This window comes from Mycobacterium asiaticum (assembly GCF_001668675.1).
Taxonomy (GTDB): Bacteria; Actinomycetota; Actinomycetes; order Mycobacteriales; family Mycobacteriaceae; genus Mycobacterium; species Mycobacterium asiaticum_D.
In genome coordinates, this window is sequence record NZ_LZKQ01000195.1 from 1 (window position 1) to 42,408 (window position 42,408).

The 42,408-nt window shown below is 67.7% G+C and carries 49 protein-coding genes and 1 riboswitch; of the genes, 26 read left to right on the forward strand and 23 right to left on the reverse strand.

Annotated features, from left to right (window positions below; genetic code table 11):
• The first annotated feature begins 156 nt into the window (after positions 1-156).
• The 4 genes from fgd (at position 157) to A9X01_RS16635 (ending at position 4,936) form a co-directional block, all read left to right on the forward strand.
• The gene (fgd, locus tag A9X01_RS16620) at positions 157-1,167 is read left to right on the forward strand and encodes a glucose-6-phosphate dehydrogenase (coenzyme-F420) (protein ID WP_065121792.1); all 1,011 of its coding nucleotides are present in this window, start codon (positions 157-159) and stop codon (positions 1,165-1,167) included.
• Positions 1,160-3,244, forward strand: coding sequence for a phosphate acetyltransferase (pta, locus tag A9X01_RS16625; protein ID WP_065121793.1), 2,085 nt, complete (start codon positions 1,160-1,162; stop codon positions 3,242-3,244). The genes fgd and pta overlap by 8 nt, the downstream gene beginning before the upstream one ends.
• Complete coding sequence (locus A9X01_RS16630) at positions 3,237-4,379, forward strand: acetate kinase (RefSeq protein ID WP_065121794.1); 1,143 nt, start codon at positions 3,237-3,239, stop codon at positions 4,377-4,379. The genes pta and A9X01_RS16630 overlap by 8 nt, the downstream gene beginning before the upstream one ends.
• A 218-nt stretch (positions 4,380-4,597) precedes the next feature.
• Positions 4,598-4,936 (forward strand): hypothetical protein, encoded by a 339-nt coding sequence (locus A9X01_RS16635; RefSeq protein ID WP_065121795.1) that lies wholly within the window; start codon positions 4,598-4,600, stop codon positions 4,934-4,936.
• A gap of 1 nt (position 4,937) precedes the next feature.
• Here the strand turns inward: A9X01_RS16635 and A9X01_RS16640 are convergent, their stop codons facing one another.
• From A9X01_RS16640 to glnX, 3 genes are read right to left on the reverse strand one after another with little or no spacing between them, the layout of a single operon-like run.
• Positions 4,938-7,241, reverse strand: coding sequence for a serine/threonine-protein kinase PknG (locus A9X01_RS16640; RefSeq protein ID WP_065121832.1), 2,304 nt, complete (start codon positions 7,239-7,241; stop codon positions 4,938-4,940).
• Positions 7,241-8,221, reverse strand: a complete 981-nt coding sequence (locus tag A9X01_RS16645; RefSeq protein ID WP_155772128.1) for a glutamate ABC transporter substrate-binding protein — start codon at positions 8,219-8,221, stop codon at positions 7,241-7,243. The genes A9X01_RS16640 and A9X01_RS16645 overlap by 1 nt, the downstream gene beginning before the upstream one ends.
• Entirely contained in the window at positions 8,218-9,537 is a 1,320-nt protein-coding gene (gene glnX / locus A9X01_RS16650; RefSeq protein WP_065034473.1) for a protein kinase G-activating protein GlnX, read from the reverse strand. The genes A9X01_RS16645 and glnX overlap by 4 nt, the downstream gene beginning before the upstream one ends.
• A gap of 143 nt (positions 9,538-9,680) precedes the next feature.
• Here glnX and A9X01_RS16655 point away from each other — a divergent pair, with 143 nt between their 5' ends.
• Positions 9,681-10,292 carry an NUDIX hydrolase gene (locus A9X01_RS16655; protein WP_065121797.1) on the forward strand — a complete coding sequence of 204 codons (612 nt, stop codon included), beginning with the start codon at positions 9,681-9,683 and terminating at the stop codon, positions 10,290-10,292.
• Here A9X01_RS16655 and thiE read toward each other — a convergent pair.
• Positions 10,264-10,935: a thiamine phosphate synthase gene (gene thiE / locus A9X01_RS16660; protein WP_065121798.1), complete on the reverse strand. Its 672-nt coding sequence runs from the start codon at positions 10,933-10,935 to the stop codon at positions 10,264-10,266. The genes A9X01_RS16655 and thiE overlap by 29 nt on opposite strands.
• Before the next feature lie 158 nt (positions 10,936-11,093).
• Between thiE and thiO the strand changes: the two genes are divergently transcribed.
• From thiO to A9X01_RS16680, 4 genes are read left to right on the forward strand one after another with little or no spacing between them, the layout of a single operon-like run.
• Complete coding sequence (gene thiO / locus A9X01_RS16665; RefSeq protein ID WP_065121799.1) at positions 11,094-12,101, forward strand: glycine oxidase ThiO; 1,008 nt, start codon at positions 11,094-11,096, stop codon at positions 12,099-12,101.
• Positions 12,098-12,295, forward strand: a complete 198-nt coding sequence (gene thiS / locus A9X01_RS16670; protein ID WP_065121800.1) for a sulfur carrier protein ThiS — start codon at positions 12,098-12,100, stop codon at positions 12,293-12,295. Before thiO ends, thiS begins: the two co-directional genes overlap by 4 nt.
• Positions 12,288-13,046, forward strand: a complete 759-nt coding sequence (locus A9X01_RS16675) for a thiazole synthase (protein WP_065034477.1) — start codon at positions 12,288-12,290, stop codon at positions 13,044-13,046. Before thiS ends, A9X01_RS16675 begins: the two co-directional genes overlap by 8 nt.
• A complete protein-coding gene (locus A9X01_RS16680; RefSeq protein ID WP_065121801.1) occupies positions 13,046-13,798 on the forward strand; it encodes an SGNH/GDSL hydrolase family protein in 753 nt (250 codons plus the stop codon). The genes A9X01_RS16675 and A9X01_RS16680 overlap by 1 nt, the downstream gene beginning before the upstream one ends.
• 3 nt (positions 13,799-13,801) lie before the next feature.
• Here A9X01_RS16680 and A9X01_RS16685 read toward each other — a convergent pair whose 3' ends face one another.
• Together A9X01_RS16685 and A9X01_RS16690 are read right to left on the reverse strand one after the other, a co-directional pair.
• Positions 13,802-14,320 carry a hypothetical protein gene (locus A9X01_RS16685; protein ID WP_065121802.1) on the reverse strand — a complete coding sequence of 173 codons (519 nt, stop codon included), beginning with the start codon at positions 14,318-14,320 and terminating at the stop codon, positions 13,802-13,804.
• A gap of 149 nt (positions 14,321-14,469) precedes the next feature.
• Complete coding sequence (locus A9X01_RS16690) at positions 14,470-14,970, reverse strand: serine/threonine protein kinase (RefSeq protein ID WP_065121833.1); 501 nt, start codon at positions 14,968-14,970, stop codon at positions 14,470-14,472.
• A gap of 274 nt (positions 14,971-15,244) precedes the next feature.
• On the opposite strand from A9X01_RS16690, the gene A9X01_RS16695 reads away from it, so the two are divergent.
• From A9X01_RS16695 to A9X01_RS16720, 6 genes are all read left to right on the forward strand, one after another.
• Complete coding sequence (locus tag A9X01_RS16695) at positions 15,245-15,583, forward strand: CD225/dispanin family protein (protein ID WP_036351981.1); 339 nt, start codon at positions 15,245-15,247, stop codon at positions 15,581-15,583.
• A 4-nt stretch (positions 15,584-15,587) separates the two neighbouring features.
• Positions 15,588-16,013, forward strand: a complete 426-nt coding sequence (locus A9X01_RS16700; RefSeq protein ID WP_065121803.1) for a DUF2752 domain-containing protein — start codon at positions 15,588-15,590, stop codon at positions 16,011-16,013.
• Positions 16,014-16,099: 86 nt separating this feature from the next.
• A complete protein-coding gene (locus A9X01_RS16705; RefSeq protein ID WP_065121804.1) occupies positions 16,100-17,599 on the forward strand; it encodes a M28 family metallopeptidase in 1,500 nt (499 codons plus the stop codon).
• On the forward strand, positions 17,596-19,068 hold the full coding sequence (locus tag A9X01_RS16710) for a M28 family peptidase (RefSeq protein ID WP_065121805.1): 1,473 nt from the start codon (positions 17,596-17,598) through the stop codon (positions 19,066-19,068). The genes A9X01_RS16705 and A9X01_RS16710 overlap by 4 nt, the downstream gene beginning before the upstream one ends.
• Positions 19,069-19,134: 66 nt before the next feature.
• Positions 19,135-20,598 carry a neutral zinc metallopeptidase gene (locus tag A9X01_RS16715; protein ID WP_065121806.1) on the forward strand — a complete coding sequence of 488 codons (1,464 nt, stop codon included), beginning with the start codon at positions 19,135-19,137 and terminating at the stop codon, positions 20,596-20,598.
• Between the two features lie 10 nt (positions 20,599-20,608).
• Positions 20,609-21,079, forward strand: a complete 471-nt coding sequence (locus tag A9X01_RS16720; protein ID WP_065034484.1) for a DUF4190 domain-containing protein — start codon at positions 20,609-20,611, stop codon at positions 21,077-21,079.
• Here the strand turns inward: A9X01_RS16720 and A9X01_RS16725 are convergent, their stop codons facing one another.
• The 5 genes from A9X01_RS16725 to thiC form a co-directional block, all read right to left on the reverse strand.
• Positions 21,080-21,451 carry a hypothetical protein gene (locus tag A9X01_RS16725; protein ID WP_065121807.1) on the reverse strand — a complete coding sequence of 124 codons (372 nt, stop codon included), beginning with the start codon at positions 21,449-21,451 and terminating at the stop codon, positions 21,080-21,082. It abuts the gene before it with no gap.
• Between the two features lie 44 nt (positions 21,452-21,495).
• A complete protein-coding gene (locus A9X01_RS16730) occupies positions 21,496-21,720 on the reverse strand; it encodes a hypothetical protein (protein WP_065121808.1) in 225 nt (74 codons plus the stop codon).
• A 93-nt stretch (positions 21,721-21,813) separates the two neighbouring features.
• Entirely contained in the window at positions 21,814-22,431 is a 618-nt protein-coding gene (locus tag A9X01_RS16735) for an alpha/beta hydrolase family protein (RefSeq protein ID WP_065121809.1), read from the reverse strand.
• Complete coding sequence (thiD, locus tag A9X01_RS16740) at positions 22,428-23,258, reverse strand: bifunctional hydroxymethylpyrimidine kinase/phosphomethylpyrimidine kinase (RefSeq protein WP_065121810.1); 831 nt, start codon at positions 23,256-23,258, stop codon at positions 22,428-22,430. The genes A9X01_RS16735 and thiD overlap by 4 nt, the downstream gene beginning before the upstream one ends.
• Positions 23,255-24,877: a phosphomethylpyrimidine synthase ThiC gene (thiC, locus tag A9X01_RS16745; RefSeq protein ID WP_065121811.1), complete on the reverse strand. Its 1,623-nt coding sequence runs from the start codon at positions 24,875-24,877 to the stop codon at positions 23,255-23,257. Before thiC ends, thiD begins: the two co-directional genes overlap by 4 nt.
• Positions 24,869-24,978: riboswitch (TPP riboswitch) on the reverse strand. It overlaps the preceding gene by 9 nt.
• A 112-nt stretch (positions 24,979-25,090) precedes the next feature.
• Between thiC and A9X01_RS16750 the strand changes: the two genes are divergently transcribed.
• Complete coding sequence (locus A9X01_RS16750) at positions 25,091-25,738, forward strand: PAS and ANTAR domain-containing protein (protein ID WP_065121812.1); 648 nt, start codon at positions 25,091-25,093, stop codon at positions 25,736-25,738.
• Between the two features lie 107 nt (positions 25,739-25,845).
• Positions 25,846-26,208: an STAS domain-containing protein gene (locus A9X01_RS16755; protein ID WP_065121813.1), complete on the forward strand. Its 363-nt coding sequence runs from the start codon at positions 25,846-25,848 to the stop codon at positions 26,206-26,208.
• A 9-nt stretch (positions 26,209-26,217) separates the two neighbouring features.
• On the opposite strand, the gene A9X01_RS16760 is transcribed toward A9X01_RS16755, so the two are convergent.
• Positions 26,218-26,496: a hypothetical protein gene (locus A9X01_RS16760; RefSeq protein WP_065121814.1), complete on the reverse strand. Its 279-nt coding sequence runs from the start codon at positions 26,494-26,496 to the stop codon at positions 26,218-26,220.
• Between the two features lie 60 nt (positions 26,497-26,556).
• On the opposite strand from A9X01_RS16760, the gene A9X01_RS31420 reads away from it, so the two are divergent.
• Positions 26,557-26,718, forward strand: a complete 162-nt coding sequence (locus A9X01_RS31420) for an Rv1535 domain-containing protein (protein WP_253849157.1) — start codon at positions 26,557-26,559, stop codon at positions 26,716-26,718.
• 9 nt (positions 26,719-26,727) lie between these two features.
• Here A9X01_RS31420 and A9X01_RS16770 read toward each other — a convergent pair whose 3' ends face one another.
• The 4 genes from A9X01_RS16770 to A9X01_RS16785 all read right to left on the reverse strand — a co-directional run bounded on the left by A9X01_RS16770 (position 26,728) and on the right by A9X01_RS16785 (position 29,482).
• The gene (locus A9X01_RS16770; RefSeq protein ID WP_065121816.1) at positions 26,728-27,189 is read right to left on the reverse strand and encodes a hypothetical protein; all 462 of its coding nucleotides are present in this window, start codon (positions 27,187-27,189) and stop codon (positions 26,728-26,730) included.
• 102 nt (positions 27,190-27,291) lie between these two features.
• Entirely contained in the window at positions 27,292-28,098 is an 807-nt protein-coding gene (locus tag A9X01_RS16775; RefSeq protein ID WP_172832539.1) for an exodeoxyribonuclease III, read from the reverse strand.
• Between the two features lie 23 nt (positions 28,099-28,121).
• Positions 28,122-28,886 (reverse strand): GNAT family N-acetyltransferase, cg3035/Rv0428c family, encoded by a 765-nt coding sequence (locus A9X01_RS16780; RefSeq protein ID WP_065121818.1) that lies wholly within the window; start codon positions 28,884-28,886, stop codon positions 28,122-28,124.
• The gene (locus A9X01_RS16785) at positions 28,886-29,482 is read right to left on the reverse strand and encodes a peptide deformylase (protein ID WP_065121819.1); all 597 of its coding nucleotides are present in this window, start codon (positions 29,480-29,482) and stop codon (positions 28,886-28,888) included. Before A9X01_RS16785 ends, A9X01_RS16780 begins: the two co-directional genes overlap by 1 nt.
• A 244-nt stretch (positions 29,483-29,726) precedes the next feature.
• On the opposite strand from A9X01_RS16785, the gene napA reads away from it, so the two are divergent.
• Genes napA through A9X01_RS16805 form a run of 4 tightly spaced genes read left to right on the forward strand, consistent with a single transcriptional unit; the run spans position 29,727 to position 32,432 of the window.
• Positions 29,727-30,035 (forward strand): nucleoid-associated protein NapA, encoded by a 309-nt coding sequence (gene napA / locus A9X01_RS16790; protein WP_065121820.1) that lies wholly within the window; start codon positions 29,727-29,729, stop codon positions 30,033-30,035.
• 24 nt (positions 30,036-30,059) lie between these two features.
• The gene (locus A9X01_RS16795; protein WP_065121821.1) at positions 30,060-30,527 is read left to right on the forward strand and encodes a LytR C-terminal domain-containing protein; all 468 of its coding nucleotides are present in this window, start codon (positions 30,060-30,062) and stop codon (positions 30,525-30,527) included.
• 38 nt (positions 30,528-30,565) lie between these two features.
• On the forward strand, positions 30,566-31,276 hold the full coding sequence (sodC, locus tag A9X01_RS16800; protein ID WP_065121822.1) for a superoxide dismutase[Cu-Zn]: 711 nt from the start codon (positions 30,566-30,568) through the stop codon (positions 31,274-31,276).
• Between the two features lie 25 nt (positions 31,277-31,301).
• Positions 31,302-32,432, forward strand: a complete 1,131-nt coding sequence (locus A9X01_RS16805; protein ID WP_065121834.1) for a glutamate--cysteine ligase — start codon at positions 31,302-31,304, stop codon at positions 32,430-32,432.
• Positions 32,433-32,460: 28 nt separating this feature from the next.
• Here the strand turns inward: A9X01_RS16805 and A9X01_RS16810 are convergent, their stop codons facing one another.
• Positions 32,461-32,859 carry a hypothetical protein gene (locus tag A9X01_RS16810; RefSeq protein WP_065121823.1) on the reverse strand — a complete coding sequence of 133 codons (399 nt, stop codon included), beginning with the start codon at positions 32,857-32,859 and terminating at the stop codon, positions 32,461-32,463.
• A 21-nt stretch (positions 32,860-32,880) separates the two neighbouring features.
• On the opposite strand from A9X01_RS16810, the gene A9X01_RS16815 reads away from it, so the two are divergent.
• Together A9X01_RS16815 and A9X01_RS16820 are read left to right on the forward strand one after the other, a co-directional pair.
• Positions 32,881-33,498 (forward strand): TetR/AcrR family transcriptional regulator, encoded by a 618-nt coding sequence (locus tag A9X01_RS16815; protein ID WP_065121824.1) that lies wholly within the window; start codon positions 32,881-32,883, stop codon positions 33,496-33,498.
• Entirely contained in the window at positions 33,498-34,148 is a 651-nt protein-coding gene (locus A9X01_RS16820; RefSeq protein ID WP_065121825.1) for an LON peptidase substrate-binding domain-containing protein, read from the forward strand. The genes A9X01_RS16815 and A9X01_RS16820 overlap by 1 nt, the downstream gene beginning before the upstream one ends.
• Positions 34,149-34,152: 4 nt before the next feature.
• Here A9X01_RS16820 and A9X01_RS16825 read toward each other — a convergent pair whose 3' ends face one another.
• The 3 genes from A9X01_RS16825 to A9X01_RS16835 are packed head-to-tail and all read right to left on the reverse strand — an operon-like array spanning position 34,153 to position 37,870.
• Positions 34,153-36,318: an AAA family ATPase gene (locus A9X01_RS16825; RefSeq protein ID WP_065121826.1), complete on the reverse strand. Its 2,166-nt coding sequence runs from the start codon at positions 36,316-36,318 to the stop codon at positions 34,153-34,155.
• On the reverse strand, positions 36,315-37,175 hold the full coding sequence (gene pssA, locus A9X01_RS16830; RefSeq protein ID WP_065034501.1) for a CDP-diacylglycerol--serine O-phosphatidyltransferase: 861 nt from the start codon (positions 37,173-37,175) through the stop codon (positions 36,315-36,317). The genes A9X01_RS16825 and pssA overlap by 4 nt, the downstream gene beginning before the upstream one ends.
• Complete coding sequence (locus tag A9X01_RS16835) at positions 37,172-37,870, reverse strand: phosphatidylserine decarboxylase (protein ID WP_155772129.1); 699 nt, start codon at positions 37,868-37,870, stop codon at positions 37,172-37,174. The genes pssA and A9X01_RS16835 overlap by 4 nt, the downstream gene beginning before the upstream one ends.
• Positions 37,871-37,997: 127 nt before the next feature.
• Between A9X01_RS16835 and A9X01_RS16840 the strand changes: the two genes are divergently transcribed.
• Positions 37,998-39,146, forward strand: coding sequence for an MFS transporter (locus A9X01_RS16840; protein ID WP_065121828.1), 1,149 nt, complete (start codon positions 37,998-38,000; stop codon positions 39,144-39,146).
• On the opposite strand, the gene moeA is transcribed toward A9X01_RS16840, so the two are convergent.
• The 3 genes from moeA to A9X01_RS16855 are packed head-to-tail and all read right to left on the reverse strand — an operon-like array spanning position 39,143 to position 41,600.
• Positions 39,143-40,348: a molybdopterin molybdotransferase MoeA gene (gene moeA, locus A9X01_RS16845; protein ID WP_065121829.1), complete on the reverse strand. Its 1,206-nt coding sequence runs from the start codon at positions 40,346-40,348 to the stop codon at positions 39,143-39,145. The two genes, A9X01_RS16840 and moeA, sit on opposite strands and share 4 nt — an antisense overlap.
• Position 40,349: 1 nt before the next feature.
• Entirely contained in the window at positions 40,350-41,285 is a 936-nt protein-coding gene (locus A9X01_RS16850; RefSeq protein WP_065121830.1) for an SDR family NAD(P)-dependent oxidoreductase, read from the reverse strand.
• Between the two features lie 45 nt (positions 41,286-41,330).
• Positions 41,331-41,600, reverse strand: a complete 270-nt coding sequence (locus A9X01_RS16855) for a hypothetical protein (protein ID WP_065121831.1) — start codon at positions 41,598-41,600, stop codon at positions 41,331-41,333.
• Between the two features lie 221 nt (positions 41,601-41,821).
• Here A9X01_RS16855 and A9X01_RS16860 point away from each other — a divergent pair.
• A partial coding sequence (locus tag A9X01_RS16860) for a TCP-1/cpn60 chaperonin family protein (RefSeq protein ID WP_301336940.1) occupies positions 41,822-42,408 on the forward strand: 587 nt, incomplete at its 3' end.

The following is a 42,408-nucleotide window of genomic DNA, read 5'->3' on the forward strand; positions in this document are numbered from 1 at the left end:
CGGGCGCAGCGGGTCGCGACCATTTGGGTGGGAGCGATCGCAAGCGCGGCGAAGCCGGGCGCAGCGGGTCGCGACCATTTGGGTGGGAGCGATCGCAAGCGCGGCGAAGCCGGGCGCAGCGGGTCGCGACCAGGAGAGTAGGAGTAGAAAAGACTGGTGGCTGAACTCAAACTCGGATACAAAGCGTCCGCTGAGCAATTCGCACCCCGTGAGCTCGTCGAACTGGCCGTCCTTGCCGAAGCGCACGGCATGGACAGCGCCACCGTCAGCGACCATTTCCAGCCGTGGCGGCACAAGGGCGGGCACGCGCCGTTCTCCCTGGCCTGGATGACCGCCGTCGGCGAACGCACCGAGCGGCTGCAGCTGGGCACCTCGGTGCTGACCCCCACGTTCCGGTACAACCCCGCCGTGATCGCCCAGGCCTTCGCGACCATGTCCTGCCTCTACCCGAACCGCATTTTCCTCGGTGTGGGCACCGGCGAGGCGTTGAACGAGATCGCCACCGGATACGAGGGGGACTGGCCGGAATTCAAGGAGCGCTTCGCCCGGCTGCGTGAGTCGGTCCGGCTGATGCGCGAGTTGTGGCGCGGCGACCGCGTCGACTTCGACGGCGAGTACTACCGGACCAAGGGCGCCTCGATCTACGACGTGCCCGAGGGCGGCGTTCCGGTGTACATCGCCGCCGGTGGCCCCGCGGTAGCCAAATACGCGGGCCGCGCCGGCGATGGTTTCATCTGCACCTCCGGCAAGGGCGAAGAGCTCTACGCCGAAAAGCTGATCCCGGCGGTCAAGGAGGGCGCGGCGATCAACGACCGCAACATCGACGAGATCGACAAGATGATCGAGATCAAGATCTCCTACGACACCGACCCGGACCTGGCTCTGGAGAACACCCGATTCTGGGCGCCGCTGTCGCTCTCGGCCGAGCAGAAGCACAGCATCGACGACCCGATCGAGATGGAGAAGGCCGCCGACGCGCTGCCGATCGAGCAGATCGCGAAACGCTGGATCGTGGCATCCGATCCCGACGAAGCCGTCGAGAAGGTCGGCCAGTACGTGCAGTGGGGCCTGAACCACCTGGTGTTCCACGCGCCCGGGCACGACCAGCGCCGCTTCCTGGAGCTGTTCGAAAAGGACCTCGCGCCGAGGTTGCGCAAACTTGGCTGACGGCCAGGCCGTCCCGGCCAGCATCTACATCGCCGCGCCCGAACCCCAGACCGGCAAGTCGACCATTGCGCTCGGGCTGCTGCACCGGCTGGCCGCTACGGTCGCCAAAGTCGGTGTGTTCCGGCCGATTACCCGGCCCGGACCCGATCCGGACTACATTCTCGAGATGCTGCTGGAGCACGCCACCGCGGCTCTGCCCTACGAACGGTGCGCGGGCGTCACCTACCAGCAGCTGCACGACGACCGGGACAGCGCGATCGCCACGATCGTCGACCGGTATCACGCGATGGCCGCGGAGTGCGACGCCGTGGTGATCGTCGGCAGTGACTACTCCGACGTGGGCACTCCGGCCGAATTGTCGGTCAATGCTCGGATCGCGGTGAATCTGGGCGCGCCGGTGCTGTTGGCCGTGCGGGCCAAGGGCCGCACCCCCGACGAGATCGCCGCCGTCGTCGACGTGTGTCTGGCCGAGCTGTCCGCCCAACGCGCGCACCCCGCCGCCGTAGTGGCCAACCGGTGTGACCCGGCCGAGCTGGCGTCGGTTGCCGAAGCGCTGCAAGAATTTACGCCACGCGGTTACGTGTTGCCCGAGGAACCGCTGCTGGCCGCGCCGACCGTGGCCGAGTTGACCAAAGCGGTGAACGGGACGCCGGTGCGTGGCGACGCTCCGCTGGCCGAGCGCGAGGTGATGGGCGTGCTGGTCGCCGGGATGACCGCCGACCACGTGCTGGAACGGCTGCGCGACGGGATGGCGGTGATCACGCCCGGTGACCGCTCGGACGTGGTGCTCGCGGTGGCCAGCGCCCATGCGGCGCAGGGCTTTCCATCGTTGTCGTGCATCGTCCTCAACGGCGGCTTCGAGCTGCATCCGTCCATCGCGGCCCTGGTCGAGGGGTTGCGGCTGCGCCTGCCGATCATCGCCACCGACCTGGGAACCTACGACACGGCCAGCGCGGCGGCATCGGCCCGTGGCCGGCTGACCGCCTCCTCACAGCGCAAGATCGACACCGCGCTGGAGCTGATGGGCCGCCACGTCGACATCACCGACCTGCTCGAACAACTCACCATTCCGATTCCAACGGTCACCACACCGCAGATGTTCACCCACCAGCTGCAGGAACGGGCCAGGGCGGACCGCCAGCGCATCGTGCTTCCCGAGGGTGAGGACGATCGCATCCTCAAATCCGCCGGCCGGTTGGTACAACGCTCCGTTGCCGACCTGACGATCCTGGGCGACGAAGCCCAAGTGCGTTTGCGCGCAGCGGAACTCGGCGTCAGCCTGGACGATGCCACGGTGATCGATCCGCGCACCAGCGACCTGCATGAGCAGTTCGCCGAACAGTACGCCGAGCTGCGCAAGGCCAAGGGCGTCACGCTGGAGCATGCCCGCGAAATCATTTACGACGCAACGTACTTCGGCACCATGCTGGTGTACAACGGACTCGTCGACGGCATGGTGTCGGGCGCCGTGCACACCACCGCGCACACCGTCCGGCCGGCGCTGGAGATCATCCGTACGGTTCCGGACGTCTCGACGGTGTCCAGCATCTTCCTGATGTGTCTACCGGACCGGGTGCTGGCCTACGGCGACTGCGCGATCGTGCCGAACCCGTCGCCCGAGCAGCTCGCCGACATCGCGATCTCGTCGGCGCGCACGGCCGCGCAGTTTGGTATCGAGCCGCGAGTGGCCATGCTGTCCTACTCCACCGGCACCTCGGGTTCGGGCGAGGATGTCGAGAAAGTCAGGGAAGCAACCGAACTCGTGCGGTCCCGGCAGCCGGACCTGCTGGTGGAAGGTCCGATTCAATACGACGCGGCCGTCGACCCGTCGGTCGCTGCGACCAAGATGAAGGATTCCCCGGTGGCCGGGCGCGCCACCGTGTTGATCTTCCCGGACCTCAATACCGGCAACAACACCTACAAGGCCGTGCAGCGTTCGGCCGGAGCGATAGCGGTGGGCCCGGTGCTGCAGGGTCTGCGCAAGCCGGTCAACGACCTGTCCCGCGGTGCGCTGATCGAAGACATCGTCAATACCGTTGCGATCACGGCGATTCAGGCGCAGGACGTCCATGGCTGACCGGCTGGTGCTGGTGATCAACTCCGGCTCGTCGTCGCTGAAATTCCAGCTCGTCGACCCCGACTCGGGGGCGTCGCGGTTCAGCGGCAGCGTCGAGCAGATCGGGGAGCCCTCGTCGGAGGTTGCCGACCACGAAGCCGCACTGCGTCGCGCGTTCGACTTGCTCGATGAGGACGGGATCGATCTGTTGCACTGCGGGCTGGTGGCGGTCGGACACCGGGTTGTGCACGGCGGCAAGCGGTTCCACCGGCCGACGCGACTCGACGACGAGGTGATCGCCGAACTCAAACAGCTGTCGCCGCTGGCGCCGCTGCACAACCCGCCCGCCCTGCAGGGCATCGAGGTGGCCCGCAAGCTGCTACCTGAGGTTCCGCACATCGCGGTGTTCGATACGGCGTTCTTCCATCACCTGCCCCCGGCGGCCGCTACCTATGCCATCGAACGGGAGCTGGCCGAGAAGTGGGACATTCGCCGCTACGGCTTCCACGGCACTTCGCACGAGTACGTCAGCCAGCAGGCCGCCGAGTTCCTCGGCAAGCCGCTGCAGAGCGTGAACCAGATTGTGCTGCACCTGGGCAACGGGGCGTCGGCATCCGCGATCGTCGGTGGCCGGCCGGTCGAAACATCGATGGGTTTGACGCCGTTGGAGGGCCTGGTGATGGGCACCCGCAGCGGCGACATCGACCCCGGCGTTTACAGCTACCTGTGGCGCACCGCGAAGATGGACGTCGGCGAGATCGAATCGATGCTCAACAAGCAGTCCGGGGTGCAGGGCCTGGCCGGTGAGCGGGACTTCCGGAGGCTGCGGTCGATGATCGAATCCGGCGACGCCGCAGCCAAACTCGCCTACGACGTGTTCATCCACCGGCTACGCAAATACATCGGCGCCTACCTGGCCGTGTTGGGCCACACCGACGTGGTGAGCTTCACCGCCGGGATCGGCCAGCACGCCCCGACGGTGCGTCGGGATGCGCTGGCGGGTCTGGTCGAACTGGGCATCGAGTTGGACGAGAATCGCAACGGCACGGGCTCCGGGACGCGGCGCATCTCCACTGACGATTCGCGGATTGCGGTCCTGGTGGTCCCGACCGACGAGGAACTGGCCATCGCCCGCGACTGCGTCAGCGTCCTATAGGAACCCCGGTTGTCAGCCCCCCACCGCGGGGACTGCGTCGCCGCTGAACCTATGCTTTTGCTGAGGGAAGTGGCTATTCGCGACGCCGTTAAATCACCGCTGCTAATGTCCGCTCTTGTTATGAACGAGTCGCTTTTGAGATTGTTTGCCGGTCGTTCCGTTCGCCCGATGCCCGACCCCGAATCGGCTGTATTGTTCGACGTTTCAAAGGAGTCGAAATGAAGTTCAAGCTCGGTCGCCACGGCGCTGCGATATTGGGTTGTGCAGCGGCGTTTGTGTTTTCTCCGGCGGTCGCCGTCGCAGATCCGCCGGACCCGCACCAGCCGGACATGACCAAGGGCTGGTGCCCGGGCGGCCGTTGGGGATGGGGCCAATTGGCCGTGTGCGACGGCGAGAAATACCCCGACGGGTCGTTTTGGCACCAGTGGATGAAGACCTGGATGGTCGGCCCGCAGTTTTATTACGACTGCGTCGGCGGCGACGAGCCGATGCCCGGGCCGCCGCCACCCGGCGGCTGCAACGGGGCCATTCCGCCGGACGCACCGCCCGCACCCTGACCTAAAAGGTGCTGGTGGGCCGCACCTGGTTGGCCATGTCGACCAGCGTGTAGCGGTGCCGCTGGGTCGGCGCGACCCGGGCCAGCTTGCGCAGCGACGCCTCGACACCGAGCCGTAGCCCGTGGTCGGTGAACGGGAAACCCAGAATGTGGTTGGTGCTGGCTTTATTTTGGTTGTCCTGCAGCCAGTCCATCGCCCCGCCGAGCACCAGGGCGCGGATCTGCAACACCCGAGGCTCGGTGGGCGGCAGCGCCTCCACCCGCCGGGCGGCGTCGCGGATCTGCTCCTCGGTGATCTCGCTCTGCGAGCGGCCCGACAGCAGGGTCACCGCGCTGGTCAGCCGGGCGGTGGTGAAATGCCTTGAGGTGGGCGGTACTTCGTCCAGGGTCTGCACCGCCCCCTCGCGATCGCCTTGTGCGGAACGGGCTCTGGCCAACCCGAAAGCCGCCGAGATCACGCCGTCGTTGGTGTTCCAGACCGTCTGGTAGAAGTTCTGCTCGTCGGTCCTACCCGCCAGCTCGGCGGTGGCGGCCAGCGCCAGTTTCGGCGCCAATTCGCCGGGGAAGGTGTCCAGCACTTCGGTGAAATGCTTGATGGCAGAGTCGTAGTCGCCGGTCAGCAACTCGGCCACGGCCTTGTACCAGATCAACCGCCACTGCCAGCCAACGCGCTCGGCGAGGTCGTCGAGCTTGCGGGTCGCCTTGCTGACGTCGCCCAGATCCAGCAGGGCGCGCACCTCCATCAGCGGCAGCTCAACGGACTCCGACAGGTCCAGGCCTTCGGCGTCCAACGACCCGTGCCGCGCCGCCCGCAACGAATCCAGCGTCTGCACCGGCTGGGAGAGCACCGTCGCCTGCAGCACCGGTGCGGCCACGTCGGCCGGATCCACCAGCGGCACCGACAGGGCGGTCACGATCTCCTTGGCGGTCAGCTTCTCCGAGTGCACCTGGCCGTCCAGGTACACGTCGGTGTGGGCGACCAGCAGGTCCACCCCGAACGTTGAACGGCTGGGACTGAAGACGGTGGACAGGCCGGGTCGGGAGACGCCGGTGTCCTGGGCGACCACCTCACGCAGCACGCCCATCAACTGCGCGGACATCTCCTCGGCGCTGCTGAAACGCCGGCGCGGATCGGGGTCGATGGCGCGGCGCAGCAACCGGCCGAACGAGTCGTACTTGGCGAGCACCGGGTCGCCGTCGGGTAGCCCGTCGACGTAGCGGCCGTTACGAGTCCGCAGATCCAGCGTCAGCGCCGCCAGCGTGCGTCCCACGGTGTAGATGTCGGTGGCAACCGTCGGGCCGGTGCGCACGATCTCCGGCGCCTGGTAGCCGGGCGTGCCGTAGAGGTAGCCGAACGAGTTGATCCGCGACACCGCGCCCAGGTCGATGAGCTTCAGCTGCTCCTCGGTGAGCATGATGTTCTCCGGCTTCAGGTCGTTGTAGACCAGGCCGATGGAATGCAGATAGCTCAGCGCGGGCAGGATTTCCAGGATGTAGGCGATCGCTTCGGCGACCCGCAGCTTCTCACCCTTGCCGCGCTTTAGCGACTGCCCGCCGATGTACTCCATGACGATGTACCCGACCGGGTCACCGTGCTTGTCGTTGTGTTCGACGAAGTTGAAGATCTGCACGATAGAGGGGTGCACGACCTCGGCCAGGAACTGCCGTTCGGCCATGGCGATGGCCTGCGCCTCCGCGTCTCCGGAGTGCACCAGGCCTTTGAGCACGACCGGGCGGTCGTTGACGTTGTGATCCACGGCGAGATACACCCAGCCCAGGCCGCCGTGCGCGATGCAGCCCTTGACCTCGTACTGGCCGGCGATCACGTCACCCGGACTGAGCTGCGGCACAAAGGAATACGGGCTGCCACAATACGGGCACCAGCCCTCTTTGGACCCTTTGCCCTCCGAACCGGACCGCCCGACCGGCCGGCCGCAGTTCCAGCAGAACCGTTTCGATTCCGGCACAACCGGATTGGTCATCAGGGCCTTGAGCGGGTCGATGTCGGGGACCCGCGGAATCTCTACCAGGCCACCGCCCAGGCGCCGGACGGCAGGCAGCGCTCTCGTCGCCCCGGGCATCCGATCCTGCGGCTGGGTTTCGAGGTTGCCCAGCGAGATCGAGAAGTCGTCGTCGTCGTCATCGTCGTCGAAATCCGGCCGGAACAGCGCCTGCGTGGCCTGCGGCCGGCTGCCCGTCGTTGCGGTCGCGCCGGTCTGCGCGTCCGCCGCCTGGCCGCCGGCCGAGTCGTCCTGTTCGGTCGGGGTCCGTTCGTCCTGCTGATCCGCTTTGGAGGGTTTGGCCATCAGTCCAGGTACCTCGGCTGCGGCGGTAGCGGCGCGGGCCCGAGCACCGTCAACCACTTGCGGTACAACGTGTTCCATGTCCCGTCGGTGCGGATGCGTTCCAAGGTGCCGTTGACGAACCGGACCAGCCCGGTGTTGTCCAGGTTGATCCCGATGCCGTACGGCTGGGTGGCCATGTTCGGCCCGACGATGTGCAGGTACGGATCCTCCTCCACCAGCCCGGCCAGGATCGAGTCGTCGGTGCTCACCGCATCGATCTGGCGCTGCTGCATCGCCACCAGGCAGTCCGCCCAGTTCACCACCGAGACAATGATCGCCGGAGGTGCGATCTCGCGGATCCGTTGCAGCGAGGTGGTGCCGCGCGCCACGCACACGCGCTTGCCGGACAGGTCGGCCACCTTGGCGATGCTCGAGTCGCGCGGGGCCAGGATGCGCTGATTGGCGTCGAGGTAAACGGTGGAAAAGTTCACCAGCTTGCGGCGCTCGCAGGTGATGGTCATGGTCTTGACCACGACGTCCACCTGCGATCGCTGCAGTGCCGTGATGCGTTCGTCGGCCGACAGGATGCGGTATTCGACGTGGTTGGGACCGCCGAAGATGTCCCGGGCCACCTCACCGGCGATGTCGACGTCGAAGCCGGTGATCTCACCGGTGATGGGGTCGCGGAAGCTGAACAGGTTGCTGCCGATGTCGAGGCCGACGATCAGCCGGCCCCGGCTGCGGATGTTGGCGACCGCGGCGTCGGCGTCGGCCTTGTTCGGGAACGGGCGCAGGCTCGCGGTGGGGTTGCAGTCCTGTCCGGTCGTGTTCGCCGGCAGCGGCGCCTCGACCGGCAGCACCTCCATGCCGACCGGGGTCGGCTGCGGCAGCGTCGGCGTCACCTCGGCCTTGAGCGGTTCGGAGTGGCCGCATCCGGCCAGCAGGGCCGCGACGCCGAGCAACCCGGCGGCCCGCCGGAGTAGGGACGCCCGCTTCATCACCGATACTCTTTCAGCCGGGGCCACAGGCCCAGGGCGACCGCAATCGCGGCTCCGAGGCTGAGCACCACGGCGCCGACCTGCGCCCCGGCCAGTCCACGCTTGGCGTTCAGCACGTCGTTACGCAGATGATTGCGGCTTTGCTCGATGGTCTTGGTCAGCGCTTCGTCGAGCTTGTCGAACGCCGGGGTGGAGTCGTCCTCGCCTTTGCCGAGCGCTACCTGGGTGGCCGCGCGGTAGTTGCCCACCGAGATGAAGGCATTGATCCGGTCATTGGCCTGCTGCCAGCGGATCAGCAGCTGCCCGGCGCCCTGCAGGTCGGGCTTGTCGACCGCGTCGTCGCGGGCCATGTAGGCGTCCAGCTGGCGGTGCATGGCGTCGATGCGCTGGTAGAAGGCCTGCTTGCGCACTTCTTCGTCGCCGCGCCGAATCAACGACAGCGTCTCGTCGGCGCGCGCCTGCTGGGCGGTGATGGCCAGGTTGGTGACGGTCTTCAACGACTCGGCCGCGGTGTCCTTCGCACTACGGCTGGCTGTCGTCGAGATCGTCAGCGCTGTCCCCACCCACACCACCATGATGAGGATACCGAGACCGCCCACCACCAGGCCTGGGTTGATGCGACGCCGGGTGCGCCGGGCAAGCCAGCGATGGGAGAAGGCGCCGAACACCACGGTGGTGGCCACGACGAGGATCACCGGGGCCGGGATCTGGGTGGATGCGGTGGTCTCGCTGTCCACCCGCGCCGACGTCGCCTGGTACAGCCGCTGCGCGTTGGGCAGGATCGTGTTCTGCATCAGGCCCGAGGCCTCCGACAGATACGACGAACCCACCGGGTTGCCCGCCCGGTTGTTGGTGCGGGCTATCTCCACCAGCCCGGTGTACACGGCCAGTTCAGCGTTGATCTGGCCCAGCAGCTGCACCAGCGATTCGTCGGTCAACCCGCTGGAGGCCCGGGTCACCGCCACCGAGGCGTCGGTGATGGCCTGCTCGTAGCGGAGCCGGACCGCCCGCGGTTCGGCCTGGGCGATGAACGCGGTGGCCGCGGCGGCGTCGGCCACCGACAGCGCCGTGTAGAGCTGTCCGGCCGCGAACGACAACGGCTCGGTGTGCTCGAGCACCGTGGTCAGCACCTGTTGTCGGTGGTTGATGGTGGTCGAGGTGGCGAAGGCGCTGGAGACGCCCAACGCGGCCAGCACGATTCCGATGGTCAGGATCCGGCCGGGCGTCGTAGAGATGAACCACCAGCGCGGATGAGCCGGTTCGGCGGGCGAGCGCGATCCCAGTGGCTCGGTCGACGGGTGCGCCAGCTCAACCGTCACGTTTGCTCAGCCCTCATCTTTCGGCCATTTTACGAACCCGTATAAGCAAATTCTAAGAGCAAGTGCCGACGGATGGGGGGAGGCGGAGCCAATTGCCCGCGGGTTCAGCACGCCGACTCTTCGAAGCTGCATATCCTGAATCCGTGCGGGGCGACGGCGACGGATGGGTGATCTCCAAGCGCGGCGCCCATTACTGGGGCAGATTCGGCGCGGCCGGGCTGTTGTTGCGGGCCCCCCGACCGGACGGCACCCCGGCGGTCCTGCTGCAGCACCGGGCGGTGTGGAGCCACCAGGGCGGAACCTGGGGGTTGCCCGGCGGTGCGCGGGACAGCCATGAGACTCCCGAGCAGACCGCGGTGCGCGAAGCCCACGAAGAGGCGGGGCTGGACGCGCAGCGGGTCACCGTGCGGGCGACGCTGGTCACCGCCGAGGTCGCGGGAATGGGCGGCACCCGCTGGAGTTACACGACGGTCGTCGCCGACGCCGATGAGATGCTGGACACCGTGCCCAACGGGGAAAGCGCGGAACTGCGCTGGGTCGGTGAGGACGAGGTCGCCGGGCTGCCGCTGCATCCCGGATTCGCCGCCAGCTGGGAGCGCCTGCGCACCACGGCGGTCACCGTGGCCGAGCACGACGACGTGCCCCGCACCGTCGAGCACGGTACGAAGTTCTACTGGTGCGTGCCGGGCGCCGTCGATCAGGACGCCTCGGAGCTCAGCCAGCACATCAGCGCGCTGCTGCAAGCGCCGAACTGAGTTCGGCCGCCGCGGCCCGGGGATCCCGGGCCGCCGTGATCGCGCGCACCACGACCACGCGCCGGGCCCCGGCTTCGAGCACCTCCGGCAGCCGCGAGGCGTCGATGCCGCCGATCGCGAACCAGGGCTTGTCGGTGCCCAGCGCCGCGGCGGCACGCACCAGGTCGAGGCCGGGCGCCGGCCGCCCCGGCTTGGTGGGGGTGGGCCAGCACGGCCCGACGCAGAAGTAGTCGGCTTCGGCGGCGGCCGCCCGCGCCGCCTGGTCCGGGTCGTGACTGGACAGGCCCAGCACGGTGTCCGGGCCGACGATGTCTCGCGCGACGGACAGCGGCAGATCGTTTTGGCCCAGGTGCAGCACGTCGGCGCCGGCTGCCCGGGCGATGTCGGCGCGGTCATTGACCGCGAACAGGGCGCCGTGCCTGCGGGCGGCGTCGGCCAGGATCTCGCAGGCCGCCAACTCATCGAGCGCCTCCAGCGGGCCGAACCGCTGCTCACCGGCCGAGCCCTTGTCGCGCAACTGGATGATGTCGACCCCACCGGCCAGCGCGGCGTCGGCGAACTCGGCCAAATCACCGCGCTCCCGGCGGGCATCGGTGCACAGATACAAGCGTGCTGCGGCTAGACGGGCGAGGGGAGGCTGCACACCGCGACGTTAGCGCGCTAGCGTGGACCCGGAGGAACACACGTAGAACACACGGGAGTCCCGGGACCAGCGGGGCTGAGAGTGGGCACACCCTCTTGCCGAGGACCTGCCCTGACCGTCACACCTGATCCGGATCATGCCGGCGAAGGGAGCGAACGATGACCAACTCGGTGGCCGTCATCGGCGGCGGCGTCATCGGGCTGGCCGTGGCCCGGCGGGCCGCGCAGGCCGGCCTGTCGGTGACCCTGCACCGTCGCGACGAACAGGGCGCATCCTGGGTCGCCGGCGGCATGCTGGCCCCGCACAGCGAGGGCTGGCCCGGCGAAGAGCAGCTGTTGCGGCTGGGCCTGGAATCGCTGCGACTCTGGCGCGAAGGCGGTTTCCTCGACGGCCTGCACCCGCAGGTGGTGACCGCGCACGAATCCCTGGTGGTGGGGGTCGACCGGGCCGACGTCGCCGACCTGCACACCGTGGCGGACTGGTTGTCCGGGCAGGGTCATCCGGTGGCGTGGGAAAGTGCCGCCCGTGACGTGGAACCGCTGCTGGCGCAAGGCATTCGGCAGGGATTCCGGGCGCCCACGGAGCTCGCAGTGGACAATCGCGGCGTCCTGGCCGGGTTGAGCCGCGAGTGCGAGCGACTCGGCGTGCGGTTCGCCCCGCCGGTGCGCGACATCGCCGCGGCCCAAGGCGACACGGTGGTGATCGCCAACGGGATCGATGCGCCGGGTCTGTGGCCCGGATTGCCGGTGCGGGCGGTCAAGGGCGAGGTGCTGCGGTTGCGCTGGCGAAAGGGCTGTATGCCGTTGCCACAACGGGTGGTTCGGGCGCGGGTGCACGGGCGCCAGGTGTACCTGGTGCCGCGCGCCGACGGCGTGGTGGTCGGCGCCACCCAGTACGAGCACGGCCGCGACACCGCGCCGGTGGTGTCGGGGATACGTGACCTGCTCGACGACGCGTGCGCGGTGTTGCCGGCGCTCGGTGAGTACGAACTGGCCGAGTGCGCCGCCGGGCTGCGCCCGATGACTCCGGACAACCTGCCGATCGTGCAGCGACTGGACGAGCGGACGCTGGTGGCCACCGGCCACGGCCGATCTGGATTCCTGCTGGCGCCGTGGACCGCCGAGCAGATTGTGTCCGAACTGATTCCGGTGGGAGTGCCGTCGTGATCGTGGTGGTGAACGAGCAGCGGGTCGAGGTGGACGACCAGACGACCGTCGCGACGCTGCTGCAGTCGATGGGTTTTCCGAATCGCGGCGTCGCGGTGGCGCTGGATGCCACGGTGTTACCGCGATCCGCTTGGGCCACAACGCTTTCCGATGGAGCGCAACTCGAGGTGGTGACGGCGGTGCAGGGTGGCTGATTCGAAACTCACTATCGCCGACCGCAGCTTCGCCTCCCGGCTCATCATGGGTACCGGGGGAGCGACCAACCTGGCGGTGCTGGAGGAGGCGCTGGTCGCCTCGGGTACCGAGCTGACCACCGTGGCGATCCGTCGTGTCGACGCCGAGGGCGGCACCGGGTTGCTCGACCTGCTGAACCGGCTCGGCATCACGCCGCTGCCCAACACCGCCGGCTGCCGCAGCGCCGCCGAGGCGGTGTTGACGGCGCAACTGGCCCGGGAGGCGTTGAGCACCAATTGGGTCAAGCTCGAAGTGATCGCCGACGAACGCACCCTGCTGCCCGACGCCGTCGAATTGGTCAAAGCGGCCGAACAACTGGTGGACGACGGGTTCGTGGTGCTGCCCTACACCAACGACGACCCGGCACTGGCGCGACGGTTGGAGGACGCCGGTTGCGCCGCGGTGATGCCGCTCGGCGCGCCGATCGGCACGGGACTGGGAATCACCAACCCGCACAACATCGAGATGATCGTGGCGCGCGCCGAGGTTCCGGTGGTGCTCGATGCCGGTATCGGCACGGCCAGCGATGCCGCGCTGGCCATGGAATTAGGTTGTGACGCCGTGCTTTTGGCCACCGCCGTCACCCGCGCGGCCGACCCGCCCGCGATGGCCGCCGCGATGGCGGCCGCGGTCACCGCCGGATACCTGGCCCGGCGGGCCGGGCGCATCCCCAAGCGGTTCTGGGCGCAGGCGTCCAGTCCCTCCCGGTGATGGAACGCTATGTCGCGCTGGGAAGTTCGATGGCCGCGGGTCCCGGCATCCGGCCGCGGGCGGCGGGCGCGCCGTGGCGGGCGGGCAGATCGGCCCGTAATTACCCGCATCTGGTCGCCGAGCGTGCCGGTCTGGACCTGACCGACGTCACCTATTCCGGTGCCACCACCGCCCACGTGCTCACCGATCGCCAGCACGGCACGGCACCCCAGATCACCGCGCTGGACGGGTCGGAGACGCTGGTCACCGTCACCATCGGCGGCAACGACGTGGGCTACGTCCCGTTGCTGACGGCTGCGTCATTGCCGGCGCTGGCGCGGCGCCTATTGGGCGGGCTCACCGGTGAATTGCTCGACGACGACGCGCGTGACCGTGCCCTGACCGAGGTTTTCGGCTCGCTCTGCGAGGTGGGTCGCTCGGTCCGGCAGCGCGCACCGCAGGCCCGGGTGCTGTTCGTCGACTACCTGACCATCCTGCCGCCCGCGGACCAGGCCGCGCCGCCGCTGGACCCCGAGCACGCCGGGCTGGGGCGGCGAGTGGCCGCGACGCTGGAGCGACTAACGGCAGAAGCCGCCGCGGCGACCGACTGTGAGGTCGTGCGCGCCGCGGCGGCCAGCCGCGATCATCACGCGTGGTCGGAGCGGCCGTGGACCACCAAACCTGGTGTGCCGCTTCCGTTCCGGCCGGCTCCGCTGCACCCCAACGGTGCGGGCATGCGCGCGGTCGCCGACTTGATCCTGGCGGAGTTGTAGGACTCAGCCGTTGGTGCGCCACCACTGGTAGAGCGCGCCGGTGTTGCCGTCGGCTGCGCGAACGAAGGCCAGCACGTTCTTGGCGTCAGTGGTCCAGATGACTTCGGCTTTACCGCTGTCGGTGCCGCACGCGACCTGCCCGGCCGACTCGGTCGAGCTGCCCTGGTGCCATGTGGTCGGCGATTTGGCGTCCCCGCAGTTGGTCAGCTCGTCGCTGCCGATCAGCTTGGTGAATGCGCTGGCCAGGTCGGCGCTGTTGGGAAATTGGAAGTACTTTGCCGATGCGGGGCCGGTGCTGTCCGAGTTCTGCCCGCACTGCAGCACGGCCTGGACGGTGGGAAATGCCGACTGCACCTCCGAAACCGGTTGCGAGGAGCAGTTGCTGGAGCTGTAGCCCTTCGAGAGTGATGAGGTTAGCGCGTCGCTCGGGTCCGCGGACGCGGTGGCGGCGCCGACGCAGGCGAAACTACTGAGGAGCGCGGCGGTGGTAATACCACGCAGCGCGTGCGAGAGGTGACTCATTGGTAGCTCCTTGTGATTGGACGGCGCGGATCGGCAGCAAGACATACTTTGCTCATAGAATCGTAGGGCCATCTTTGTACCACGCAATATTTTTCGCAAAGAATTCTTCAGTGGTGTTTTTCGCGACCCCTATTGGCCGGACCGATTGTTCAACCGTTGGTTTTCCACCACTGATAAAGCGCCGGCACGTCGGTGTTGGATGCCCGGATGTAGCTCAGCACATTTTTGGCATCGGTGGTCCAGATGATCTCGGCGGCATCCTGGTAGGTGCCGCAGGCAACCTGCCCGGCGGTGCCGCCGTTGCCCTGGTGCCAAGTGGTCGGTGACTGGCCGCTGTCGCCGCACGCGGTAAGGGCTTCGTCCTTGATGCTGACAGTGAATCCGGCGTTGAGGTCGTTGGAGTTGTTGTACAGCAAATAGGTCGCCTTCATGGGGCCGGCTGGGTCGGCGTTCTGCCCGCAGTTGATAGCGGCCGCCACGCCCGCGGGTGGATCCTTGACGGTGCAATTACTCAACGAGTAGCCCTTGGACAATGCCGCGGCCAGGGTGTCGTTGGGATCGGCGTTCGCGGTGGCCGTACCGGTGTAGGCCAAGCCACCCATAAGCGCTGCGGCCGCCGCGGCGCGCAGCACAGTTTTGCGGTGAGACATCTCCGCAGTGTATTTCGCTGGCGCACCGGAGAACAGGTGCCGGTCGCGGCTTTGCATCGCGGATATCCGCTGGCCCGGGTACCAGGAGTCAAATCCATTGCAGAGCAACAGTTTCTCAGTGACACAACTGGCCGTCCACCCATGCCGGCGGGCCCCGGAGCGAAACGGGAAAAGCCGCCCAGCACCAATTTCAGATTGTTAGTGCTGTTGGGTCGGGTCTCCGGTATGGTAAGCCTCGTTTCACGCCAGCTAACTTCTTCGAGCAGGAGAATCCATGACACAACCACCACCGCCCGGTTACCCGCCGCAGCAGCCGCCGGCGGGGCAGCAGCCGGACAACTACCTGGTCTGGTCGATCCTGGCGACGCTGTTTTGCTGTCTTCCGCTCGGAGTCGTGGCGATCGTCAAGTCCACCCAGGTCAGTGGTCTGTGGGCGCAGGGTCAGTACGCCGAGGCCCAGGCCGCAGCGGACAGCGCGAAGAAGTTCGTCAAGTACTCGGTGATCGCCGGCATCGTCGTTGCCGTCATCTACGGCATCTTGATTGCGGTGGGTGCGATGAACACCGACGTGAACACGGCGATGGTCGCGTTCGATTACCTGAATCTGGGCTGATCCCATGGTGACCCGCCAAGGGTCGGCGCCCGCGAAACTGGGTGCGCCACTGATGGTGGCCGCAGCCGCAGCGGCGGCGTGCGTCGGCATTTGGCTGGGTGACCCGACAACCCCGCACGGCCCACTGCCGGTCTGCCCCACCAAAGCGTTGCTGGGCATCGATTGCCCGGGGTGTGGCAGCCTGCGCATGATCTACAGCTTGTTGCACGGCAATGTGTTGGCGGCCGCCAGGTTTAACGCGCTCGGCCTGGCGGCGCTCGTGCTGCTGCTGTGGGCCTACCTGGCCTGGACGTACGGGCGGGTGGTGGGCCGGCGAATCGGCAGCTGGCAACACAGTCGCTGGGCTTCGGTGGTGACGCTGTCGCTGGTGGTGGCCTGGTTTGTGGTGCGCAACGTGCCGTTCGCGCCGTTCAATGCCCTGTTCGTCTAACGATGCGAAAGCCGCATTCGCCTGTGCGGATGCGGCTTTCGCGCGTGGCGACGATCTCGAGGCCCATCTGGTCTAGTCTGGGCGCAATGGTGCACAAATCGAAGGCGATGCCGGCGGTGCTTGCTGCGGTATTGATCGCCGCCCTCATGATGACCGGCTGCGGACGCAGCACCAGCCAGCAGTCCGGCGGCAGCAACCAATCCGCCACCGAGTTCGCCACCACGCTGCGAAACAAGGTCACCACCGACGCGATGATGGCGCACCTATCCAAACTTCAGGACATCGCCAACGCCAACAACGGCACCAGGGCGGTGGGTACCCCCGGCTATGAAGCCAGCGTCGACTATGTGGTGGATACGTTGCGCAAGCACGGTTTTGATGTGCAGACGCCGGAGTTCTCGGCCCGGGTGTTCCACTCCGAGAAGGGGTCGGTATCGGCGGGTGACCTGACCGCCGAGGCGCGCGCGCTGGAGTACAGCCGGGGCACGCCGGCCGAGGGCGTCACCGGGCCGTTGTTGTTCGCCCCCACCGACGAAAGCCCCGGGTGCACGCCGTCGGACTACGACAGGCTGCCCGTGCAGGGTGCGGTCGTGGTCGTCGATCGAGGCTCGTGCCAGTTTGCACAGAAGGAGGATGCCGCCGCGCAGCGCGCCGCGGCGGCGCTGATCGTCATCGACAACGTCGACGAGCAGGCGATGGGCGGCACCCTCGGAGCAAACACCGACGTCAAGATCCCGGTAGTCAGCGTCACCAAATCGGTCGGATTCCAGCTGCGTGCCAAGTCCGGCCCCGTGACCATCAAACTCGACGCGCACACCCAGGATTTCAAGGCTCGCAATGTCATTGCCCAGACCAAGACGGGGTCCCCGTCGGACGTGGTGATGGCCGGCGCGCATCTGGACAGCGTGCCGGAGGGGCCGGGCATCAACGACAACGGCTCGGGTGTGGCGGCCGTTCTGGAAACGGCTGTGCAGCTTGGGAGTTCGCCGCAAGTGCACAATGCGGTGCGGTTCGGCTTCTGGGGCGCCGAGGAACTCGGCCTGATCGGTTCGCGCAATTATGTCGAGTCGCTGGACCTGGACGGGCTGAAGAACATCGCGTTGTACCTGAATTTCGACATGCTCGCCTCGCCGAACCCGGGTTACTTCACCTACGACGGCGACCAGTCGCTGCCGGCGGACGAACGTGGCCAGCCGGTCGTGCCGGAAGGCTCGGCCGGGATCGAACGCACCCTGGTGGCCTACCTGAAGGAGGCCGGAAAGACCGCGGAGGACACCTCCTTCGATGGCCGGTCCGACTACGACGGGTTCACCCTGGCCGGAATCCCGTCGGGCGGCTTGTTCTCCGGCGCCGAGGGCAAGAAGTCCGATGAGCAGGCCAAGCTGTGGGGCGGCGCGGCCAACGAGCCGTTCGACCCCAACTATCACCAGAAGGGTGACAACCTCGAGCACATCGACCGCACATCGCTGGGCATCCAGGGTGGTGGTGTCGCCTACGCCGTGGCCCTTTACGCGCAGGATCTCAGCGGCCGAAACGGGGTTCCGATCATTGGAGACCGCACACGCCACGTGCTCGCCAAGCCATGACGCGTCGGCTCGCCGTCCTGCTGCTGACACTCCTGATCGCGGCATGTTCGGCATCGCGTCCGTCGCATCCGTCGCCGGGCGTGGCGCCGGATGCGGCGCGATCCCTGGCCGCCAAGGTGACCGCGGACGGGATGTTCGTTCACCTGCGCGCCCTGCAGGACATCGCCAACGCCAACCGCGGCAGCCGGGCGGCGGGCACGTCCGGCTATGACGCGAGTGTGGATTACATTGCGAAAGCACTACGGGACAAGGGGTTTGAAGTCACCACGCCCCAATTTCAGCGGCTGCACACGGTGTCGGAGGGCAAACCGACCCTTACCGTGGCCGGCCGTAGCTTTCCCGTCGACCAGGCCTCGTTGCTGGTCCGGACGCCGGCGGGCGGTTTGACCGGGCAGGTGGTCCGGCCGACCCAGCCGGCCGGCTGTGCGGCGGCCGATTACCCGGGCGCGTTGCCCAAGGGCGCCATCGCGGTGGTCGACGACAGCCGCTGCTCGGTGGTCGACAAGCAGAACAGCGCGGTGGCAAAGGGCGCGGCGGCGGTGATCGTGACCAGCCAGCCCACCGGTCAGGGGGCGCCGCCCACCCTGTTCAATCCCGGTTACTACAACCAGCTCACGCTGCCGGTCGCGGTGGTCGGAGCCGCCGGAGCCGCTGCGCTGGGACGCGGCGCAGCGACGGTGCGGCTGGTGCTGGACGCCGAGAACGTCAAGATCATCTCCCGCAATGTGTTGGCGCAGACCAAGACCGGTGCGCCGGAGGAGGTGGTGATGGTCGGCTCACACCTGGACAGCCCGGTGGACAGCCCCGGCATCAACAACGCCGGATCCGGGGTGGCCGCCGTGCTGGAAACGGCGCTGCAGCTGGGACCGTTGCCGCCGGTGGCCAATGCGGTGCGGTTCGCGTTCTGGGGCGCCGCGGAGAACGGACTCAACGGCTCGATGGATTACGTGTTCGGCCTCGACAACGCGGCGCTCAACAACATCGCCCTGTATCTGAATTTCGACATGCTCGGCTCCCCGAACCCGGGCTTTTTCACCGACGACGGCGACCAGTCCGGTCCGGCGGGCCCGGGGGTGGCGTCGGCAGATGTGCCGGAAGGATCGGCCGGTATCGAGCGCACGCTGGCGGGTTATTTGAACCTGGCCGGGAAGCGGCCGGCCGACATGCCGTTGAACACCAACACCGATTACCACCCGTTCCTGGTCGCCGGCGTGCCGGTCGGGGGCATGAACACCGGTGCATCACAAACCAAAACGACTGTGCAGGCGCGTCTTTGGGGCGGGCGGGCCGGCGCGGCGTTCGATCCTGGCTACCGCAGCCCGCGAGACACGGTGGAGGAAGTCGACCGCGAGGCGCTGGCGGTGATGGGCGCCGGGGTGGCGTTTGCGGTGGGCACCTATGCGGAGTCGATCGGCGGGGTAAACGGTGTCACGCCGCATGACAAACGGCATCGGACGCGAGTTTCCTAGCGCGACGCCGTGAGGTGTCTAAACTAAGGGATCTTGCGTGCAGGCCGGTCGGGACGGGGTTGGTGGATGAAGTTGCGCTCGCACACATTGATTGCCTGGTTACGGGCTGGATCGGCGTGCCTCGGGGTGGTGCTGATGGTCGTGGGTTGCACCACCATGGTGCCCGGACGCGCGGTGTCGATCCTCAACGATCCGTTCCGGGTGGGTGGTTTGCCGGCCACCAGCGGGCCCAGCGGTACCAAGCCGAACGGACCGGCGCCCACCGGCACCGTGCTCAACACCAACAACGGTCCGATCGACAAGTTGTCGTTGTACTCCATCAACGACATCGAGGAGTTCTGGAAAGCCAACTACACAGCCCCGTTGAAGGGCGCGTTCAAACCCGTCGACAAATTGGTGTCGTATGACTCCAACGACCGGAACAGTCCGATCGTCTGTTACAACGAGACCTATCAGTTGGTCAACGCGTTCTTCACGTCGCGCTGCAACATGATCGCTTGGGACCGTGGGGTATTCATGGCGGTCGCCCAGCAGTACTTCGGGGACATGTCAGTGAACGGTGTGCTTGCACACGAATTCGGGCACGCCCTGCAGACAATGGCCAAACTGGTCACCCGGCGCGACCCCACCATTGTTCGCGAGCAACAGGCCGACTGCTTTGCCGGGGTCTATCTGTACAACGTGGCCGCGGGCAAATCGTCGCGCTTCACACTGAGCACCGCCGACGGGCTCGACCACGTACTGGCCGGGATCATCACCACCCGCGACCCGGTGATGGACGCGGACTCGCAGAACGACGACGAACACGGGTCGGCGCTCGATCGGGTCAGCGCGTTCCAGATGGGCTTCGTCACCGGAACTCAGGCGTGCGCCGCGATCAACAAGGCCGAGGTCGAGGAGCGCCGCGGCGACCTGCCGACCGCGTTGCGGGTGGACACCAGCGGCGGCACGGAGACGGGCGAGGTGAAGATCACCAAGGACACCCTGGACACGCTGATGGAGCTGATGGGCAAAATCTTCGCGCCGAAGAATCCGCCGACCCTGTCCATGACGGAGAGCGGTTGTTCGAATGCCAAGCCCAGCCCGCCAGCCTCCTACTGCCCGGCTACCAACACCATCGCCGTGGACCTGCCCGCGCTGGCGACCATGGGCAAGGTTGCCGGCGAGAAAGAGCACAGTCTGCCCCAGGGCGACGACACCGCGCTGTCGATCGTGATGTCGAGATACGCACTGGCGGTACAACACGAGCGCAAGCTGCCGATGCAGAGTCCCTGGACCGCGCTGCGCACGGCGTGCCTCACCGGCGTCGCGCACAAGAAGATGGCCGAGAACATCGAGCTGCCTTCGGGTAATTCGCTGGTATTGACGGCCGGCGACCTCGACGAGGCCGTGGCCGGATTGCTCACCAACCACCTCGTCGCCAGTGACGCCGACGGCGCCAGCGTCCCCGCCGGTTTCACCCGGATCGCGGCCTTCCGCGCCGGTGTGGGCGGGGAGATGGAAGGGTGCTACTCGCGCTACCCGGGATAAGGAGGCTCCTGTGACCGAACCGCCCTACTACCCACCGCCACCGGGCGACTACCCGCCGCCGGGCGGTGGTTACCAGCCGCCGCAGGGCGGGGGCTACGGCTACCCGCCGCCGCAACCGCCGGGATATGGATATGGCTACCCGTCGCCGGGCTACCCGCAGCAGAGCGTCGGCACGAACGGGATGGCGATAGCGTCCCTGGTGACGGCGCTGGTCGGTTTCCTGATCTGCATCATCGGTTCGTTCCTCGGGGTGATCTTCGGGATCATCGCGCTCAATCAGATCCGCAACACCGGCCAGGGTGGGCGCGGGATGGCGATCGCCGGGATCATCATCGGCGGACTCGGCACTGCTTTGGCCCTGGTCCTGTTCATCGTCTTCGTGATCATCGGCGCCAACTCGAAGCCGGACGACACTTACTCCGGGGCACCGGCTCCGGTGGTCGCCGTGCAGTACCACGCGGTCCCGGCCGCGGCGGCGTAGCTACGAACGCCGCCCGGTCCACCATCCTGTGGTGGGGCCGGCGATCTCGGGATGCGGCACGTAATGGGCGGGCTCGTCCTCCCGGTGTTCGTCGCGCACCCACATCACCACGAACGCGGTGACCAGGACCCACCCGATGGCAACGGTGGGAATCGACCACAACCGCCGGACCAACAAAGCGGTGCCGCACCGGGCCGCGGTCTCGCCTTCGACCTGCGTCTGGACCACCGTGGCGCCAATCCCATTACCGCAGTTGACCTTCATGCCGTAGATGTCGAACTGGTCGAGGTAGACCGGGAACCACAGCGCGCCCAGCCCGATCAACGCCATTGCCAGTCCGGCGATCCCGAGGTATATCTGACGGTGACTCACATCTTCTCCCAGACGATGTTAATGGGTGCTTCGCTGGCTGCAGTTCAGGTCATGCAGACGTTCGAGAACAGCAGTACCGGCCAGGACACAATCGATCCCAAATAGGAAACCGCCAGGTCGGCGCCGTGCAGGTCGCGCAGGTGCTCGGTGTGTGTATTCGACCAAACCCTCCCGACCAGCAGGTACGGCACGCCGATAACGATTCCGATGGCTAACAGCCGCCCGACCGCTAGCTGATAGCTCAGCACCCGGCGAATTGTCTGCAACATCTGTCCCGCCCACGGATCGGACCCCCTCGTGCGTCCATATGTTAATGGGGATTCTACAGGGGTGTGGCTGAATGCGAGATTTGGCGGTAGGCCTCAGACCAGCAGTCGAAGGGCCGCCGCGACCGCCAGCTGGGCGACGTCGAGGCTTTTGGAGCCGAGGTCGTGCCGGGCGCCGGTGATCTCGACGATCTCGGTGCGTGCCGGGATCAGCGCGGCCGCGTCGCGCAGTTCGGCGATGCTGCCGAACGGGTCGGAGGTGCCGTGGGTGAACACCGTGGGGGTGGTGATCTCCGGCAGGTGTTCGGTGCGGGCACGCTCCGGCTTGCCGGGCGGATGGACCGGGTAGGAGAACAGCGTCAGCACATCCACCGGTGAGCGGTTTTCGGCAACCACCATGGATGTCTGCCGCCCGCCGTAGGAATGTCCGCCGGCCACCAACGGGCCGCCGGCAAGGTCGCGGCACAACTGGATTGCCTCGACGATGCCGTCGCGGTCGGTGGCGGCCGAACCCGACGGCGGGCCCTTCGGGCGACGGCGCCGGTACGGCAGGTTGTACCGCACCGCAAGCCAGCCGACTCGGGCCCACTCGTCGCAAACCCGTTGCAACAGTGCGGAATCCCGATTGCCGCCGGCGCCATGGGTCAACGCCACCACCCCGTGCGGGTTGCCTTCGGGCCGGTGCGCGACTCCGGCGATTTGATCGAGGTTCACGATCCGAGCCGGAACAACGGTGAGACCGGTCCGTGGCCACCGCCCAGGGGGTAGGCGGCGCGCAGACATTCGGTCACCCAACGCTTTCCGAATGCCACCGCGTCCGGCACGGAATATCCGTGCGCGAGCGCGCAGGCCACCGCGGACGCGAGGGTGTCCCCGCCGCCGTGGTCGTCACCGGTGGGCAGTCGCGGCGTGTCGAACTCGTAGAAGTCCGCGCCGTCATAGAGCAGGTCGCAACTACGGTCCGACGATCGCAGATGACCACCCTTGACCAGCGCCCAGGCCGGACCCAGGGCGTGCAGGGCCTTGGCCGCGGCGCGCTGAGAGTCGGGGTCGACGACGTCGATGTCCACCAGCAGGCGCACCTCGTCCAGGTTCGGCGTCACCAGCGTGGCCAACGGAAACAGTTGCGTCCGAAGCGAATCCAATGCGGAGCCGGCGAGCAGCGGATCGCCGTGCATGGACGCGCACACCGGGTCGACGACCAGCGGCACGGTCAGCTCCAGCTGCCGCCAGGTCCGGGCCACCGCGCCGATGATGGCCGACGACGCCAACATCCCGGTTTTGGCGGCCTGGACGCCGATGTCGGTGACCACCGCCTCGATCTGGCCGGCCACCACATCGTCGGGCACCTCATGAAAGCTCTTGACGCCCAGCGTGTTCTGCACGGTGACCGCGGTGACGGCCACGCATGCGTGCACGCCCAGCAGGCTGATGGTGCGCATGTCGGCCTGAATGCCGGCACCGCCTCCGGAGTCGGATCCGGCAATAGTCAGCACCCGCAGCGGCGTCGCTGCCGGCTGCGGTAACGGCAGGAAACTCACGCGAGCGGGAGATATACCCGGTTGCCGTGTTCGGCGAACTCGCGTGACTTTTCGGCCATGCCGCTGGCGAGCATGGCCTCGACGTCTTCTTCGGTCTCCAGCCCGTGCTTGGCGGCGTAGTCGCGCACGTCCTGTGTGATGCGCATCGAGCAGAACTTCGGGCCGCACATCGAGCAGAAGTGCGCGGTCTTGGCGGGCTCGGCCGGCAGCGTCTCGTCGTGGTACTCCCGAGCGGTGTCGGGGTCGAGGGACAACGCGAACTGGTCGTTCCACCGGAATTCGAAACGGGCCTGCGACAGCGCGTTGTCGCGCTCCTGCGCATGCGGGTGCCCCTTGGCCAGATCGCCTGCGTGCGCGGCGATCTTGTAGGCGATGACCCCGTCCTTGACGTCCTTGCGGTCGGGCAGGCCGAGGTGTTCCTTCGGGGTTACGTAGCACAGCATCGCGGTGCCCGCCTGGGCGATGATCGCGGCGCCGATCGCCGAGGTGATGTGGTCATAGGCCGGTGCGATATCGGTGGCCAGCGGTCCCAGGGTGTAGAAGGGAGCCTCCTCGCACAGCTCCTCTTCCAGGCGCACGTTCTCCACGATCTTGTGCATCGGGACGTGGCCGGGGCCTTCGATCATCACCTGCACGCCATGGGCTTTGGCGATCGTGGTCAGTTCACCGAGGGTGCGCAGCTCGGCGAACTGCGCGGCGTCGTTGGCGTCGGCGATGGAACCCGGGCGCAGGCCGTCACCGAGGGAGAAGGTGACGTCGTACTGCGCCAGGATGTCGCAGAGCTCCTCAAAGTTCGTGTACAGGAACGACTCCCGGTGATGCGCCAAGCACCAGGCGGCCATGATGGACCCGCCGCGGGAGACGATGCCGGTGACCCGTTTGGCGGTCAGCGGCACGTACCGCAGCAGCACCCCGGCGTGCACGGTCATGTAATCGACACCCTGTTCGCACTGCTCGATCACGGTGTCGCGGTAGAGCTCCCAGGTCAGTTCCGTCGGGTCGCCCTTGACCTTTTCCAGCGCCTGGTAGATGGGCACGGTGCCCACCGGGACGGGCGAGTTACGCAGGATCCACTCGCGGGTCTCGTGGATGTTCTTGCCGGTGGACAGGTCCATGATGGTGTCCGCGCCCCAGCGGGTGGCCCACACCATCTTGTCGACCTCCTCGGCGATCGACGAGGTGACGGCCGAGTTGCCGATGTTCGCGTTCACCTTGACCGCGAACGCCTTGCCGATGATCATCGGCTCACTCTCGGGATGGTTGTGGTTGGCCGGGATCACCGCGCGCCCGCGGGCGACCTCGTCGCGGACCAGCTCGGCCGGCATGCCTTCGCGCGCGGCGATGAACGCCATCTCGGCGGTGATCTCACCGGCGCGGGCACGCTGCAGCTGGGTGCCGCGGTCGCGGACCACGCCGGGTCGCGGCGGCAACCCGGCCGCCAGGTCGATCACCGCGTTGGGGTCGGTGTAGGGCCCGGAGGTGTCGTACAGATCGAAGTGGTCGCCGGTGGACAGATCCACCCGCCGGAACGGCACTCGCATGCCGTCCAAGTCTTGATACACCTTGTGGCTGCCCGCGATCGGGCCGGTGGTGACGGACGGTTCAATGGTGACAGTCATCCTGCATCTCCCTACGCCGGCATTACCCGGTCAGGTTCTTACGGTCGACGGCCCCAGCCGTCCTCTCAGCGCACTAGGCATGCGCTCCCGCGTCATTTGTTGGTGGCGTCCCCCACGCTAGCGCAGCGCCGCCCGCGGATGCGAGGGGAGAATGTCCGCAACAGAGTTGAGCTGCTCGTATGTGCTGTCGCCGGCGGATGGGATGATGGCGGGGTGCAACCCGCCGGAGCAGGCCCCTACCTCAATGTGGGCAGCTTCCGGTTCTGGTTCGTCGGCCAGCGCTGGGAGTGGTCGGACGAGGTGGCCCGGATGCACGGCTACGAGCCCGGTTCGGTCGAGCCCACCACCAAACTGCTGCTGTCGCACAAGCATCCGGAAGACCGCGCGCACGTCCAGGACCTACTGGACTACGCGCTGCGTTCGGGGGAGCCGTTCTCCAGCCGACACCGGTTCATCGATACGCGTGGTCAGGTGCATGACGCGATCGTGGTGGCCGACCGCATGCTGGACGAGTCGGGTGCGGTGCTGGGCACCGCGGGCCACTACATCGATCTCACCGACACCTTCGACGAGGCGCGCCAGGAGGTGCTCGACGAGGCGTTACCCGACCTGTTCGAGAACCGCGCGGCCATCGAGCAAGCCAAAGGTGTGCTGATGTACGTGTACCGGGTCAACGCCGAGCAGGCGTTTCGGGTGCTGCAGTGGCGGTCGCAGGAAACCAACGTCAAACTGCGCGCGCTCGCCAAGCAACTGCTGGACGAGGTCACGTCGCTGGCCAATCCGTCGACCGTCGCGCAGGGACAGTTCGACCACCTGTTGCTGACCGTGCATGAACGCATCCCTGCCGAATCCAGCCCGTAACCAGCGGGTTATTCTCCACAGCACTGAGAAGGGGTGGGGCGGCGGAGTCGGGTATCCGCGCCTTGTCCACCGGCCGAAATCTGACACATCTAGGCGGGTAACACCGAATGGAGTTGCTGAAGGTCACCCAGGAGTCGCGTGCGGACGGGATCGTCGTGCTCGCGGACGGGGATATCGATTCGAGTAGCGTCGAAAAGCTGATCGTCCAGCTCAAAAGGGCGCTCGAGGTGGCCGCCACCCACCCGGCGCGCCTGGTGATCGTCGATCTGGAACGGGTGAATCTGCTCGGCAGCGCCGGGTTGAACGCATTGCTCGACTGTCATGAGGAAGGCGTGGCCGCCGGGACATCGGTGCGACTGGTCGCCGACCATCCCCCGGTGCTGCAGCCGATCAGGGTCACGGAGTTGGACCGCATCCTGCAGATCTATCCGACCGTCCCCGACGCGCTGCGCGATCACCGGGATCGCTGACCGCCCCTGTTACACGTCTTCCAGCGCCTCGCCGAGTTCCTCCAGAAGCTGATTGCGGTGATTGCTGGCCAGCACGTGTCCGGTGGCGATGACCAAGGCGACCGGCCAGTCGATGAGTTCGAAGGCGGCCAACGCCGCCAAGCCGCCGTAATAGGCCAGTTGCTCGGGCCGGGGCACGGCCACCTTGCCCACCACCGGCAGGTTGATGGCGAAGGTTTGGCCCTCCCGGATCTTGTCCACAGCGTCGCGCTGGGAGGTTTCCCGGCGAGTTTTGTTTTCCGCCATCATTTGCCTTTCAGTAACGAAGGGTTTGCCGTTGCGCCCGATGGAGCGGTCACCGTCGGGAATATGACGACGACAGATCATCTGGCTGACCCGCTGGCTTCGTCGTTCGCCGCGTTGCTGAGGGGGCCTTTGACCGAGCTTTATGCGCTGATGTGGCGCGTCGGGGTGCTTGAGGTCGGGACGAGCGATCGGACGGATCACCGGCGCGTTGCTCAACAGTGCTGATCGCCGCGATCAGTTGGTGCTACGCAGGTTGCCGGATCCTGCCCGCCGGCCGGACGCCTTCTTGGCCGCCGTCTTGGCGGGGGCCTTCTTGGCCGCGGCCTTGCGCGGCGACGACGTCTCCGGCGCTTCCTCGGTGGGCACGGCAGTCAGTTTCGTCGGGGTCGGCGGCGCGGGCTGCTCGGGTCCGTGACCCAGCTTGCGCAACAACAGCGCACCACCTCCGACGGCCAGCAGGATCGGCCACTCGACCAGACCCGCGGCGCCGACCGCCCCGAGCGCCAGCGCGGCCGCGGGGGTGGACTTGCTGCCGGTGCTGAGTCCCTGCTGGATGCCTTCGGCGGCGCCTTTGACGCCGCCGACGATGCCGTTGACTGCGGCGCCACCGACAGCGCCGGCCGCAGCCGTGGTCGCTGTCGCCGCCCGACTCACCGTTCGACCCACACCGCGCACCGCTCCGTCGACGACACCCATGATGACTCCCTGGCTTGACTCTCCTGCCTGTATACCCCGCCGTCGCGCAGTTCACCAGAATCAGCAACGTGATTCACAGCAGGCCCCAAACTTGCTGGGGCCTCAGGGGGCACGAAGATCAACCAGCACCGGGGCATGATCGCTGGGCGCCTTGCCTTTGCGCTCTTCCCGGACGATCTGCGCATCGGCGACGCGTGCCGCCAGCGCCGGCGAGCCAAGGATGAAATCGATACGCATCCCTTGCCGTTTCGGGAAACGCAACTGGGTGTAGTCCCAATAGGTGTAGACCCCGGGCCCGGGCGTGAAAGGCCTTACCACGTCGACGAATTGCGCTTCGACGATGGCGTTGAACGCCTGCCGCTCGGGCTCGGACACGTGGGTGCTGCCCCGGTAGAAATCGGTGCTCCAAACGTCCTCGTCGGTGGGCGCAATGTTCCAGTCGCCAACCAGTGCGATCGGAGCGGTCGGGTCCTCACGCAGCCAGTTCGCAGCCGTATCGCGAAGCGCCGCAAGCCATTCCAGCTTGTACACGTAGTGCGGATCGGTGAGGGTACGGCCGTTGGGGACGTACAGGCTCCACACCCGCACGCCGGCGCAGGTCGCACCCAGGGCACGCGCCTCCGCCGCGGCGGCCACGTCGGGCTTGCTGCTCCAGGTGGGCTGTCCGTCGAAGCCGACCTGCACGTCGTCGAGGCCGACGCGGGATGCGATAGCCACGCCGTTCCACTGGTTGAAACCGACGTGTGCGGTCTCATAGCCGAGCTCGAAGAAGGGCAGGGCCGGAAACTGCGTGTCCGAGCATTTGGTTTCCTGCATCGCCAGCACGTCCACCTCGGCGCGTTGCAGCCAGTCGAGGACGCGGTCCAGGCGGCTGCGGATCGAGTTCACGTTCCAGGTGGCCAGCCGCAGCGTGCCGTGGGGCATGGGTTCTCCTATCTCACGGATGGCAGGACGTACCGCCGGCGATGATGCAGCCGAAAGCCCAAAGACTGTGCGGCGGAGGTCGAGTCGGTCTCCGCCACTGCCAGGTGCGCCCGGGTGGCTCCGTGACACGCGCCCCAGGCCAGCAGCTCCTCGCACCGTCCGGCATCGTCCGCGGGCGCGGCGGACAGGCCCACCCACCGGGTGCCGTCGGGTGCGTCGGATATCGCGGCGCGAACCGCGCCTTCATCCGGTCGTACCGGCGGGCCGGGCTCGTCCGGATCACAATCGAGGTCGCGGACCAGAACCTGTTCGACGGTTTCGCAGGCCGGATCCGGTGGCGTAGGCAGCAGCCGGTCGGGAATGACCAGGCGCGGGGTCAGTCCGCGGCTGGTGTACCACGCGGCAATCGCTGCAACGGTGTCCATCCGGGCCGAGATATCCAGTGGCGCGGCAGAATTGGCGGCCCGGTCAGGTCCGTGCGCGCGCAGCAGCCAACCGTCCAGCCAGGTGTGCTCGGTGCCGCGCCAGGCCGCCGCGGCGGCGTGCTCGAGCGCGCGGATGTCGGCGGTGCGCACCGGCGCGTCGGTCAAAACGCGTAGCGCCACCACATCGCCGGGCGCCACCTCGACGACCGCACCGGACTTCGTCTGCACCCGCGCCATGGGCTCGACGGTCAACAGGCGCCCGACCGCATCGGTGAGCGGCGGCACCGAGCCGGGGGGCCGCCGGTATCGGAGCGTCACCCGGGTGCCGAGGGCCGGCCAGGAAATCATCAGTGACCGAACGGGTCGGGCCCCTCACCCGGCAACCAGGACAAACCGGGCACGCCCCAACCATTCGACTTGACCGCGCGCTTCGCGGCGCGCGCGTGCCGGCCGATCAGGCGGTCCAGGTAGAGGAATCCGTCGAGGTGACCGGTCTCGTGCTGCAGCATGCGGGCGAACAAGCCGGTGCCCTCGATGCTGACCGGTTTGCCGTCGGCGTCGAGTCCCGTGACCCGGGCCCAGTCGGCGCGGCCGGTGGGGAAGGACTCGCCGGGAACGGACAGGCAGCCTTCGTCGTCGTCATGCCCGGCGCTGGGCATGGTCTCCGGGATCTCGGAGGTCTCCAGCACCGGGTTGATCACCACACCGCGGCGGCGGTTGGTCAGCCCGCGGTCGTCGGAGCAGTCGTAGACGAACAGCCGCAGCCCGTACCCGATCTGGTTTGCCGCCAGGCCGACACCGTGGGCGGCGTCCATCGTGTCGTACATGGTCTTGATGAGTTCGGGCAGATCCGCCGGCAACGATCCGTCGGCGCCGACGGCGACGGGCGTCGTGGGCGTATGCAGGACTGGATCTCCCACGATGCGGATGGGTACGACTGCCATGGTCGGCTAGCTTAAGCGCAGCCCGGATCGCACCGGCATGCAAGTGTGACCAAGGCGACCGGACGCACCCGCGCCGGCCGCTGCCTGGTACGCAGCATGGGACGGGCCGAACAAGTCAGCCGACTCGCGGGGCTGCATTCCGGTTCAACGCATACGGGCGTGTTTCAATATTCGCGCAAAACATTTGCCCCTATGTAGGTCAAAGTCATTCGAGTTTTCGCCGGAAGGGTCCAGGGGAAGCGATATGGACAGCGCGATGGCGCGGGCAAATCAAGCGGGGGACGACTCGGAGATCACCGATGGCCTGACCCGTCGTGAACACGACATCCTGGCCTTCGAACGTCAGTGGTGGAAGTTCGCCGGGGTCAAGGAAGACGCCATCAAAGAGTTGTTCTCGATGTCGGCGACCCGCTACTACCAGGTGCTCAACGCGCTGGTTGACCGGCCCGAGGCGCTGGCCGCCGACCCGATGCTGGTTAAGCGGTTGCGTCGATTGCGCGCCAGCCGTCAGAAGGCCAGGGCCGCGCGCCGCCTCGGCTTCGAGGTCACCTGACGGGTCCCGGCTACAGTTGGCTCGATGAACGAGCGCGTACCTGATTCTTCGGGTCTTCCCCTGCGGGCCATGGTGATGGTGCTGCTGTTTCTGGGTGTGATCTTCCTGCTGCTGGGCTGGCAGGCGCTGGACTCGGCCGGAAAGTCCGACGACGACACGTCCGCGGTCACAACGGCGCTCACCACCAACGCGCCGACGTCGACCAGTGCAAAGCCGGCGGCGAATCAGGCCGAGGTGCGGGTGTACAACATCTCGTCGCGCGAGGGCATCGCCGCACGCACCGCCGACGAACTCAAAGCCGCCGGCTTCAAGGTGACCGAAGTGACCAACCTGGCAATACCGGACATCTCAGCTACCACCGTCTACTACAACGACGACGGCGAGAAGGCGACCGCGGATGCGGTAGGCCAGAAGCTGGGCGCACCGGTCGAAAAGCGCATCCCCGCGCTTGCCGATCAGCCGCCGGGTGTCATCGTTTTGGTGACGGGTTGATCCTGAGTTCGCCTCGCCGCCAGGCTAGGCTCTCGGCTATGCCTAAGCTCGCCGGTCTCAATGTCGCAGCCGCCACCATTTCCGCCCTGTCTGCCGCTGCGCTGCTAAGCGCCTGCAACTCGCCCCAACATGCGGCGACGACACCGGGCACGACGCCGTCGGTCTGGACCGGAACCCCGGCGCCGGCGACCTCCGGTCACCAGGAAGCCACGCCGAGCCCGCAGGCTGGGGCCGCGGCGCAGACGTTGCTGTCCGTGCTCAAGGGGCCCGACGGCGCGCAGATCGCGACGGCGAAATTCGAGTTCGCCAACGGCTACGCTACCGTCACGATCACCACGACCGGTTCCGGCGTGCTCTCGCCCGGGTTCCACGGTGTGCACATCCACAAGGTCGGCAAGTGCGAACCCAATTCGGTTGCGCCGAACGGCGGTGCGCCCGGTGACTTCCTGTCCGCCGGTGGGCATTTTTCCGCCCCGGGGGCCAGCGGTCCGCACGCCAGCGGCGACCTGACGTCGTTGCAGGTCCGCAAGGACGGGCAGGGGATGCTGGTGACGACGACGGACGGCTTCACCGCCGAGGACCTGTTGTCCGGCAGCAAGACCGCGATCATGATCCATGCCGGCGCGGACAACTTCACGAACATCCCGGACCGCTATCAGATCAACGGACAGCCCGGTCCGGACGAGACGACCATGACCACCGGTGACGCCGGCAAGCGGGTGGCGTGCGGTGTCATCGGGACTGGGTAAGGGACCGGATAAGGGTCCGAGCGGTCTGCCGGCCACCAGGGCTGCCCACCGCATCGATTTCGCTCGTTCGCCGCGCCCGACCGTCGGCGTGGAGTGGGAGTTCGCCCTCGTCGACGCCCAAACCAGGGACCTGAGCAACGAGGCCACCGCCGTCATCGCCGAGATCGGCGAAAACCCTTGCGTGCACAAAGAATTGCTGCGCAACACCGTTGAGGTGGTCAGCGGCATCTGTGAGAACGCGGGGGAGGCGATGGAGGACCTGCGGCGCACCCTGGGCCCCGCGCGTCAGATCGTCCGGGACCGCGGGATGGAGCTGTTCTGCGCGGGCACCCATCCGTTCGCGCAGTGGTCCAGCCAGAAGCTCACCGATGCCCCCCGCTACGCCGAGTTGATCAAGCGCACGCAGTGGTGGGGCCGGCAGATGCTGATCTGGGGTGTGCATGTGCACGTGGGGATTTCGTCGGCCAACAAGGTCATGCCGATCATGTCCTCGCTGCTCAACCAGTACCCGCACCTGCTGGCACTCTCGGCGTCCTCGCCCTGGTGGGGCGGTGAAGACACCGGGTACGCGAGCAACCGGTCGATGATGTTCCAGCAGTTGCCGACCGCGGGACTGCCCTTCCACTTCCAGAAATGGTCGGAGTTCGAAGGATTCGTCTACGACCAGAAGAAGACCGGCATCATCGACCACGTCGACGAAGTGCGTTGGGACATAAGGCCTTCACCGCACCTCGGCACGCTCGAGGTGCGCATCTGCGACGGGGTGTCCAACCTGCGCGAGCTGGGTGCGCTGGTGGCACTGACGCACTGCCTGATCGTGGACCTGGACCGCCGCCTGGAAGCCGACGAATCGCTGCCCACCATGCCGCCCTGGCACGTTCAGGAGAACAAATGGCGGGCGGCCCGGTACGGGCTGGACGCGGTGATCATCCTGGACGCCGACAGCAACGAGCGGTTGGTCACCGAGGACCTCGACGACGTGCTGAACCGGTTGGAGCCCATTGCCAAGTCGCTGCGATGCTCCGACGAACTCGCCGCGGTGGCCGACATCCCGCGCCGTGGCGCGTCCTATCAGCGGCAGCGCCGGGTCGCCGAGGAACACGACGGTGACCTGCGGTCGGTGGTGGACGCACTGGTCGCCGAATTGGAGATCTAGCGGGCCGCGCCCCAGTTCGCACCCGGAATCAACGCACCGCCGATTCCTGTGAATGGGTCAGTGCGGCAATCTGTCTCAGCATTCGACGGACGACCACGCGGTGCGCGCCGGTGCCGATGACCAGGGCGCGGTAAATCTTGCCGTGCGGTCCGGGGAAGGCGGCAAAGGTGACCGCCCGCAGCCGGGTGCCATCCAGGTCGCTGCCATACGGCTCGATCTCGAAGATGAGCCGGTAGACCGCGAAGGGATGGCGGCCCCGCAGCGCCAGGCGGCGCGGTTCGATTGCCTCGTGCAGCTTGAATCCGACGGGAACCGTTGTGGGGTCTGCCGGGTCGCGGCACATCTTCCGCAACAGCGCGGACCAGACTTCGGCCGTTGAGGCGTGGATCGCGATAGCATGCTCATCGATATAGGGTATTCGTTCCATATGGAAGGATCGTACTAGATCGTGGCCCCGCCGCGGAAGCATGAAACCGATGTGATCCTGGACGCGACGCGAGCGCTGGTGCTTGCCGGCGGCCCACGCGCGGCCAGCGTGGCGGCGATCGCGAAGGCCAGTGGCGCACCGGCTGGGACGCTCTATCACCGGTTCGGCAACCGGGACGGGGTGGTGATCGCGGCATGGCTGCGCGCCCTCGAGCGGTTTCAGACCCGCGCGATGGCGGCTTCGGCCGAAACCGCCGTGGAGGTGGCGGTGGCAATGGCCGTCGCGGCAGTCGAATTCGCTCGCGAGCAGCCGGAGGACGCGCGACTGCTGTTGACAATCCGGCCCGACGACCTGGTGGACGGCCGCCCCGACGCGTCGTTCCGGGAGACGCTAACCGCGATGAATGCGCCGCTGATCTCGCGGGTGCGGGAGTTGGCGCAACAGTTGTACGGCACCAGCGATCCGCGCGCCGTCGATGCGGTGAATCGTGCGGTCGCGGACCTGCCGTACGCGGTCGTGCGCCGCCATGCCCACGACGATCCGCCGCCCGAATGGCTGGCCGACGACGTCGCGGCCGCCGCCCGGGCGGTGCTGACTAGTTATGGTGGGCAAGGGGGTAGGAAGGGGGCGCCGGTGTGATGGATCGTGAACCGGTCGAGATGGCGATGTTCCCGCTCGAATCCGTGCTGCTGCCCGGCGAGGACCTGCCGTTGCGCATCTTCGAGCCCCGCTACACGGCGCTGGTCCGCGATTGCCTGGATCGGCCGGAACCCCGGTTCGGGGTGGTGCTGATCTCCCGTGGCCGCGAAGTCGGTGGGGCTGATGCCCGTTGCGAAATCGGGGCGGTGGCGCGGATCGCCGAGTACGTGGACGCCGGTGCGGGCCGGTATGTGCTCGATTGCCGGATGGGCGAACGCATTCAGGTGGTGGAATGGCTGCCCGACGACCCCTATCCGCGGGCGCGGGTCCGGGCGTGGCCGGACGAACCGGGGCCGCCGGTGACCGCCGCCCAGTTCCGTGATATCGAAGACCGGGTGCTGGCGCTGTTCGAACGCATCGCAGCGGTGCGCGAGGTGGAGCTGCCGGAGCGGGACGTGCTGCTTAACTATCCGGACGAGGCTGCCGACGACCTCGGAAAAATGTTGTACGCGTTAGCAACTCGAGTCCCGATGGGCCCGGCCGACAAATACGCGGTGCTGTCGGCGGCGTCGCCCGCGGACCGGTTGGTGGCGTTGCTGGAGGCGGTCGACTCGGTTGCGGCGATGATCGAATTCCAGTTGTCCGAGTAGGCGCTCAGCCGTCCCCGGCGAAGGCGCGCAGCGCTTCCACCTGCAGCGGGTCCAACGAGGGCCGGACCTTTTCCCGGGCCGCGGCCAGGTCGGCCGCGGTGACGTCGTCGGCATTGATGGAGCGCCGCATCGCCGTCAGCGCCGCCTCGCGCAGCAACGCCACACAATCGGCAGCGCTGTAGCCATCCAGGCCGGCGGCCACCGCGTCCAGATCCACATCGGCGCTCAGCGGAATGGATTTGCCCGCGGTGCGCAGGATTTCGCGCCGCGCCTCGGCGTCGGGTGGCTCGACGAACACCCGGCGTTCCAACCGACCGGGCCGCAGTAACGCCGGGTCGATCAGGTCGGGACGGTTGGTGGCACCGAGCACCACCACATCGCGCAACGGGTCGATGCCGTCGAGTTCGGTCAGCAGCGCGGCCACCACCCGGTCGGTCACGCCGGAATCGAAGCTCTGGCCACGCCGCGGAGCCAGCGCGTCCACCTCGTCGAGGAACACCAGCGACGGCGCGGAATCCCTTGCCCGTCTGAACAATTCGCGGACCGCTTTCTCCGAAGAGCCCACCCACTTGTCCATCAGCTCCGAACCCTTCACGGCGTGCACGCTCAGCTGGCCGGTGCTGGCCAGGGCGCGAACAACGAAGGTCTTCCCGCAGCCCGGCGGGCCGTAGAGCAGCACACCCCGTGGCGGGTCGACGCCCAACCGGGAGAAGGTGTCCGGGTGCTGCAACGGCCACAGCACCGCCTCGGTCAGCGCCTGCTTGGCGTCGGCCATGTCACCGACGTCGGCGAGGGTCACGCTGCCGACGCTGACCTCCTCGCTCGCCGACCGCGACAACGGCCGGATGACGGTGAGCGCCCCCAGTAGGTCCTCCTGGTTGAGCTTGGGCGGCTGGCCGTCGGCGCTGGCTCGCGACGCCGCCCGCAGCGCCGCCTCCCGGGTTAGCGCGGCCAGATCCGCTACAACGAAACCCGGCGTGCGGCTCGCGATTTCGTCAAGGTTGAGGTCGCCGGTCGGCACCGGCTTGAGCACCGCCTCCAACAGCGCCCGGCGCGTCCCGGCGTCCGGCAGCGGCACACTGAGCTCGCGGTCGCACAATTCGGGCGACCGCAGCCGCGAGTCCAGCTGGTCGGGCCGCGCACTCGTGGCGATCAGTGCGACGCCGTCGGTGGCCACCGCGGTGCGCAGCTCGGCCAGGATCAGAGCGGCCACCGGCTCGGCGGTCTCGGGCAGCAGCGCATCGACGTCGGTGATCAGCAACACCCCGCCGCCGTCGCGCACGGCCGTCACCGCCGACGCCACGGACTGCAGCCGGTCGTCGGCGGCCAGTGCGCCGACTTCCGGGCCGTCCAGCTCGACCAGCCTGCGGCCGGCGCACACCGCCCGCACCAACGTCACCTTGCCGACGCCCGGCGGTCCTGAGACCAGTACGCCCAGGTTGGTCCCGGCGCCGAGGGTCTTCAGGAGATGGGGCTCGTCAAGGGCAAGCTTGAGCCATTCGGTCAATTTGGCGGCCTGCGGCTGAGCACCCTTGAGTTCTTCCACCGCAATGTCCGGGCTGGCGACACTGACCCGTTCGCGCGACGTGTCGCCAGCCCTGCGGTCGACCGCGCCGCCCCAGGTGACCAAGGTGTTCGGCTGCACGCTGACCGGCCCGTCCGGGTCCACCCCGGTGACGGTTAACAGTTCCGAGGTCCAGCTGATGCCGACCGACGACGCCAGGGCACGGGTGGCGGCCGAGGTGGAGGTGCCCGGACCCAGGTCACGCGGCAGCAGCGACACCGCGTCACCGACAGTCATCACCTTGCCGAGCAATGCCAGCCGCAGCGTGGCCGACGAGAGGGATTGCATCGCCATTGTCGAGCCGCGCAGCGTCACCGTACGCGCGCCGTAGACGGTAACCGCACTGACGATGACCTCGGTGCCCTCCCGAAGGCCGGCGTTGGACAGGGTGACGTCGTCGAGCAACACGGTGCCGAACGGGATGGTGCCCGCTGCCATGCCCGCGACCGCCGCCGTGGTGCGCGAACCGGTCAGCGACACCGCATCCCATTCCCGGATCCCTAGCGCTGCAATGGCATTCGGATGCAGCCGAACCACGCCCCGGCGCGAGTCGACCGCCGAGGTGTTCAGGCGCGCGACGAACGTGAGCTGGTTGGAACCGGTCAAAGTCGCCTGCCCGGCTTGCGCAGCCCCAGCCGCGCCATCGACCGTCGGTGCGGCTGGGCCCGTCGGGTCGCGCGCCGGGCGGCGCGGCGTTGTTTGTTGTTGTCCTCCCACGCCTCGGGGTGCTTGGCCAGCCACCGCTTGCTGCGGACCGCGAACGGGATATGGCAGACGTAGGAAATGATGATCACCCAGATCAGGATGTAGGGCTGCAGCACCGCGGCCGCCGCGGCGATCGCCAGGACCGCCAGCAGCGGAGCCGCCCAGTTCGGCGGCACCGCCAGGGTGTGAAACTTTTTCATCGGCAGCGCGCTGACCATGAGCAGCGACGTCCCGGCGATCCAGAACGCCAGGAACCAGATCGACGTCCACCAGCCTTCACCGAACTGCAGCTTGAGGGCGATCGTGCCGATCATGGACACCGCGCCCGCCGGCGCTGGCATGCCCACGAAGTACTCCTTGGCGAACGGCGGCAGCGTTCCGTCGTCCTGCTGAGCGTTGTAGCGGGCCAGTCGCAGCACCACGCACACGGCGTACAGCAACACCACCGCCCAGCCGACCGGCCATTCGTACAGCAGCGTCACGTACACCACCAGCGCCGGGGTGACGCCAAAGTTCACCGCGTCGGCCAGCGAGTCGATCTCGGCGCCCATCCGGGACTGGGCGTCCAGAATGCGCGCCACCCGCCCGTCGAGCGCGTCGAGGATCGCGGCCACCGCGATCAGCGCCATGGCGGGGATGGGCTTGTGGTCCAGGGCGAACTTGATAGAGGTGAGACCCGCACAGATGGACAGCACTGTCATCGCGCTCGGCAGCAGATGCAGGTCGACGGTCCGTCGTCCCCGGGGCTTCTCGATCATGACAACTCGGCCAGGACTGTTTCGCCGCCGACGGCGTGCTGGCCCACCCGGACGAGGGGCTCGGTGCCCGGAGGGAGGTAGGTGTCCAGCCGGGAGCCGAACCGGATCACGCCGTAGGTGTCGCCGATGGACAGCTTGTCGCCAATGTGCGCCTGGCACACGATGCGGCGGGCCAACAGGCCGGCGATCTGGACGACGACCACCTCGGCGCCACTGGCCGTACGCAGCCGCATGCTGGTGCGTTCGTTGGCCTCGCTGGCCTCGGGCAGATCGGCGGACAGGAACTGGCCGGGGCGGTGCTGGACGGCGAGTACCTCACCGCTGACCGGCGCCCGCTGGACGTGGACATCGAGCAGGGACAGGAAAATGCTCACCCTGGGCAGCGGGGTGTCGCCCAGGCTCAGTTCGGCCGGCGGGGCGGCGAAGTCGACCAACGCGACCGTGCCGTCGGCAGGCGCGACTACCGCGCCGGGCCGGTTGGGCGGCACCCGTGGCGGATGACGGAAGAACCCGGCGCAGGCGCCCGCCGCGACCAGGCCCGTCCGGCGCACCCACCGATGGCGGTATCCGACGGCGGCCACGGCCAGGCCGGCGGAGACGAAAGGTATACCTGCCGGGTGGAGCGGGGGGATGGTCGACCGCACCAACTCGAGCCAGTGTGCAGGACCATCGGAAGAACCAGGGCGTCGTGCCACGCGGGTCATCTTACGGAAGGCTGGCGAACCGGGGTTCGTTCCGGCCCTTGCTGGGAACGCATACAACCGATTTGCCTGACTGAGGAGTCTGATTCCAATTCCGCCAGAAGTTCTGGACGCGGCACGGTTGCGTCGCGCGAAGCTGGGTGTCACGGCGGTGTTCATCGCTCATGCTGTCCTGTTTTCTTCGTGGGCTGCCCATATTCCGCAGGTCAAGGCGAGTTTGGGGCTCTCGGATGCCGCGCTGGGCACGGCGTTGTTCGGGGCGCCGCTGGGGTCGGTGCTGGCGACGGTGTGCTGCCACTGGGCGCTGCCTCGGTGGGGAAGTCGGCGATTGGTGCCAATCCTGGTGGCGGGCTACGCCTTCGCTGGGATGACGGTCGGGCTGGCGACGTCCGGCGGTTGGTTGTTCGGTGCGCTGGCGCTGTGGGGGATGTTCCAGGGCGGCCTGGATGTCGCGATGAACACCCAGGCCGGCACGGTCGAGCGACTCGAGCGCAGCCCGATCATGGCGCGGTTCCACGGGATGTGGAGCCTGGGCGCGCTGCTGGGAGCGACGATCGGTGCGGCCTGCGTGAGCGTCGGCATCGGCCTTGCGCCCCAGTTGACGGTCCTGGGGGTGGTGGTGCTGTTGCTCGGGGCGGCACTGGTGCGGGCCTTCGTCGCCGACGAAGCTGCCACCGGCGCTTCGGGCGAGTCCAGGCACGGCTGGATGAACGCCACCGTGGCGGTCCTGGCCGCGGTGGCGTTCGGCTCGTTCCTGTGTGAGGGTGCGGCCGCCGACTGGTCGGCGAATTACGTACACGACGTCGTCGGTGCCGGCCCGGGCGTCGCGGGATTGAGCTACGCGGCCTACACGCTGGCGATGGTCGTGGTCCGGTTCGGCGCCCTGCGGCTGCATTCGCGGATCCCGGCGCGTCGGCTGCTGCCGGTGCTGGCGGTGCTTGCCGCCGTCGGCGTGAGCGTCATGCTCGCCACCGCCAACCCCGTGCTGAGCGTGATCGGCTGGGCCAGCCTGGGCGCCGGCGTGGCGCTGTTGGTGCCGACCGCGTTCAGCGCCGCCTACTCGGCGGGCAATGGCGGATCGGCGATCGCGATCGTCGCGGCAACCGGCTGGGCGGGATATCTATTGTCGCCGCCCCTGATCGGGCACCTCGCCCACTGGGTCGGGCTGAGTGCGGCGCTGGTCGGCATTCCGGTGGTGATCCTGATCGCCGCGGCGGCGATAGCCGGCACCACCGCCTTCGACGCCGCCGACGAATTCCACCGGTCCTAGCGCAGGTCCCACACTCGCAGCTCGGATCCGGCCGGTACCTCCACCACATCCTCGGGGATGTCCAGCAGCGCGTTGGCCGAGGCCAGCCAGCGCAGATGGTGCGATGCCGGCGGGCCGTAACTGGTGACCTGGTTGGCTTCGGGATCCAGGACCGCGCGCCGGAATTGGCGTTTACCCCGGGGCGAGGTCACCGCCTCGGTGAGCACGGCGGTGCGATGCGGCCGGTGCGGATCGGGCAGGCCCATCGCGGCGCGCAGCGCGGGGCGGATGAACACCTCGAAGGACACCAGCGCGCTGACCGGGTTGCCGGGCAGCGTGACGATCGGTGTGCCCGCCACCCGACCGACCCCCTGCGGCATGCCCGGCTGCATCGCGACCTTCACGAACTGCACCCCCTGGTCGCCCTCGCGGCCGAAGGCGTCCTTGACCACCTCGTAGGCGCCGGCACTGACGCCGCCGCTGGTGATGATCAGGTCGGACTCGCCGGCGTACCGATCCAGCACGGCGCTGAACTGCGCTACGTCGTCGCCCGCGGTCGGGGTGGCGACCACGTCCGCGCCGGCGTCGCGGACGGCGGCGGCCAGCATGGTCGAATTCGACTCGTAGATCTGCCCGGGCTGCAGCGGGGTGCCCGGCGACACCAGCTCGGAACCGGTCGAGATGACCAGCACCCGCTGCCGGGGGAGCACCGGCAAGGCATCCAGACCCAGCGCGGCCACCAGTCCCAGCGCGGCCGGTGTCACCTGCTGGCCGGCGCGCAGCACCGTCGCGCCGGAGGTGACGTCCTCCCCGGCGTGGCGGATGTGCTTCCCGGCCTCGGAATGCTGCCGGATCTGCACCGTCGTCACCCCGCCGTCGGTGGCTTCGACCGGCACGATGGCCGTCGCGCCGGCCGGCACCGGGGCACCGGTCATGATCCGGTGGGCGGTTCCGGGCTGCAGCTGCAACCGGTCGGTGCGCCCGGCCGGGATGTCCTCGGCGACCGGCAGCACCACGGGGTTATCGGGTGTAGCGGCGGCGGTGTCCTCGGCGCGTACCGCGTACCCGTCCATTGCCGAGTTGTCGAAGACCGGCAGCGACAGCGGTGCGGTGACGTCCTCGGCCAGCACCAGACCCAGGGCTTCGGCCAGGCCGACGGTGATTGCAGGACGGCGCTGGATCAGCTCGGCGACGACGCGCTGGTGTTCGGTGACGGATCGCATGTCAGACGGGGAACTTGACGCCGGTGAGTTCTTCGGAGACGTCCCACAGCCTGCGTTGCAGATCGGTGTCGTGGGATTGGGCGCTGGACTGCACCAGCTTGGGACGGCCGCGTTGCTCACCCAATCCGTCGGGGCCGTAGTATTGGCCGCCCTCGACGGTGGGGTCGGTGGCCGCCCGCAGCGTCGGCCACGCGCCACTCTCCGGGCCCTGGAAAAGCACGGGTGCGAGCACCGCCTTGATCGGCTGGAAGATGCCGGGCAGGTTGCGCGACAGTTCGGTGTTGGAGCCGCCGGGGTGCGCGGCGACGGCGACCGTGGGGGCGGCGGCGTCGGCCAACCGGCGCTGTAGCTCATAGGTGAAGAGCAGGTTGGCCAGCTTGGACTGGCCGTAGGCGCCGACGCGGCTGTAACCGCGTTCCCATTGCAGGTCGTCGAAGTGGATGGCGGCGCGCAGGCGGTGGCCGAGGCTGCTGACCGTCACCACCCGGGATCCGCGCACCGGCAGCAGGTGATCGAGCAGCAGACCGGTGAGGGCGAAGTGCCCGAGGTGGTTCGTGCCGAATTGCAACTCGAAGCCATCCTCGGTGACCTGCTTGGGCGTCCACATCACCCCGGCGTTGTTGATCAGCAGGTCGATGCGCGGATAGCTGGCGCGCAGCGCCTGGGCGGCCCGGCGGATCGATGCCAGCGAGCCGAGGTCGAGTTCCTGCAAGGTGATGTCCGCGTCGGGTTTGACCGCGATGATGCGGGCGAGTGCGGTGTTGCCCTTTTCCAGGTTGCGCACCGCGAGCACCACATGTGCTCCGCGAAAGGCGAGTTCAGCCGCGGTGTGGTAACCAATTCCGGTGTTGGCGCCGGTGACGACTACGGTGCGACCGCTCTGGTCGGGAATGTCGGAGACCGCCCATTTGCGGTTCTTCTGGTCGTTGGAGGCCATGGCCCCGAAGATACCCAGGCGCGGTCGAGGGCCAGGCGTGCGTGCTCAGCTCAGGCGGTAGTCGCTCAGGTCGATCGACACCATCAACTCGTCGGGCATCGGCCCGCCGTCGCTGCCCCGGCGAAACGCCCGGCGCTTGGTGGGGAACGCGAAGCCGTCCACCCGGACGATCTCCGACACGTATTGAATCGCCGCGAAACCGCCGGCGACATCGACGCGGTAGTCGTGCCGGCACAACAGACAGTCCACGTCGAAGTAGAACTCCTGGGCCAGTCCGCCGTGCGCGTCGAGCACCGAGTCCAGCAGTCCGGCCATTGCTTGGCGTTAGATCCGGGTTGACCTCGAACGCCAGCCCCCTTTCTTGCACTCGGCATAGGCGAGTGCTAAGAATGACGTTGGCACTCGCGACCGGCGAGTGCTAGGTCGGGACGGTGAGGCCACTCTGGTCGTCCGTCGCGGGCACTGCGCCCGGCCAGCGTAAGTAACGGGGTCGCCCTGGTGACCCGTCATTCCCAATCCGGAGGAATCACTTCGCAATGGCCAAGACAATTGCGTACGACGAAGAGGCCCGTCGCGGCCTCGAGCGGGGCTTGAACAGCCTCGCCGACGCGGTAAAGGTGACGCTGGGTCCGAAGGGCCGCAACGTCGTCCTGGAGAAGAAGTGGGGCGCTCCCACGATCACCAACGATGGTGTGTCCATCGCCAAGGAGATCGAGCTGGAGGACCCGTACGAGAAGATCGGCGCCGAGCTGGTCAAGGAAGTCGCCAAGAAGACCGACGACGTGGCCGGTGACGGCACCACGACGGCCACCGTGCTGGCACAGGCGCTGGTCAAGGAGGGCCTGCGCAACGTCGCCGCCGGCGCCAACCCGTTGGGCCTGAAGCGCGGCATCGAGAAGGCCGTCGAGAAGGTCACGCAGACCCTGCTCAGCTCGGCCAAGGACGTCGAGACCAAGGAGCAGATCGCGGCCACCGCGGGCATCTCCGCGGGCGACCAGTCGATCGGCGACCTGATCGCCGAGGCGATGGACAAGGTCGGCAACGAGGGCGTCATCACCGTCGAGGAGTCCAACACCTTCGGCCTGCAGCTCGAGCTCACCGAGGGCATGCGGTTCGACAAGGG

Bases quoted from the DNA above. Each gene is read 5' to 3' on its own strand.
- A9X01_RS16630 (WP_065121794.1), top strand. From the start codon at position 3,237: ATGGCTGACCGGCTGGTGCTGGTGATCAACTCCGGCTCGTCGTCGCTG.
- A9X01_RS16635 (WP_065121795.1), top strand. From the start codon at position 4,598: ATGAAGTTCAAGCTCGGTCGCCACGGCGCTGCGATATTGGGTTGTGCA.
- A9X01_RS16640 (WP_065121832.1), bottom strand. From the start codon at position 7,241: ATGGCCAAACCCTCCAAAGCGGATCAGCAGGACGAACGGACCCCGACC.
- thiO (WP_065121799.1), top strand. From the start codon at position 11,094: ATGACCAACTCGGTGGCCGTCATCGGCGGCGGCGTCATCGGGCTGGCC.
- A9X01_RS16680 (WP_065121801.1), top strand. From the start codon at position 13,046: ATGGAACGCTATGTCGCGCTGGGAAGTTCGATGGCCGCGGGTCCCGGC.
- A9X01_RS16685 (WP_065121802.1), bottom strand. From the start codon at position 14,320: ATGAGTCACCTCTCGCACGCGCTGCGTGGTATTACCACCGCCGCGCTC.
- A9X01_RS16690 (WP_065121833.1), bottom strand. From the start codon at position 14,970: ATGTCTCACCGCAAAACTGTGCTGCGCGCCGCGGCGGCCGCAGCGCTT.
- A9X01_RS16695 (WP_036351981.1), top strand. From the start codon at position 15,245: ATGACACAACCACCACCGCCCGGTTACCCGCCGCAGCAGCCGCCGGCG.
- A9X01_RS16700 (WP_065121803.1), top strand. From the start codon at position 15,588: ATGGTGACCCGCCAAGGGTCGGCGCCCGCGAAACTGGGTGCGCCACTG.
- A9X01_RS16705 (WP_065121804.1), top strand. From the start codon at position 16,100: ATGGTGCACAAATCGAAGGCGATGCCGGCGGTGCTTGCTGCGGTATTG.
- A9X01_RS16710 (WP_065121805.1), top strand. From the start codon at position 17,596: ATGACGCGTCGGCTCGCCGTCCTGCTGCTGACACTCCTGATCGCGGCA.
- A9X01_RS16715 (WP_065121806.1), top strand. From the start codon at position 19,135: ATGAAGTTGCGCTCGCACACATTGATTGCCTGGTTACGGGCTGGATCG.
- A9X01_RS16730 (WP_065121808.1), bottom strand. From the start codon at position 21,720: ATGTTGCAGACAATTCGCCGGGTGCTGAGCTATCAGCTAGCGGTCGGG.
- thiC (WP_065121811.1), bottom strand. From the start codon at position 24,877: ATGACTGTCACCATTGAACCGTCCGTCACCACCGGCCCGATCGCGGGC.
- A9X01_RS16755 (WP_065121813.1), top strand. From the start codon at position 25,846: ATGGAGTTGCTGAAGGTCACCCAGGAGTCGCGTGCGGACGGGATCGTC.
- A9X01_RS16760 (WP_065121814.1), bottom strand. From the start codon at position 26,496: ATGATGGCGGAAAACAAAACTCGCCGGGAAACCTCCCAGCGCGACGCT.
- A9X01_RS31420 (WP_253849157.1), top strand. From the start codon at position 26,557: ATGACGACGACAGATCATCTGGCTGACCCGCTGGCTTCGTCGTTCGCC.
- A9X01_RS16770 (WP_065121816.1), bottom strand. From the start codon at position 27,189: ATGGGTGTCGTCGACGGAGCGGTGCGCGGTGTGGGTCGAACGGTGAGT.
- A9X01_RS16780 (WP_065121818.1), bottom strand. From the start codon at position 28,886: ATGATTTCCTGGCCGGCCCTCGGCACCCGGGTGACGCTCCGATACCGG.
- A9X01_RS16785 (WP_065121819.1), bottom strand. From the start codon at position 29,482: ATGGCAGTCGTACCCATCCGCATCGTGGGAGATCCAGTCCTGCATACG.
- napA (WP_065121820.1), top strand. From the start codon at position 29,727: ATGGACAGCGCGATGGCGCGGGCAAATCAAGCGGGGGACGACTCGGAG.
- A9X01_RS16795 (WP_065121821.1), top strand. From the start codon at position 30,060: ATGAACGAGCGCGTACCTGATTCTTCGGGTCTTCCCCTGCGGGCCATG.
- sodC (WP_065121822.1), top strand. From the start codon at position 30,566: ATGCCTAAGCTCGCCGGTCTCAATGTCGCAGCCGCCACCATTTCCGCC.
- A9X01_RS16810 (WP_065121823.1), bottom strand. From the start codon at position 32,859: ATGGAACGAATACCCTATATCGATGAGCATGCTATCGCGATCCACGCC.
- A9X01_RS16820 (WP_065121825.1), top strand. From the start codon at position 33,498: ATGGATCGTGAACCGGTCGAGATGGCGATGTTCCCGCTCGAATCCGTG.
- pssA (WP_065034501.1), bottom strand. From the start codon at position 37,175: ATGATCGAGAAGCCCCGGGGACGACGGACCGTCGACCTGCATCTGCTG.
- moeA (WP_065121829.1), bottom strand. From the start codon at position 40,348: ATGCGATCCGTCACCGAACACCAGCGCGTCGTCGCCGAGCTGATCCAG.
- A9X01_RS16850 (WP_065121830.1), bottom strand. From the start codon at position 41,285: ATGGCCTCCAACGACCAGAAGAACCGCAAATGGGCGGTCTCCGACATT.
- A9X01_RS16855 (WP_065121831.1), bottom strand. From the start codon at position 41,600: ATGGCCGGACTGCTGGACTCGGTGCTCGACGCGCACGGCGGACTGGCC.